48 protein-coding genes (2 of these 48 running past the window's edge) are annotated in these 57671 nt (G+C 45.5%); 19 read left to right on the top strand and 29 right to left on the bottom strand.

What is annotated here, in order from left to right; translation table 11 throughout:
* Positions 1-2750: the beginning of a VCBS domain-containing protein gene (locus J4N45_RS19865; RefSeq protein WP_252016320.1), read on the bottom strand. Its footprint begins 14602 nt before the window's first position; the window shows 2750 of its 17352 coding nt (coding positions 1-2750); it begins with the start codon at positions 2748-2750; its stop codon lies beyond the left edge, outside the window.
* 164 nt (positions 2751-2914) lie between these two features.
* Between J4N45_RS19865 and J4N45_RS19860 the strand changes: the two genes are divergently transcribed.
* Together J4N45_RS19860 and J4N45_RS19855 are read left to right on the top strand one after the other, a co-directional pair.
* Complete coding sequence (locus J4N45_RS19860) at positions 2915-3655, top strand: hypothetical protein (protein WP_252016318.1); 741 nt, start codon at positions 2915-2917, stop codon at positions 3653-3655.
* A gap of 194 nt (positions 3656-3849) precedes the next feature.
* Positions 3850-4731: a DMT family transporter gene (locus tag J4N45_RS19855; protein WP_252016316.1), complete on the top strand. Its 882-nt coding sequence runs from the start codon at positions 3850-3852 to the stop codon at positions 4729-4731.
* A gap of 97 nt (positions 4732-4828) precedes the next feature.
* On the opposite strand, the gene J4N45_RS19850 is transcribed toward J4N45_RS19855, so the two are convergent.
* From J4N45_RS19850 to J4N45_RS19800, 11 genes are all read right to left on the bottom strand, one after another.
* Positions 4829-5644: a phosphodiesterase gene (locus J4N45_RS19850; protein WP_252016314.1), complete on the bottom strand. Its 816-nt coding sequence runs from the start codon at positions 5642-5644 to the stop codon at positions 4829-4831.
* Positions 5645-5648: 4 nt separating this feature from the next.
* Positions 5649-6722, bottom strand: a complete 1074-nt coding sequence (locus tag J4N45_RS19845; protein ID WP_353505899.1) for an ABC transporter ATP-binding protein — start codon at positions 6720-6722, stop codon at positions 5649-5651.
* Between the two features lie 11 nt (positions 6723-6733).
* Complete coding sequence (locus J4N45_RS19840; RefSeq protein ID WP_252016307.1) at positions 6734-7522, bottom strand: ABC transporter permease; 789 nt, start codon at positions 7520-7522, stop codon at positions 6734-6736.
* Positions 7523-7524: 2 nt separating this feature from the next.
* Entirely contained in the window at positions 7525-8337 is an 813-nt protein-coding gene (locus J4N45_RS19835) for an ABC transporter permease (protein WP_252016304.1), read from the bottom strand.
* A 49-nt stretch (positions 8338-8386) separates the two neighbouring features.
* The gene (locus tag J4N45_RS19830) at positions 8387-9406 is read right to left on the bottom strand and encodes an ABC transporter substrate-binding protein (protein ID WP_252016301.1); all 1020 of its coding nucleotides are present in this window, start codon (positions 9404-9406) and stop codon (positions 8387-8389) included.
* A gap of 2 nt (positions 9407-9408) precedes the next feature.
* Positions 9409-10437, bottom strand: coding sequence for a substrate-binding domain-containing protein (locus tag J4N45_RS19825; protein ID WP_252016298.1), 1029 nt, complete (start codon positions 10435-10437; stop codon positions 9409-9411).
* 369 nt (positions 10438-10806) lie between these two features.
* Positions 10807-12639 (bottom strand): glutamine--fructose-6-phosphate transaminase (isomerizing), encoded by a 1833-nt coding sequence (gene glmS / locus J4N45_RS19820; RefSeq protein ID WP_252016295.1) that lies wholly within the window; start codon positions 12637-12639, stop codon positions 10807-10809.
* 73 nt (positions 12640-12712) lie between these two features.
* Positions 12713-13480, bottom strand: coding sequence for a DeoR/GlpR family DNA-binding transcription regulator (locus J4N45_RS19815; RefSeq protein ID WP_252016292.1), 768 nt, complete (start codon positions 13478-13480; stop codon positions 12713-12715).
* A gap of 277 nt (positions 13481-13757) precedes the next feature.
* Complete coding sequence (locus tag J4N45_RS19810) at positions 13758-14291, bottom strand: MltR family transcriptional regulator (protein WP_156111110.1); 534 nt, start codon at positions 14289-14291, stop codon at positions 13758-13760.
* A gap of 50 nt (positions 14292-14341) precedes the next feature.
* Positions 14342-15490 carry a mannitol-1-phosphate 5-dehydrogenase gene (locus J4N45_RS19805; RefSeq protein ID WP_252016290.1) on the bottom strand — a complete coding sequence of 383 codons (1149 nt, stop codon included), beginning with the start codon at positions 15488-15490 and terminating at the stop codon, positions 14342-14344.
* A gap of 131 nt (positions 15491-15621) precedes the next feature.
* Entirely contained in the window at positions 15622-17514 is a 1893-nt protein-coding gene (locus tag J4N45_RS19800) for a PTS mannitol transporter subunit IICBA (protein ID WP_252016287.1), read from the bottom strand.
* 466 nt (positions 17515-17980) lie between these two features.
* Here J4N45_RS19800 and J4N45_RS19795 point away from each other — a divergent pair, with 466 nt between their 5' ends.
* Positions 17981-18631 carry an HAD family hydrolase gene (locus J4N45_RS19795; RefSeq protein WP_042478002.1) on the top strand — a complete coding sequence of 217 codons (651 nt, stop codon included), beginning with the start codon at positions 17981-17983 and terminating at the stop codon, positions 18629-18631.
* Positions 18632-18717: 86 nt separating this feature from the next.
* Here J4N45_RS19795 and J4N45_RS19790 read toward each other — a convergent pair whose 3' ends face one another.
* Both J4N45_RS19790 and J4N45_RS19785 read right to left on the bottom strand, forming a co-directional pair.
* The gene (locus J4N45_RS19790; protein WP_252017270.1) at positions 18718-20373 is read right to left on the bottom strand and encodes a glycoside hydrolase family 32 protein; all 1656 of its coding nucleotides are present in this window, start codon (positions 20371-20373) and stop codon (positions 18718-18720) included.
* Between the two features lie 248 nt (positions 20374-20621).
* Entirely contained in the window at positions 20622-21611 is a 990-nt protein-coding gene (locus J4N45_RS19785; protein WP_252016285.1) for a LacI family DNA-binding transcriptional regulator, read from the bottom strand.
* A gap of 305 nt (positions 21612-21916) precedes the next feature.
* Between J4N45_RS19785 and J4N45_RS19780 the strand changes: the two genes are divergently transcribed.
* Positions 21917-23362 (top strand): sucrose-specific PTS transporter subunit IIBC, encoded by a 1446-nt coding sequence (locus J4N45_RS19780; RefSeq protein WP_252016282.1) that lies wholly within the window; start codon positions 21917-21919, stop codon positions 23360-23362.
* A 45-nt stretch (positions 23363-23407) separates the two neighbouring features.
* On the opposite strand, the gene J4N45_RS19775 is transcribed toward J4N45_RS19780, so the two are convergent.
* Together J4N45_RS19775 and J4N45_RS19770 are read right to left on the bottom strand one after the other, a co-directional pair.
* Entirely contained in the window at positions 23408-24460 is a 1053-nt protein-coding gene (locus J4N45_RS19775; RefSeq protein ID WP_252016280.1) for an MBL fold metallo-hydrolase, read from the bottom strand.
* Between the two features lie 172 nt (positions 24461-24632).
* Positions 24633-25526, bottom strand: coding sequence for an NAD(P)-dependent oxidoreductase (locus J4N45_RS19770; RefSeq protein ID WP_042478005.1), 894 nt, complete (start codon positions 25524-25526; stop codon positions 24633-24635).
* 379 nt (positions 25527-25905) lie between these two features.
* Between J4N45_RS19770 and J4N45_RS19765 the strand changes: the two genes are divergently transcribed.
* Positions 25906-26382 (top strand): SRPBCC domain-containing protein, encoded by a 477-nt coding sequence (locus tag J4N45_RS19765; RefSeq protein WP_234497391.1) that lies wholly within the window; start codon positions 25906-25908, stop codon positions 26380-26382.
* 61 nt (positions 26383-26443) lie between these two features.
* Here J4N45_RS19765 and J4N45_RS19760 read toward each other — a convergent pair whose 3' ends face one another.
* A complete protein-coding gene (locus tag J4N45_RS19760) occupies positions 26444-26926 on the bottom strand; it encodes a GNAT family N-acetyltransferase (protein ID WP_252016277.1) in 483 nt (160 codons plus the stop codon).
* 120 nt (positions 26927-27046) lie between these two features.
* Here J4N45_RS19760 and J4N45_RS19755 point away from each other — a divergent pair, with 120 nt between their 5' ends.
* Together J4N45_RS19755 and J4N45_RS19750 are read left to right on the top strand one after the other, a co-directional pair.
* A complete protein-coding gene (locus J4N45_RS19755) occupies positions 27047-27910 on the top strand; it encodes a DMT family transporter (RefSeq protein ID WP_252016276.1) in 864 nt (287 codons plus the stop codon).
* A 124-nt stretch (positions 27911-28034) separates the two neighbouring features.
* Positions 28035-28676, top strand: coding sequence for a hypothetical protein (locus tag J4N45_RS19750; RefSeq protein ID WP_252016274.1), 642 nt, complete (start codon positions 28035-28037; stop codon positions 28674-28676).
* Here the strand turns inward: J4N45_RS19750 and J4N45_RS19745 are convergent.
* Positions 28646-30442 carry an SgrR family transcriptional regulator gene (locus J4N45_RS19745; RefSeq protein WP_252016272.1) on the bottom strand — a complete coding sequence of 599 codons (1797 nt, stop codon included), beginning with the start codon at positions 30440-30442 and terminating at the stop codon, positions 28646-28648. The two genes, J4N45_RS19750 and J4N45_RS19745, sit on opposite strands and share 31 nt — an antisense overlap.
* 690 nt (positions 30443-31132) lie before the next feature.
* Here J4N45_RS19745 and J4N45_RS19740 point away from each other — a divergent pair.
* On the top strand, positions 31133-32248 hold the full coding sequence (locus J4N45_RS19740; RefSeq protein ID WP_252016270.1) for an OmpP1/FadL family transporter: 1116 nt from the start codon (positions 31133-31135) through the stop codon (positions 32246-32248).
* A 17-nt stretch (positions 32249-32265) separates the two neighbouring features.
* Here J4N45_RS19740 and J4N45_RS19735 read toward each other — a convergent pair whose 3' ends face one another.
* Complete coding sequence (locus J4N45_RS19735) at positions 32266-32772, bottom strand: L,D-transpeptidase family protein (RefSeq protein WP_503058252.1); 507 nt, start codon at positions 32770-32772, stop codon at positions 32266-32268.
* Positions 32773-33027: 255 nt separating this feature from the next.
* Between J4N45_RS19735 and J4N45_RS19730 the strand changes: the two genes are divergently transcribed.
* The 3 genes from J4N45_RS19730 to J4N45_RS19720 all read left to right on the top strand — a co-directional run bounded on the left by J4N45_RS19730 (position 33028) and on the right by J4N45_RS19720 (position 35173).
* Positions 33028-33747: an SDR family oxidoreductase gene (locus J4N45_RS19730; protein WP_252016266.1), complete on the top strand. Its 720-nt coding sequence runs from the start codon at positions 33028-33030 to the stop codon at positions 33745-33747.
* Positions 33748-34059: 312 nt separating this feature from the next.
* Positions 34060-34203, top strand: a complete 144-nt coding sequence (locus J4N45_RS19725; RefSeq protein ID WP_252016264.1) for a hypothetical protein — start codon at positions 34060-34062, stop codon at positions 34201-34203.
* Positions 34204-34447: 244 nt separating this feature from the next.
* Complete coding sequence (locus tag J4N45_RS19720) at positions 34448-35173, top strand: sulfite exporter TauE/SafE family protein (protein ID WP_252016262.1); 726 nt, start codon at positions 34448-34450, stop codon at positions 35171-35173.
* A gap of 108 nt (positions 35174-35281) precedes the next feature.
* Here the strand turns inward: J4N45_RS19720 and J4N45_RS19715 are convergent, their stop codons facing one another.
* Positions 35282-36538 (bottom strand): MFS transporter, encoded by a 1257-nt coding sequence (locus J4N45_RS19715; protein ID WP_252016260.1) that lies wholly within the window; start codon positions 36536-36538, stop codon positions 35282-35284.
* A gap of 708 nt (positions 36539-37246) precedes the next feature.
* Positions 37247-37402: a hypothetical protein gene (locus tag J4N45_RS19710; RefSeq protein ID WP_197058753.1), complete on the bottom strand. Its 156-nt coding sequence runs from the start codon at positions 37400-37402 to the stop codon at positions 37247-37249.
* A gap of 409 nt (positions 37403-37811) precedes the next feature.
* On the opposite strand from J4N45_RS19710, the gene J4N45_RS19705 reads away from it, so the two are divergent.
* Positions 37812-39476, top strand: a complete 1665-nt coding sequence (locus J4N45_RS19705; RefSeq protein WP_252016257.1) for a methyl-accepting chemotaxis protein — start codon at positions 37812-37814, stop codon at positions 39474-39476.
* 150 nt (positions 39477-39626) lie between these two features.
* Positions 39627-40715 (top strand): DUF3541 domain-containing protein, encoded by a 1089-nt coding sequence (locus J4N45_RS19700; protein ID WP_252016255.1) that lies wholly within the window; start codon positions 39627-39629, stop codon positions 40713-40715.
* Positions 40716-40719: 4 nt separating this feature from the next.
* On the opposite strand, the gene J4N45_RS19695 is transcribed toward J4N45_RS19700, so the two are convergent.
* Positions 40720-41493 (bottom strand): alpha/beta fold hydrolase, encoded by a 774-nt coding sequence (locus J4N45_RS19695; RefSeq protein ID WP_234497403.1) that lies wholly within the window; start codon positions 41491-41493, stop codon positions 40720-40722.
* Positions 41494-42048: 555 nt separating this feature from the next.
* Between J4N45_RS19695 and J4N45_RS19690 the strand changes: the two genes are divergently transcribed.
* A complete protein-coding gene (locus tag J4N45_RS19690) occupies positions 42049-43887 on the top strand; it encodes a heparin lyase I family protein (protein ID WP_252016253.1) in 1839 nt (612 codons plus the stop codon).
* A gap of 188 nt (positions 43888-44075) precedes the next feature.
* Positions 44076-44876 carry an SDR family NAD(P)-dependent oxidoreductase gene (locus tag J4N45_RS19685; protein WP_252016251.1) on the top strand — a complete coding sequence of 267 codons (801 nt, stop codon included), beginning with the start codon at positions 44076-44078 and terminating at the stop codon, positions 44874-44876.
* Between the two features lie 214 nt (positions 44877-45090).
* Here the strand turns inward: J4N45_RS19685 and J4N45_RS19680 are convergent, their stop codons facing one another.
* Both J4N45_RS19680 and J4N45_RS19675 read right to left on the bottom strand, forming a co-directional pair.
* Positions 45091-45327: a GNAT family N-acetyltransferase gene (locus J4N45_RS19680; protein WP_128648430.1), complete on the bottom strand. Its 237-nt coding sequence runs from the start codon at positions 45325-45327 to the stop codon at positions 45091-45093.
* 73 nt (positions 45328-45400) lie between these two features.
* Positions 45401-46201, bottom strand: coding sequence for a PhzF family phenazine biosynthesis protein (locus tag J4N45_RS19675; protein ID WP_252016249.1), 801 nt, complete (start codon positions 46199-46201; stop codon positions 45401-45403).
* A gap of 160 nt (positions 46202-46361) precedes the next feature.
* On the opposite strand from J4N45_RS19675, the gene J4N45_RS19670 reads away from it, so the two are divergent.
* Positions 46362-46514, top strand: coding sequence for a DUF2256 domain-containing protein (locus J4N45_RS19670; RefSeq protein ID WP_081936001.1), 153 nt, complete (start codon positions 46362-46364; stop codon positions 46512-46514).
* On the opposite strand, the gene J4N45_RS19665 is transcribed toward J4N45_RS19670, so the two are convergent.
* Genes J4N45_RS19665 through J4N45_RS19655 form a run of 3 tightly spaced genes read right to left on the bottom strand, consistent with a single transcriptional unit; the run spans position 46497 to position 50174 of the window.
* Positions 46497-47222, bottom strand: coding sequence for an SDR family NAD(P)-dependent oxidoreductase (locus tag J4N45_RS19665; protein WP_286036915.1), 726 nt, complete (start codon positions 47220-47222; stop codon positions 46497-46499). The genes J4N45_RS19670 and J4N45_RS19665 overlap by 18 nt on opposite strands.
* Before the next feature lie 9 nt (positions 47223-47231).
* On the bottom strand, positions 47232-48782 hold the full coding sequence (locus J4N45_RS19660; RefSeq protein ID WP_252016247.1) for a cryptochrome/photolyase family protein: 1551 nt from the start codon (positions 48780-48782) through the stop codon (positions 47232-47234).
* A 45-nt stretch (positions 48783-48827) separates the two neighbouring features.
* Positions 48828-50174 (bottom strand): DASH family cryptochrome, encoded by a 1347-nt coding sequence (locus J4N45_RS19655; RefSeq protein ID WP_252016245.1) that lies wholly within the window; start codon positions 50172-50174, stop codon positions 48828-48830.
* A gap of 140 nt (positions 50175-50314) precedes the next feature.
* On the opposite strand from J4N45_RS19655, the gene J4N45_RS19650 reads away from it, so the two are divergent.
* Together J4N45_RS19650 and J4N45_RS19645 are read left to right on the top strand one after the other, a co-directional pair.
* Complete coding sequence (locus tag J4N45_RS19650) at positions 50315-51565, top strand: NADH:ubiquinone reductase (Na(+)-transporting) subunit B (protein ID WP_252016242.1); 1251 nt, start codon at positions 50315-50317, stop codon at positions 51563-51565.
* A 208-nt stretch (positions 51566-51773) separates the two neighbouring features.
* A complete protein-coding gene (locus J4N45_RS19645; RefSeq protein ID WP_128648425.1) occupies positions 51774-52796 on the top strand; it encodes a GGDEF domain-containing protein in 1023 nt (340 codons plus the stop codon).
* 34 nt (positions 52797-52830) lie between these two features.
* On the opposite strand, the gene J4N45_RS19640 is transcribed toward J4N45_RS19645, so the two are convergent.
* Both J4N45_RS19640 and J4N45_RS19635 read right to left on the bottom strand, forming a co-directional pair.
* Positions 52831-55671, bottom strand: a complete 2841-nt coding sequence (locus J4N45_RS19640) for an HD domain-containing phosphohydrolase (RefSeq protein ID WP_252016239.1) — start codon at positions 55669-55671, stop codon at positions 52831-52833.
* 196 nt (positions 55672-55867) lie between these two features.
* On the bottom strand, positions 55868-56440 hold the full coding sequence (locus J4N45_RS19635; RefSeq protein WP_042474638.1) for an aldolase/citrate lyase/malate synthase family protein: 573 nt from the start codon (positions 56438-56440) through the stop codon (positions 55868-55870).
* Positions 56441-56595: 155 nt separating this feature from the next.
* Here J4N45_RS19635 and J4N45_RS19630 point away from each other — a divergent pair, with 155 nt between their 5' ends.
* Positions 56596-57671: the 5' portion of a DUF3612 domain-containing protein gene (locus J4N45_RS19630; protein WP_252016237.1), read on the top strand. The gene runs 472 nt beyond the window's last position; the window shows 1076 of its 1548 coding nt (coding positions 1-1076); it begins with the start codon at positions 56596-56598; the stop codon falls past the right edge of the window.

Genomic DNA, 57671 nt, shown 5'->3' with positions numbered 1-57671 from the left:
GAATTGAACGACAAGCCATCGATTGGGTTTGAAATCGAATAAGTCAGCGTGTCGTGGTCTACATCTTTCGCTTTCATCCGACCATGAAAAACGGTGTCGTCTTCTTTAACGCTTTGAGATTGCCCTGACATCACCGGCAAGTCATTCGTCCCTGTTATCATGAACTGCAGTGCTTCACTGTGCGTGCCGCCAGCACTGTCAGTGACCGTCACCGTCGTTTGTACGACCTCGGTTTGCCCTTGCGCCAGCTGCTGATAAGAGGCATGGCTCGGATCAAAGGTATAACTGCCATCAGAATTGAACGACAAGCCATCGATTGGGTTTGATATCGAATAAGTCAGCGTGTCGTGGTCTACATCTGTCGCTTTCATCCGACCATGAAAAACGGTGTCGTCTTCTTTAACGTTTTGAGATTGCCCTGACATCATCGGCAAGTCATTCGTCCCTGTGATCGTGAACTGCAGTGCTTCACTGTGCGTGCCGCCAGCACTGTCAGTGACCGTCACTGTGGTTTGAACGACCTCTGTCTGCCCTTGCGCCAGATGCTGATAAGAGGCATGGCTCGGATCAAAGGTATAACTGCCATCAGAATTGAACGACAAGCCATCGATTGGGTTTGAAATCGAATAAGTCAGCGTGTCGTGGTCTACATCTGTCGCTTTCATCCGACCATGAAAAACGGTGTCATCTTCTTTAACGTTTTGAGATTGCCCTGACATCACCGGCAAGTCATTCGTCCCTGTGATCGTGAACTGCAGTGCTTCACTGTGCGTGTCGCCAGCACTGTCAGTGACCGTCACTGTGGTTTGAACGACCTCTGTTTGCCCTTGCGCCAGATGCTGATAAGAGGCATGGCTCGGATCAAAGGTATAACTGCCATCGGGGTTAAAGGACAAGCCATCGATTGGGTTAGAGATAGAAAAAGTCAGCGTGTCGTGGTCTACATCTGTCGCTTTCATCCGACCATGAAAAACAGTGTCGTCTTCTTTAACACTTTGAGATTGCCCTGACATCACCGGCAAGTCATTCGTCCCTGTGATCGTGAACTGCAGTGCTTCACTGTGCGTGCCGCCAGCACTGTCAGTGACCGTCACCGTGGTTTGAACGACCTCTGTTTGCCCTTGCGCCAGATGCTGATAAGAGGCATGGCTCGGATCAAAGGTATAACTGCCATCGGGGTTAAACGACAAGCCATCGATTGGGTTTGAAATCGAATAAGTCAGCGTGTCGTGGTCTACATCTTTCGCTTTCATCCGACCATGAAAAACGGTGTCATCTTCTTTAACACTTTGAGATTGCCCTGACATCATCGGCAAGTCATTCGTCCCTGTGATCGTGAACTGCAGTGCTTCACTGTGCGTGTCGCCAGCACTGTCAGTGACCGTCACTGTGGTTTGAACGACCTCTGTTTGCCCTTGCGCCAGATGCTGATAAGAGGCATGGCTCGGATCAAAGGTATAACTGCCATCGGGGTTAAACGACAAGCCATCGATTGGGTTAGAGATAGAAAAAGTCAGCGTGTCGTGGTCTACATCTGTCGCTTTCATCCGACCATGAAAAACGGTGTCGTCTTCTTTAACACTTTGAGATTGCCCTGACATCACCGGCAAGTCATTCGTCCCTGTGATCGTGAACTGCAGTGCTTCACTGTGCGTACCGCCAGCACTGTCAGTGACCGTCACTGTGGTTTGAACAACCTCTGTTTGCCCTTGCGCCAGATGCTGATAAGAAGCATGGCTCGGATCAAAGGTATAACTGCCATCAGAATTGAACGACAAGCCATCGATTGGGTTAGAGATAGAAAAAGTCAACGTGTCGTGGTCTACATCTGTCGCTTTCATCCGACCATGAAAAACGGTGTCATCTTCTTTAACGATTTGAGATTGCCCTGACATCACCGGCAAGTCATTCGTCCCTGTGATCGTGAACTGCAGTGCTTCACTGTGCGTACCGCCAGCACTGTCAGTGACCGTCACTGTGGTTTGAACCACCTCAGTCTGCCCTTTTGCTAAATGCTGATAAGAAGCATGACTCGGGTCAAAGGTATAACTGCCATCGGAATTGAACGACAAGCCGTCGATTGAATTGGAGATAGAATAAGTTAAAGCATCGCGGTCAACATCGGTCGCTTTCATCTGCCCATGATAGACAGCACCATCCTCTTTTACGTTTTGCGATTGCCCTGACATTTGGGGTGCGGAATGAATGTGATCCGGTTTATCAGTTTTCTGAGAGTGTTCTACTTCTTCGCTAGAGACAACAAATGGGGCTGTGCCGATAGGATGAGTATTATTTAGCGACTTTATGCCTGACTGATTCAAAATATGATGCGATGTATATGCATGCATTGGGTAGCGGTGTAATGCTAAATGGCGACTTGGTAAAGCGTGATGGGTTTGATCTGTTTTATTATGACTTTCCGCGACGATGTCTTCATGTTCATGAGAAGACGTAGCCTTAAAAACTGACTCAGAGTTCTTAGTATCTTCTTGAGGCCCTGTGCTTTTTTGCGTGAGGGCACTGTTTTCAACAATCTCGCTGTTATCTCCAATGTCGTCACTGGCTTTAGCAAGAGAAGGTAATATAAGAGCCAATGTCGGCGGAACGCCCACCTGATATCTTAACGTATTAAAAAGTCGACGCTTTTCCCGCTGCTTCTTCTTGGGCTTAGCTTCATTCGGACGCTTTGATACATTTTTCGATAACTCAGTTTTGTTCTCGCTTCCACTGCTTCGCTTTTTCTCAGTCATTTTCTCAGCCTTAAGTCACAAACCTCTTTTAAAGTTAAGGATATAGAAGGGCGTTTTGCTAACTAATCTTGATTTTTAACTGATGTTTTTTGTTCCCTTGTATTCACGAATCTACACTTAAGCCGAACCATAAATATCTAACACGAAAAATCGGAGGCAGTTCTATGAAGATGATAAAAACGACCTTGTTCGCGGGCCTAATGGCAGTGTCTGTTATCGCGAATGCAGCAGAACCACAACTTACCGATGAACAATTACAAATGGCGATGGAGGCTAGATTGGTTGAGCAGCTCAAAGATCCACAAGCTGCGAAACTGCTATCTGAGTTTTTGATTGAGGATGTGCTCACATGGCGAGCAGAAACCCTTGATATAAAAGAAGCGGATAGCATTCTAGCCTTTGCCTTTGGTAATCGACACGCCAAGAATGGCAACCAGATTCCGGGGCCAATGAATGGTCAATTGGCGGATCTTGCTGTAGAGCTTCATAAGGAGACAGGAAAGCCTGTTTATGCACAGTGGGAAATTGCCCAGCAAATTGGCGATAGAGTTGCAGCGGATAAACTATTTCCTATCTACCCCACCGTGAACGAAGGTGGTGAACTCATTTATTTGAATACGACCGGGGTAGCGCTTGACGCAGTTAAACAAGCAGGCGGTTTTGAAAAAATGGGTAAAACCATTGTCCTAGCGTTTTACGAACACAACTTAAGAGCAGTCAATACAGCAAGAGAAGCTGGTCTAGAGGCGTTTGCCCCGGCAGGCTATGAAATGCCTTCCGATTACGATGCAAATTCAGGACAACCTTGGACTCGCGATAGAAACACCTTCATGCTATATGAGGTGAGAACGAGAGCCAACGCAAAGCGCGCTGAAATCAATGACGGCAAGATCTACAAAAAATGACGAACATCATGCGCTAATTTGAATGTTCCGAGACTTACAAATAATAGTGCTTTTCACTTAAATGTGGAGGGCACAATTACTGATGTTCCACTAGCTCTGGATCATATCCTTTTGATACCCCGTCTTTCACTGGTTCTTTAACGCGTTGGCATTTGCTAACATAATCATCTGCTTATACATTCACCGGAACCACAATGTCTTTCAGTTGGATAGCCTTTACTCTCCTTGCTGCATTTAGCCAGTCTTGGCGTAACGCCTTTCAAAGCAAACTCAGCGGCACTATGAGTGTCGCCGGCGTCACTCTTGCTCGTTTTCTGTGGGCAGGACCTATCGCGTTGCTTTATCTTTTTGCGCTTTATCAATGGCAGCCCGTCGCTATTCCCACTTTCTCGGGAGAGTTCGTGTTTTACATTATTGCCGCCGCACTAATGCAAATACTCGCCACCGGATTGATGGTGCTGCTTTTTAAGTTAGAGAACTATGCTATCGGGGCAGGATTGGCTAAGTGCGAAGCACCTGTGTCGGCGGTGCTCGGTGTCCTCTTTTTTGGAACAGTATTATCGGTCACCGGTTGGATTGGCGTCTTGATTGGCACTCTGGGTGTTCTGCTTATGAGTAGCTCATCAGGCTGGCGAAGCCTGTCACCAAAAATTTTCTTTTTGGGTATGTCCTGCAGCACCGCATTTGCACTGACGTCGCTATGGGTTCGAGAGGCAAGCTTGAGCATCGGACTTCCCTTTCCCCACAGTGCTGCATGGGTACTGTTTTTGGTCATCTCGCTCCAGACAATCATCATTACCAGCTTCTTACTACTGCGAGAGCGTCACACCTTAGTTCAGATGTTCAAGAAGCCCAAGCTAGTAATCATGACAAGCCTCGCTAGCGTTATTGGGTCTCTCGGTTGGTTCAGTGCAATGTCATTGCAGGCAGTGCCTTACGTAAAGACCCTAGGGCAAGTTGAAGTCATTTTTATGATCTTGATTTCTTATTTTTGGCTGGGGCAAAGCGTCGCTCGCAAGGACATTACCGCACTGATTTTACTGTCTATTGCGGCGATTTTGGTGATGTGGCAGTAAGCTAAATTAACCACTCAGAAGTGCAGAAAACGAGACGTAAAATGCCACCTTGTACTAGGTGGCATTTTAATGTTTAGTTACTTTTAATGATTACACATCAATCTATTAGATTACCTTGCTCATCAAAAAAGGGATAAGGTCCTTCACTGTCACTGATATAACTAATGTGAGAAACCACTGAATCACCATCAAACTTAAAAAGCTGAATCGCATTCGGCTCGAGTGAAAACGATGAAGGTGCATCGGGCTCCAAGTCTAGAGTCACTGAATGACTATGCGAGGGTCCAACCCATACTGGTATTCCTTTCCAAACAGCAGTGATCGGTCGGTGTAAATGCCCGGCAACGATTCCAACCACATTGTTGAATTTACTCAATACCCCATAGAGCGCTTCTGAATTCTGGAGGTTTTGAACATCCATATGAGTCAGTCCAACATGCATCGGCGGATGATGAAGAAAAAGTAGAGTCGGCTTATCGGGATGTTGACCTAGAGTATCCTCCAGCCAAGATAAAGTTTCCAATGATAGTTGACCATAAGGCTTGCCGATCACTGAGCTATCAAGTCCGATCAATAACCGCTCATCACGCTCAACGACAAAGTTGCAAAACTCTGAATGATCAAATCGAACCAACTCGCTCAACCCTTCCCTTAAGTTAGCGCGATGATCATGATTTCCTGGAACAATTAGCATCGGAACTTCGACGTTCATTAGCTCCTGTTTGATAACCGCATACTCATCAGGCGTACCGAAGTCTCCGAGATCACCAGTAATAACCAGATAGTCTGGCTGTGGAATTAAGTTGTTAATATGGGACACCGCTTTGCGAAGGCAGTCTAAGGTATCCACACGACGATAGGCGCGTTTTCCGCCCTTTTTGATATGTAGGTCTGTTAACTGTGCAATGAGCATGGCGTTACTTCTTGAGTGGAATCAAACGAGAAGGGTCAAATGACAAGGTGACGACTTGTCCTGCTTGATACTCAACACGTTCAAAGCAATCTACCATCACCTGCGCATTGTGAGTAACACCAGACAACATGACACGAGTACGGTCACCTAGGAATACTGTGCTAGCAACCGTTCCTTGCAGTGAGTCTTTATCATCCGTAATCTCCGTTAACTGAATATCTTCAGGTCTTAGCATCACATTTAATGTTGAACTGCCATTAATAATGTCGGTTGGCAATGACAGAGCTTTGCCCGTATCCAGACGGAGTAGGCTGTTTTCAACATGACCTTCAAAGCGGTTCATCTGTCCAATAAAGTCGGCGACAAAGCTACTGTTGGGTTGCAGATAGATCTCTTTTGCTGACCCAATCTGAGCAATCTCACCGTGGTCAAGTACGGCAATACGATCGCCCATCGCCATTGCCTCTTCTTGATCATGAGTAACATATACCGCTGTAATGCCGAGATTTTTCAGCAAGGTTCGGATATCACCACGAAGACGCTGTTTAAGCAGCGCATCCAATGCCGATAGTGGTTCATCTAACAACAGTACATCAGGCTCAGTAATGATCGCACGAGCAAGCGCTACGCGCTGTCGTTGACCACCAGATAACTGATGGACACCGCGAGTTGCGTACTTCTCCAAATCGAACATCGCTAGCATTTCCTTCAGCTTTCTTTCGCGAACGACTGAATCTACACCGCGCACTTTTAAGCCATAAGTGATGTTCTCACTGACATTCATGTTCGGGAACAAAGCATAAGACTGAAACACCATGCCGACCTTGCGCTGCTCGATTGGTAGAGAGGTCACATCGTGGTTACCAAAAGCGATCTTACCGCCATTTTCATCAGCGAACTCTAGACCGGCAATCAAGCGAAGTGTGGTGGTCTTACCGCAGCCAGAAGGGCCCAAGAGTACTAAGATTTCGCCTGCTTTAATGGTTAGATCCGTTGGCTTAAGTGCCAAGGTTCCGTCTTCAAACGTTTTAGTAATATTGTTTAGCGTGATTTCGACGCCGTTTTTTTGTTCTAACATCATGAAAATTCTTAACTATTAGTAACTGGTTTTCTGTTGATCAGTTGCGCCAGCACCAACAGAGGCATAATAAGACATAGGAAAATAAGGGTGTAAGCCGAACTGATTTCTAGGCGCATTGACGCGTAAGAGTCAGCCAGACCAACGGGTAATGTTTTCGTCAGGGGCGTATGCAACATCCAGGTAAGGTTGAACTCACCGATAGACAGGGTGAGTGTCATCAGCATGCCAGCAACAATGCCTGCTTTGCAGTTTGGGACAATCACATCAAAGAATCGCTGCCAGAAGCTAGCGCCTAGGCTTGCTGCTCCTTCTTCAAGCACACTGACGTTGATACTTTGCAGCACTGCCAACACCGATTTGACCATAAATGGCAAAGTGAAGATCACGTGACCAACTAAGATAAACATCCAACTCGCTCGGAAATCACTGAATCCGCCATAGGCGAGGATTAAACCTAGAGAAATCGCCATACCCGGAATCGCAATAGGTAGCGTCAGGATTTCATCAAAGAGCGAAGCCCAGCGGCTTTTGCTTTTTGCCAGTACATACGCACAAGGAACCCCGACCAAGACGTTGATTACGGTCGTCGCTACGGCAATTTGCAGTGTTAGCCAAATGGTATCGGAATAGAGTGACCAAACTTGCTCCACCCATCTCAAGGTAAAGCCGCTTTTCATACCTACAAAATAGTTGTTAGTTAGACCGGCCATCACCGACATGATCACTGGCACAATCAAAAACGCGCACACTAACAAGGTGAACATCAATTGCAGATAGAAGTATTTGTCTTTTTTCATGATTAGCCCCCCATTGCGACTGTTGAATCACCTTGACGCTTGGCGAGCGCCAAACATACCCAGGTCACAAAGCCGAGTATCAAGCTTAAGGCCGCAGCCATGGCAAAGTTTGCGTTAAGGGTAAACTCGGTATAAATCGTCATTGGTAGCACGTTGATATTAGTGGCTAACGTAAATGCGGTACCGAATGCGCCCATCGATGTAGCAAAACAGATGGAACCTGATGAGATAAGACCCGGTTTCAACGCAGGAAGCGTGACATCTTTAAAGATTTGCCAGCGATTAGCGCCTAATGATCGGCCGGCCTCAAGTAAGTTATAATCGAGCTTCTCTGCTGCTCCCATCACGGTCAGCACGACACGTGGGATCGAGAAATAAAGGTAACCCAAGAAGAGACCAGCAATGGAGTAAGCAAACATCCAGCGCTCTCCCGTCAGCCATAAGCCTGCTTGCGCAAAAAGCCCTTGGCGACCTGCCAACATGATGACAAAGAAACCAATAACGACACCCGGAAACGCCAAAGGAAAGCTCAGCATTGCCACCAGCAACTCCTTGCCTCGAAACTCATAACGAGTTAGGAACAGGCCGCTTATCGTCGCAATGGCAAGACTCACCAGCGTCACTAACGCCGAAAGAGTAACGGTCGAAACCAAGCTCTTTAGATATAAAGGTCGAGTTAAAATGTGTAGGTAGCTTACTGCCCCGCCATCCACCAGTGATACCTGAATGAGCTGAACCACAGGCAGCAAAAAGAAAGCGCCACTAATTATCAAAGCAGGAAGCGCCAGTAAAAACGAAAGATTGTTTATTTTCATAAGAGTAAGGGTGGGAGGAGTCCCCACCCCCTAATAAAACTGATTTGAGTTAGTTAACTTCACTTAGATAGCGGTCAGCGAATGCTGCTTGGTTTGCGGACATGGCAGCAAAATCGACCGAGCCGGCTCGTTGATACTCTGAATCCGGAAGGAACTTGCTTTGTGCCTCTTCATCCATCACCCCATCGATTACCGGACGAAGGTAAGCATTGGCCCAAATCTGCTGGCCTTTTTCAGACAAAACAAAGTCTAAGATCTTCTCGCCATTTGCAGAGTTTGGAGAGTTCTTCACTTTGCTCATTACATAAGGAACGGCAATGGTACCCTCTTGAGGAATAACAAATTCAACGTTTGAGTAATCATCGTATTTGGCGCGGTAAGCGTTAAAATCATAGTCAAGCAAGATTGGGATCTCGCCAGAGATAACGCGTGCGTATGATGTTTGTCTCGGAACAATTGGTCGATTGTTTTTCAGCTTCTTGAAGTACTCAATCGCTGGAGTGAAGTCTTCAACATCACCACCCATTGCTTGGTTTACGGCTACAGCGCTAGCATAGCCAACAAATGCGCTTGTTGGGTCTAGGTAACCAACCATGCCGCGATACTCAGGTTTTAGCAGATCGTCCCAGCTTTGTGGTACCTCAGCACCGTCAAGAGCATCCACATTCACGAAAAAGCCGATCGTTCCAGAGTGGATAGCGAACCAATTGCCATCAGGATCTTTCATACCTTCTGGGATTTGGTCCCAGTTCGCTGGTTTGTATGGCTCAACCACATCTTGGTCCGCTGCGTTGATGCCAAACGAAACACCGTAGTAAACCACATCTGCTACTGGGTTGTTCTTCTCAGCAACAAGTTGAGATAAAGACTGACCAGAGTTTTTGTTGTCCATCGGAACACGAATACCCAACTCCTTGTTGATCAGCTGCAGCTGACCACCCCAGTTTGCCCACTCCGGTGGACAGTTATAACAGATAGCGTCTGAAGCTTGCGCTTGGAAAGTAGCGCCAGCAAGGCCAACCAACATACCTGCGGCCTTGATTAGTGTTGAACGTTTTTTAACAGCCATTTTTATTCTCCAATAAGTGCCTGTTCGTTAATGCTTACTATCGGGGCTTCACCAAGTGAGCCATTCATTTGAAGTTCGTAATCCATGGCAAGGCAAGTTTTCAGCTTTGAGCCAGCCTTGGCATTGAATAAAATGTCGACAGCGACTTGTCCCATCTTGAGATGGGGGACCGCTACCGTGGCAAGGCTTGGCGTTACGAGTTTGCCTAGGCTCATGCCATCAAATCCTATAATCGAAACATCTTGAGGAACACGAAGTCCCATTGATTGAAACGCGTTGATTGCTTTTAGTGCGAGTAGATCATTGCTACAAAACCAAACGGTCGGAGCACCTTTTGCTTTCATTGCCTCGGTTTCGGATTCACCGAACGAGTCCAACTTGCTCAATGGCACCTCAAGTAACGTTTTGATCTGAATACCGTGCTGTGCGAGGCCATATTTGAAACCTTGATAACGCTTTTCTGCCCTATCAGAAGAAGTAAACAGACCCGTTATCATGCCCACATCTCTATGCCCTAGGGTAACCAGCCGATTCGCCACATCGATACCTGCTTGATAGTTGTCGACGTACACACAAGGGGCATCTTGAGATTCGTTATGGAGCAAGCAGTAAGGAAAACTGAAATCCCTGAGCACGCCGAGCGCTTGATTATTGGCAGCATCTGCGACCGTCATAATCACGCCCTCAACCCGCAAGCGAATTAAGTCCGCTACCGCTCTGAGCTCCTGCTCTGAGTCGTATTGGGTATCAATGACAATTGTCGAATAGCCAAAATGTTGCGCTCGTCTTTGAATACCCGCGACAACTTCAGAGAACACCGGATTGAGAAGACTTGAGATCACCACTCCAATGGTTGGGTTCTTGCTTATCTCTACTTTATTCTCACGCTTAACCGCGCTGTAACCGGTCACTGTAATTACTCGCTCGATTTTTCGCGCAGTGGACTTGGCAACTGAGTCAGACTGATTTAAGAACCTCGAAACCGTCGCTGGTGACACACCTGCCAGCTCCGCTACATCTTTGATGTTCATCTCTACGCCTTCCTTGTTTCGACGTTGATGAGAGTAAACAGGCCCTATTACAGATTTATTAAGGATTATTTGCGATATAACTACATTTAGATGCAATCTTTAAAACTTTAACAACTCAATCAAAGACGTTTGCATATGAAACATTTTCATTTCATAAGCAAATTGCTCTTTTGGGGATAAGGAATAGACTGAATTAAAATGTGACTCAAATCACACTTGAATGACTAAAAACGAACGAGAGAAGATCGCTTTTTATAGAAGTGAGTGGCGTGTTTTTTTAGGAGGTATTTATCGGAGGGATATTGCTTACAAACTAAAAGGCAGCATAGGTTGCCCTATGCTGCCTTTCATTAGTACTAAAGACGAGATTTATTCTACCGTCACCGCTTTCGCTAAGTTACGTGGTTGGTCAACGTCAGTACCTTTGATCAATGCTACGTGGTAAGACAGTAGCTGCATTGGCACTGTGTAGTAGATTGGAGCGATGATGTCGTCCACATGAGGCATTTGGATGATCTTCATGTTTTCGTCGCCTTCAAAGCCCGCTTTCTCGTCTGCGAATACATAGAGTAGACCGCCACGTGCACGTACTTCTTCGATGTTTGACTTAAGCTTCTCTAGCAGGTCGTTGGTTGGTGCTACAACCACAACTGGCATGTCTGCATCGATTAGTGCCAGAGGACCGTGTTTAAGCTCACCTGCTGCGTATGCTTCAGCGTGGATGTACGAGATCTCTTTGAGTTTTAGAGAGGCTTCCATCGCGATTGGGTAGTATTCACCACGACCTAAGAATAGTGTGTGGTGCTTATCAGCGAAATCTGTTGCCAGTGCTTCAATTTCTTTGTCGAACGCTAGTGCTTTCTCGATGTTTGCAGGCAGTTCGTGCAGTGATTTCACGATTTCTGCTTCGCGTTCTTCAGTCATGCGACCTTGAAGGCGAGCAATAGACACAACCATCATCAGCATCGCAGCTAGCTGAGTTGTAAATGCTTTAGTTGAAGCAACACCGATTTCTGTCCCTGCGCGAGTCATGAATGCAAAGTCAGATTCACGAACCAAAGAAGAACCCGCAACGTTACAGATAGTCATTGCAGACATGTAACCTTTCTCTTTCGCAAGGCGAAGTGCTGCTAGCGTATCGGCTGTTTCGCCTGACTGCGAAAGTGTCACAAGTAGGCTGTTTGGACGAACAACGAAGTCGCGGTAACGGAACTCAGACGCGATTTCTACGTCACAGCTTACGCCAGCGATAGATTCAAACCAGTAGCGAGCGGCCATACCAGAGTTGTATGAGGTACCACATGCGATGATTTGAACGTGCTCAACTTTCTTAAGGATATCAACCGCGTTAACACCAATAGCTTCAGTCACGACTGCTTTATCAGTAACACGGCCTTCCATTGTGTTGATCAGCGCACGAGGCTGTTCAAAGATCTCTTTTTGCATGAAGTGACGGTATTGGCCTTTGTCACCTGCGTCATGTTCTGCGTTCGATTCTGTGATTTCACGCTCTACAGGGTTACCGTCAACATCAAGAACTTTAACGTCGCGACGAGTAATTTCTGCTACGTCACCCTCTTCTAGGTACATAAAGCGGCGAGTCACGCTCAGAAGCGCAAGTTGGTCAGAAGCAAGGAAGTTTTCACCAACACCGAAACCGATAACGATTGGGCTACCAGAGCGAGCAGCAACGATGCGGCTTGGGTCTTTACGGTCAACAACTACTGTACCGTAAGCACCGTCAAGTTGAGCTGCTGTTTTTTGTAGCGCTTCAACCAGTGTTTCTGACGTGCGACGTTCCCACTCAACTAAGTGAGCGATAACTTCTGTATCTGTTTGAGATTGGAACACATAACCGCGCTCTTGAAGCGTTGCACGTAGTTCTTCGTGGTTTTCGATGATGCCGTTGTGTACAACCGCGATATCACCAGATACGTGTGGGTGAGCGTTCGCTTCAGATGGTTCACCGTGAGTTGCCCAGCGTGTGTGCGCGATACCTGTACCGCCTGTCACATCTTGTGCATCAACAGCATCAGCAAGCTCTTGCACCTTACCTAGGCGACGAACGCGCTTAAGCTCTAAATCAGCATCAACAACGGCAACACCCGCTGAATCATATCCACGGTACTCAAGACGGCGTAGACCCTCTACCAAAATTTCTGCTACGTCACGTTGTGCTACCGCACCTACGATTCCACACATAGTAATTCTCCACTTTTTAGTTTCTGTTTCCCTCTATGAACGCAAGCAAGTCAATAGAAGAGGGATAAATTATTTAAGCGCAAATAACCTTTACGCTATTGGATTCGATGAGAGCTTTTTGCTCTTGAGTTAAGCCTTTATCAGTCACTAGCACATCAATTGCGTCCCATGCTAATTCTAGATTAGGAATTCTTCGGCCAATTTTCTCGGACTCGATCATGACGACCACTTCACGAGCGACTTCGGCCATGACATTACTCAGCCCGATAAGCTCGTTAAAGGTTGTCGTACCGCGCGCTAAATCCACGCCATCAGCGCCAATAAACAGCTGGTCGAAGTCATAAGAGCGTAATACCGATTCTGCCACTTGACCCTGGAAAGATTCGGAATGTGCATCCCAAGTGCCACCTGTCATCAACAAGGTCGGTTCGTTTTCTAGGTCGTTTATCGCGTTGGCAAGAGAGAGCGAATTTGTCATCACTACCAAGCCCTTCTTGTTGCCTAGGCGAGACACCAATGCACCTGTTGTGCTTCCGCAATCAATAACAATACGATAATGGTCGTTAATCAACCCTACCGCGGCTTCTGCGATCTTCTCTTTGGTTTCAGACGTCGCCACGGATTCGTTTAGCACTTCATCTACGGCTTCTTGAGGAAGAGAGACGGCCCCGCCATAGCGACGAAGCAACTGACCATTTTTTTCTAGCGATGTGAGATCTTTTCGAATCGTAACCTCTGAGGTATCAAATAAAGCAGACAACTCTTCAACACTGACTTCGCCACGCTCTTGGACTAGCTGGGCAATGGAATGGCGTCGAACCTGAGTATTACGTTTTCTCACTTTAACTTTCGCTTCAAAACTTAACTGATGCAAAAATTATTTCACAACGTAACTTATAGCGCAAGAAAATGGCTGTATTATTTGTAAGACACGATTTAACTGATGAAAAATCGAACAGTTAAGTTTCGTTTCGAAATTTAATTATGTAAGTTTACAGAACAAGTTCGAAAATAAGCACGCTAACGTGGATAAACGAAAGTGGATCTAGGGAAATTGGTAAAAGACGAGAAGGCAATAAAAAGCCCCAACACTTGTTAAGCATTAGGGCTGAAATAGACTAGACGAGAGGGTTATCTCGGCAAAGTGTGTTCACCATTTCGGTGATGGCAAGGATGATAGTAGACTTCACTCGCTGATAATGACGCTCTAAAAACATCTCCAGCATCACTTCATCAAGACCTGCGGTCATGCTGGCATCGTATTCGATCGGCATCATTTTTTGAATAGCACTGATTTTATTCAGTTCGAATAGCACATCAACTTCGGTAAAACTAACGTTGTTCTCTTGATGCTTTGTCCACTCTCTTAGGGTTACAAAAATGTCTATATCATCAAACACTTCTTTAGATATAACACCGAGGCCGAGGAGCAATTTAGCGCGAACAAGAATGTCGCCAAGAGGACCATCACTGGTGAGAAGGGGATCAACAACGTACTTCACTGCGTAGTCGTCTTTATGAAAGATACTATTGATAAGGGTGTCCAGAGTGTCGTCGATGGCATCATAAGCGGCCATAAGACATTCACTCGCGTCCTTTGCTTCGGACAGAGCTTCTAATAGTTCGGTTTCATTGGGCGGGTGCAGTGGCATAACATCTCTTAAAACAAAGGGTGCCACTTGCGTGGCACCAACAGCTTGAATCATTTGAGCGCTAAATACGCTTCGTGCGCTAGTGTAACAATTTCTGAATCAACATTCAGCTCTGAATAATGAGCCAGTGTTTTTTCAAATCCTTGTTCTGCAAACATAGCTTGAAGCTCAACCGCTTGTGGGTCATCGTCGTTTTTGTAAAGGAATGCTGCTGCGATACCTTTCAATAGGTGCCCATTCGGCAATCCATACTCAAGCGTACCGTTAAGAGGCTTAATCAAGCGATCTTGCGGGCTCAGTTTACGGATTGGTTGACGACCAACGCGGTCCACTTCATCACGAAGATATGGGTTGGCGAAACGACCCAGGATCTTCTGGATGTAAGCAGCATGAGCCTGCGCATCAAAGCCGTAGCGACGGATCAGTACTTCACCGCTCTCTTGCATTGCTGCGGTTACATCACCTCGAATCGCTTCGTCTTCAATAGAATCTTTGATCGTTTCGTGACCCGCTAGTACACCAAGGTATGCCGTGATTAGGTGACCTGTGTTAAGTGTAAACAGTTTACGCTCAACGAACGCCATTAGGTTGTCAGTACATTCCATACCCGAAATTGCCGGAATATCACCCACGAACTGAGTTTGATCGACGATCCACTCACTAAAGGTTTCAACCGTTACTGCTAGGGGATCAGTTTCGCCCTCTTCTGCTGGCGGTACAATACGGTCTACCGCAGAATCGACAAAGCCAATGTTTGCCTCTGCAAACGCTTTAACATCTTCAGAAAGGTGCTCAAAGATCATCGCTTTTAGCTGGCTAGTACCGCGCACCATGTTTTCACACGCGATGATATTAAGTGGCGCTGTATTGCCATTTGCTGCACGCTTTTCGATGCCTTGTGCTACCGACTTAGAAATGATTTTTAGTACTGTCGGACCGACTGCTGTCGTGACCAACTCTACGCTAGCGATAAGGTCGATAATGTCGCCGCTGGTAGAGTTTACTGCCGTAACATTGGTTACTTCTTCTACTACTACATCTTCGCCAACGATTTTTACAGGGTAGGATTGACGTTCAATCAGAGCGTTAACCACGGTTTCGTTTACATCTGCAAATGTTACATGAATGCCTGCATCTGCAAGTAGTTTTCCGATAAAGCCACGACCGATATTACCTGCGCCAAAATGTAATGCTTTCATAAGACGTCTTCCTAAATAACTCATTAAAAAAAGAAAAAGAAAAAATCAAAAATGAGACCAACAAGGGGGGCTGTTGGTCTCTTTCACTTAGGAGCTATGACTCAAAGCCAAAGTGATAATCACCACTTCTGCTACTTACCACTCAGGATGCGAAGTACATCTTCAGCATTGGTGGTAGACTTCAAACATTCGACAGCTTCGTCGTCATCAAGTGAATTCGTAATCGCAGTGATAACCTGAATATGCTCATCACCTTGCGCCGCGATACCAATAACCATCTTAGCTACGTCATCTTCGTCCTCGCCCCACTGAACACCCTCAGGGAACTGACAGAACACGATGCCCGTCTTTTTAACGAATTGTTTTGCTTCAATAGTGCCGTGAGGTACTGCAATCGACTCACCTAGGTAAGTAGAAACCAACTCTTCACGAGCCAACATGCCTTCAACATATTGCGGTTCTACATAACCAAGTTTTACGAGTTGCTCACCAGCAAACTTGATAACCTCTTCTTTGGTTTTTGCTTCCATTCCCAAGAAGATATTTTCATTTGATAGCTTAAGCGTTCCTTCTTCATTGCTTGAGCTAGTGTCTGCTGGCGCTTCAGGCTTTTTTGGCTCAGCGCCTGCTTGTTGTGCGTTAACTAAGTCAGCAACTAAACCGTCGTACAGTGCACCATCTAGGAAGTTACCCAGAGAGATGTGATGTGCATCTGGAGCGTGAGTGCGAGCACGGTCAGTCAGGTCTTTGTGAGTGATAACAATATCTGCACCATCTGGTAGGTTGTTGATCGCTAGGTTAGTCACCTCAATGCCTAGGTCAGCCGCTTCGACTTTCTTACGAAGCATGCTTGCTCCCATTGCACTTGAGCCCATACCTGCATCACAAGCAACGATGATTTTGCGTACTTTTGCTAGGTCTAGTTCACCACCTTGGCCTTTAGAAGCTGCCTTCATATCCGCCATTTGGCTTGCTGCTTTCTCTAGTGACTCTTCTTCATCATCTTGCTTAGATGTTTTCATTAGTAGCGAAGCTACGAAGAAGGTAACTGTTGCTGACGCAATCACTGATAGAATCACGCCAAGGAATGAAGACTTAGGTGTCATCAGCAGTACAGCAAAGATTGAACCTGGTGATGCTGGAGATACTAGACCTGCATCAAACATGGTTAGTGTGAACACACCTGTCATACCACCAGCGATAACCGCAATGATTAGACGTGGATTCATTAGAACGTATGGGAAGTAGATTTCGTGGATACCACCGAAGAAGTGGATGATTGCCGCACCCGGTGCCGATTGCTTCGCGTTGCCACGACCGAAGAACATGTACGCAAGCAGTAGACCTAGACCAGGACCTGGGTTTGCTTCAATCAAGAAGAAGATAGATTTACCCACTTCCTCTGCTTGTTGGATACCGAGTGGCGAGAAGATACCGTGGTTGATTGCGTTATTTAGGAATAGGATTTTCGCAGGTTCAACAAAGATAGAGGTAAGAGGTAGTAGACCCGCGTTAACCATCATGCCAACGCCAGCAGCCAGCGCTGTTGAAAGCACTTTTACTGCAGGACCAATCACTAGGAAAGCAAGGATCGCACAAAGCATACCAACGATACCGGCTGAGAAGTTGTTCACCAACATCTCAAAGCCGCTCTTCACTTTGCCTTCAACTGCTTGGTCAAATTTCTTAATCGCTAGGCCACCAAGAGGACCAACAATCATAGCGCCCATGAACATCGGAATGTCCGTACCGGCGATAACACCCATAGTGGTAATCGCACCAACGACAGCACCGCGATCACCTGCTACCATTTTACCACCGGTGTAACCGATAAGTAGCGGTAGAAGGTAGGTGATCATAGGACCAACCATTGCGGCTAGTGTTTCGTTTGGAATCCAACCAGTAGGAATAAATAGCGCCGTAATCAAACCCCAAGCGATAAATGCACCAATGTTTGGCATTACCATGTTGGAGAGGAAACGACCAAAGTTCTGTACTTTGATTTTTGCTTCAGGAGATAGCATAAGGTCATCCTCGTTATTAGAAAATGTGTCCAATGGACTAAAAATGTTTATTCAAAAGTCCATTAAAAAGTAACACAGGATTTCCAAAAGTCAGCATGACGGCACTTTTTGTGACAACTGTCACATCAAAAAGCTCATAGATTATTTTTTATAGTGATCACGATCACGTTATTTGCGCGTTGATAAATTACATAGCATTTTAATTGATAACAACTCTCATTCAACAGTGATCTGAATCACTAATTACCCTCAAGACACCCCTAAATAGTTAGTGACCAAAATCACATAATAAACAAATCACTTCACAAATACCTATTCAAGGCAGCTATTTCATACTCAAAACTGAACACGTATTAACCGCAATAGCATTGAAGTGTAATTTAATTACAGGATTGAAGTTTTAATTTCACAAGACTTCTGACAAAGTAGAGCGAATAAAAAACGTGAAAATAAAGAGGACATCACAATGTTCAAAGCACTACTGTTCGATATGGACGGACTTATCTTTGATACCGAGACGGTATATAAAGCGAGCTGGCAATACGCAGCAACGACGATGGGGTACGACTTAACGGATGAGTTCTATCAAGGTTTTATTGGTGTGCAAGATCCAGACTGCGAGAGAATGCTGGTTGAACATTTTGGTTCAGGCTTTGACCTCAACCACTATAAAACCATCCGCGACGCGCATTACCATGAAGCGCGTCAAGCAGGCATTGCCTTTAAAGAAGGGTTTCATGAACTATTTGCAGAAGCCAAAGCCCAAAAGCTCACTATTGCTCTCGTTACTTCTTCCCATTTACCCGAAACCAAGCTGAACTTTGGTGCTACTGACTACCTCAATCAGTTCGATCTCATTATCACCGCAGAAGATGTCGATAATGGCAAACCTCAGCCAGATTGCTACATCATGGCGTATGACAAACTCGGACTTGAGGCACAAGACTGTTTGGTGCTTGAGGATTCTAATAACGGGATGCGCTCGGGGAAAGCTGCTGGATGCTATGCCGCAATGATTCCGGATATCATGCCGCCGCATCAAGATGTCATAGAAACAGCGGACTATATTTTCGACTCACTTAACCAGGTCACCGAGTTACTGAAGTCACAACGCTAATTCATAGCGTGTAGAGAATAGAAAGCCCTGTACCGTTTGGTTACAGGGCTTTTTTATGGTGTATTTTTCAAAGTGAATGGCTGTTGTTAACTCAACGAACTTATAAATGGAGCGCTTGCCGCGTTCAATGGGTAGACTTCAAAGTCTGATGCCCCTCCACGTAACTCGATACCAGTAGCATCTTTGTCAGTGAAGACTCGACCAGTCAGTACAAACTCACCACCATTAACGAAGATCTCTAAAGATGACTCATCCGAGAGAATTCGCAGCTCTACTTTTTCGCTATCCAACAGCAATTCGCGCTTTGTATCTCCCTCACGAATTAAGGTGTGGGTTCTATCAAACACTAATGAGCGAGTCGTTTCATCTAGTCGTATCGATACGTATTGATCCGCTTTTGCATGCAACCTAAGCTCGCTACCCCACTCTAGAACCACACTCATATCAAACGCCTTGTCACAAAGAGATGGGTATCCGCTGTTATCTAATGTGAAGCACTGCTTCTCTTTACGTAATGTCGCGATTTCAGCAATAGGGGTTTGGACAAGTCGCCCGTTTCTGTTCGTGAGCTCACGAAGCGCTGTCAACTGATGCACCCAACCGTTATCACTCGACGGATGGTTGATTTCATCTGGCAGTCCCATCCACCCAGAGAGAACTCGACGACCATCCGCGGCTAACATGGTTTGCGGTGCATAAAAGTCAAAACCTTTATCAAGATTATCAAAATCTTTTAGCGAGATTTTTCCCTCTAGATCCAGTTCAGCCTTCACATATCCATTATGATGAGGGATGGTGTGGTACGCGCTGTCCGACTCAATCCCCTGAGGTCCAACAATCGCAAAATGCTCGCCACTCAGTTCGAAAAGATCCGGGCATTCCCACATATAACCAAAACCCCCCATTTCATCACCACAAAGCGATACGAATTCCCATTGATGTAAATCGCTTGAACGGTAGATTGCCAATCGCCCCTTGAGATCGGTTGTTTGGGCGCCTAGTAGCATTAACCAATGCTCACCGTGACGAACGATTTTAGGGTCTCGAATATGAGGCGTGACACCCTTAGGCAGGTTCGGGATCACAGGACCCAATTTTTCAAAGGTAATTCCATCATTCGATACCGCTAAACATTGAGTCGTGTGACGATCTCTCTGATTACCAATTCTTGTATTACCGGTATAAAACAGCATGAGTTGCTCGCCTTGGCTCAACGCATGACCAGAAAAAACGCCGTGGCTATCAAACCAATCTGATGGCGTTAATGCGAGAGGCTGCCACTCCCAATTGATCAGATCTTTGCTCGTTAAGTGAGCCCAGTACTTGTCTTTGTGGACACAGGCATATGGATACCACTGATAGAAGAGGTGGTACTCTCCGTTGTGGTAGATAAAACCGTTAGGGTCGTTCAAAAGTCCTTGAGGTGGAGAAACATGCCAAGACGGTCGATGCTCGCAATCAACTGGTTTGCTGACAGCCTCAACTTTCAATACTTGCTGCTGACTAATTACGCTACCCAGCTCAAGTAACGATGAATCATCGAAATGATTAGGCATATCAAACGTCAGTTGAGGCTTACCTAACACCTCTTCAAGCGAATAGCGTGGCGCGCCCTCGTTAACTAGAGATGTGTTAACTAGAGACGTATCATGGACTTCAATTACTAGCTGATTATTCGGAAATAAGACACGATTCACGTTAGCCGGACCACCAAGCAGGTTCACCAAGTCGCTCACTGACATCGCGGTTGTTGAAGACTTTGCTTCTGGATCTTTGGTTGCTGAAACCTTGCTAGTGACTGAAACCATAATAGCTATACACCTATACCAATGATTAAAATTTTTTGGGAACGTTTGCAATACTAGCGATGAAACAGGAGTGATACAAGCGCAATGGCTGGGTTTAATAGAAACTGTGACTTAACACACACCATGACTCCTTTGGATTAGGAGCCATAGTGAGGGTGTTGTCGTAAAAATTTGGGGAGGAATTAGCAGGTTTGTCGTTCGATATTTTGGAAAGTAAGAACGACCTTACTCATAACAGGTGGATGCCCATCAAGCAATTCAATCAATACCTTAGCAGCACTTCCCCCCGCTTTATCAAAGGGATAGTTAAAGGTTGAAATACTCGGCGAAGATACCGAGCCCAGTTCATCATTACCGACTCCTAGTACCTTAATATCCTCTCCGGCTTGTCGACCACTCTCTCCAATCGCCTTAACCGCACCTATTGCGATTCTGTCAGTCGCGCAAAACAAGCCATCTAGGTTTTCATATTCTGTTAGTAGCTGTTTCGCCTGTTGGTAGCCCGACTCTATGGTGAACTCGCCACGACTATGAAACAAAGGTTCGCCTTTACGCTTGAATTGTAAAGCTTGTTCTAAACCTTGGTAACGCAGTTTATCAACAGCAATGTCGGAGCTCGCCACACCAATAAAACCAATATTACAACAACCTGCTGATAGTAAACGATTTCCCGCCTCAAATCCGACACGAAAATCATCATGCACAATGCTTGGGATATTGAATAACGAACCATCTTGACCGACGAGTACAACAGGAGCTATCGAGTGCTGAATCGCTTCCACCAATTCTTCATCCAAATGCGTTGCATAAAGAATAATGCCTTCTACCCGCTTCTGGTTAAATAGACGAATAAACTCAATCTCTTTTTGAAAGGACTGTTGAGTACTGGCTAGTAAGACGTGTTTACCAGCACTTTCAAACACCGCACTTAATCCATCAACCCCTTGTGACGTCGCGTTAGACGCAACCCTTGGTACGATTACTCCGATCAAGTTGGTCTTTTGCGATTTGAGGTCTTTAGCAACAAGGTTCGTTTGATACCCCAATTCATCAATGGCCTTTTGTACCTTATCTTTGGTCGCCTGCTTGACTCCATACTCATTATTTACCACGCGAGAGACTGTCGATTTAGAAACGCCAGCAAGTTTGGCGACATCATGAAGGCTTGCCATAGGATAAGTGTCCGATATTTATGGGAATGTTTGCAAAGAATACCACGACTTTCACCATTCTTATAACCAGTTAGGGCCCCAAATATGGTTCTAATTTTATAGCTTCAAGGAAAAACCTTATCTAGCGCACATTCTTTTGGCTCCTTGTATACTAAGAAATGATCACGGTCACACTGTCGCCTTTTATCTTTTGACACTACCTCATCCATGCTTAAGATTCGAAATTGCAAACGTTCCCAAAAGTATTCAACACACAACAGGGAGCGAATACGATAATAACGCACAAAATGTAACCGGAGCTCGTTATGAACTACCCAGTCATAGCCAAAGAACTACTTACTCTGTTAGGGGGAAAGGAAAACCTCTCTGCCTTAGCTCATTGCGCGACTCGCTTGCGCCTCGCCGTTAAAGATGAATCTTTGATCCAAGAAAAAGCCATTGATGATCTTGAGGGTGTAAAAGGACAATTTAAGGTAGCAGGTCAGTACCAAATCATATTTGGCTCGGGCATCGTAAACCAAGTTTATGCAGAACTCGCCAAACTAACGGGCATGTCCGAAATGTCGACCAAGGATGTCGCGTCTGCGGGTGCCGAGAAACAAAACTGGTTGCAACGCGCAGTAAAAGGTTTGTCCGATATCTTCGTACCTATTATTCCAGCAATCGTGGCCGGCGGTCTGTTGATGGGTATTTTCAACCTTCTCACCGCACCGGGTCTTTTCATTGAAGGTCAATCTCTAATCGATGCAAACCCAGGTCTTGCTGATCTCGCAAGCATGATCAACACCTTTGCCAATGCACCTTTTGTCTACTTACCTGTTCTATTGGCATTCTCTGCTTCTAAGAAGTTTGGTGGTAACCCATTCCTTGGCGCGGCCTTAGGTATGTTGATGGTGCATCCTGATCTACTCAACGGCTGGGGCTTTGGTGGGGCTGCAGTGTCTGGCACAATCCCAACTTGGAACATTCTGGGCTTCGAGATCCAAAAAGTGGGCTATCAAGGTTCGGTACTACCTGTATTGGTATCGGCATTTATTCTCGCTAAAGTTGAAAATGGTCTTCGCAAGTTTATCCCATCCGTGTTGGACAACCTGCTCACTCCGATGCTTGCCATCTTTATCACAGGTTTCCTAACATTCACTGTGGTGGGTCCATTCACACGTGACATCGGCTTTTTACTGGGTGACGGTCTAAACTGGCTCTACGATTCAGCTGGCTTCATCGGCGGTGCACTGTTTGGCTTTATCTATGCACCGTTTGTTATCACCGGCATGCACCATAGCTTTATCGCCATTGAAACTCAGCTTCTTACTGATATCGCAATCACAGGTGGTACTTTTATCTTCCCAATCGCGGCAATGTCTAATATTGCTCAGGGTGCAGCCGCTCTAGCTGTTGGCTTCACCACTAAAGATGTGAAACAAAAAGGTATTGCGATGCCATCAGGCGTAACAGCTCTGCTTGGTATCACTGAACCTGCGATGTTTGGTGTTAACCTTAAACTGCGTTATCCATTTGTTGCAGCGATTATCGGTGCGGCGGTTTCAAGTGCGTTTATCACTATGTTTAATGTAAAGGCTCAAGCGCTTGGTGCGGCAGGTCTACCTGGTATTATCTCAATTCGCCCAGAAAACATCGGCTACTATGTCGCCGGCATGGCATTCTCATTCGCAGTTGCGTTTGGTTTAACCATTGTTCTTGGTATGCGTGAAAAGCAAAAAGCTTCAAAGCGAGTTACAGCAGCCGCTTAACTAACTGAATGCTTCTACCCCCATAATAAACAAAGGCGCTAATTATCAGCGCCTTTGTTTTGCTTCGTTTCCTTCCTCACTCCACCAGCGGTCATCGTTTTTTCGAACATTAAGCTCACTCACGATCACTTTTTCTCCAATCTTCGGACAAACAAAATCAACATTGCGACGCTTAGCTTCGCTTTCTGCTCTTAGCAAGGGTTCATTCCATTCATGATAGGAAAGATCAAAAGTCGCATTGTGTATCGGTAGCATCACCGCGCCTTGTACATCAATGTGTGCCTGCACACTTTGTTCAGGAAACATATGAATATCCGCCCAGTTCTCATCATAGGCACCCGTTTCTATTAATGTCAGATCAAAGGGACCGTATCGTTTACCGACTTCTTTGAATCCACCAAAATAGCCAGAATCACCGCTAAAATAGACACTAGACTTAGTCCCTAAGATAGCCCAACTTCCCCAAAGCGACGTATCCCTTTGTTTGTACGAGCGTCCAGAAAAGTGCTGCGTGGGAGCAAAAACAAAGCGAATCTTATCCACCGTCATTGATTCCCACCATTCGAACTCAACGATTTTGCTTGCCTGGACTCCCCATTCAATTAGATGGTCGCCCACACACATGGGCACCAAGAACTTACCGACTTTATGATGTAGCTGTTTTACAGTTTGTTTGTCTAAATGGTCGTAGTGATCATGGCTTATTAAGCACACATCAATATAAGGCAGTTCTTCAACCGAAATCGGCAGCGCGTGATAGCGCTTGGGGCCCGCCCAATCGAGAGGCGAAGCTCGATTTCCTAGCACCGGATCAGTCAAGATTGTCATCCCATCGACTTTAAGTAATACCGTTGAGTGTCCCAAACGATAAACGCAGTCTTGCTTCTCTGTCTCTATCGCATCAGCTTGCATTGGCTCTACGGGAATATTAGGCGCTTTAAAGTTCAGTATCTTGTCGATGTTAAGGTAAGAGCGAAGGGTAGTGATCGTATCTTTAAAGGTGGGGTTGTAAAGAGTCTCTGAGTTTGTGAACCGCTGGGGCTTGGGTGCTTCTGGCAATAGAAGGGGCTTTACACTTCTTGATGATAACTCTGGCATACTTGGCTTCCGATTGAGTAGTTAAGCCTATCCAGTGTTGCCCCGCTCAATGACACTTAGATGCCAGTAAGACGAAATAAATGTGTCGATAAAGTGACCGTTTTGACATATTCAACACAAACAAAAAACCCCACCGGTTAAGGTAGGGTTTTGTTAACTTAAAAGCGCTAAATTAAGCTTCAGCTTCTGCTTTTAGGTTAGTGAAGTAATCGAAGATTACTGGTACGTCGTTTTGACCTAGACCAGCATCAACTGCTGCTTGTAGGCTTGTAGAAGTACCTTGAGCGATTAGAGACTCAGTACCTAGCTCTTCACATAGAGCAAGGAAGTAGCCAAGGTCTTTGTTTGCGTTAGCAACAGAGAAACCTAGTTTTTCTTCGCCGTCAACCGCGTAGAACTTACAGAACTGCATGAACGGAGAGTTAGATGGACCCGCTGACATGATGTCAAATAGTTGCTGACCGTCAACGCCCGCTAGCTTAGCTACTGCGAAAGCTTGAGACATAGTTGCAACAGTAGTCATACCCATGAAGTTGTTAACTAGCTTAGTAACGTGACCTGAACCTAGAGCGCCTAGGTGGAATACGTTTTCGCCTTGCTCGTCAAGAACTGGCTTAACTTTGTTGAATGTTTCGATGTCGCCAGCAGCCATGATGTTTAGAAGACCATCTTTAGCGTGAGCTGGAGTACGACCTAGAGGAGCGTCAATCATGCCTGCGCCGATAGCAGCAAGGTCAGCACCAATCTTCTTAGTAGAAGCTGGGATAGAAGTACCGAAGTCGATAAGCGTTTTGCCTTCTGACATACCCGCTAGGATACCAGTGTCGCCGTATACTACTTTCTCAACAACTTCAGAAGTTGTTAGACATAGCATAACGATGTCACTTTTCTCAGCTAGTTCTTTACCAGAAACTGCTTCAGATGCGTTGCCACGAGCTAGAACAGCTGCAACTGCATCTTTGTTAAGATCCATTACGTTTACTTCGTAACCACGGTTTTGAAGATTCTCAACCATGTTGCCGCCCATAAGGCCAAGACCGATGAAACCAATTACTGGCTTTGTCATGTGTGACTCCTAATAAAATACTATTGTATGACTATTTGCAGTTACTATATCTGCTCGATAGGAATTTCGCAATCTTCATTCCTCGAGAAAATGTGATCAGATCTAAATTATGAGAGATAGAACAGAAAAATTCATACAAAAAGGAAGAAATTGCCTGAATTGCGCCTAAATCGTTCAATTTTTACGCATCACTTGTAATACATTATACCCAATTTATCGACAAGGGTCTTCATACAATTCACCAAATGTCTTGCTAGCGCACATATCAAGATTGAGAGAATTGAAAAACCACCCACGACAGACTGCATACCACCCGACGCAATCAGCATTCTGGGTATATAGTTAAAGTGTCCAAACGCGAAACCCTGGCATGGTGACTATGAACGATCCACATCAAATACAGTGGCCGGAGTATTTCCACCCTAAGAATGCTCCTGTTCACGTGAAAAACGAAATTGTCATCCCCTCAGATTGTGAGACCATCTGGAGCCACATTGTGCGAGCGCCATGCTGGCCCAACTGGCAGCACCGAAAGACCGCAGTACAAATCGTGAAAGGCGACAGTAACGAACTTCACAAAGGCAGTGTATTTAATTGGATAACGAAAACCATGCGCTTTGAGTGCACGGTGGTCGAATATGAACCTTTTGAGAGGATAGCATGGCGAGGTAAAACGGGAGACGTGGATATGTACCACGCATGGCTCATCTCGCCCTGTACTGAAGGGTGCCGAATTGTGACAGAATCAACGCAGCGTGGTGGTCTGCGTTGGCTCACTGGGATTTTTGTTAAACGTCAAGTAGACGCCTACCACCAGCATTGGCTCGAAACATTAGTGCACAAAGCCAAAGAGTGAGGCTGGATCTTTATTGACTCGTGCTAATTACCTCGGTTTTTGCTAGTTACTTGAATCCTCACTATAGAGCTTTGAGCATCCATACATCACAACCATTGTGCAACGTGCCTTCGTACGGCTCGCTGAGATGCTCAAATCCAGCCCGCTCATATAAAGCAATGGCTGATCCCATTGAACTTAAAGTATCTAGGTAACACTGTTTGTAGCCTTGCGCTTTTGCAAATGACAAGCATTGTTCAGTCAATGTCTTGCCAAGGCCTAAGCCTCTACTTTCAGGTAGTAGAAACAATTTTTTGAGTTCGCATACGTCGTCGCCTTGACCAAATGGAGCGATACCTCCGCCGCCCACCACTTTTCCATTTACCAACGCCACTAAATACAGGCTGCGATCTTCTTCATTGTAATACTGACTCATCGCCAACACTTCTTCATCCGAGGGACCAAATCCTTCTCCCACCGCACCGAACTCTGCACCGACAGACTTAATAACCTCACACAGCGCTTCATCAAACTCTGGTGACACCTTTACTACTTCTACACTCATCCTTTACTTCCTATTTAAACCGCTGAGGTTACTCGGGTATATATCTTATAAACAATTATCTGTTTAGCGATTGCTGACATCAAGTTAGGATTTAGACATGCTCAAGATAGGCGCCCAATAATGAATAACACGCTTACCCTCTCCTTCGCTGCAATGACAGCCTTTGCTTTTAACTCTTTGCTGTGCCGCTTGGCACTGGGAACATCGGCTATTGATCCACTTAGTTTCACCTCTATTAGGCTCGTGAGTGGCGCCGCAACACTGGTCTGTTTAGGTTTGATACTCAAAAAGCAACAAGGCGATTCAAGTCCATCACTAAAAATGTCTCTCGCCTTAGGAGTGACACTTTTCGGTTATGCGCTGTCATTTTCACTGGCCTATATCACTCTCGATACGGGTACGGGGGCGCTGATTCTTTTTGGTACGGTGCAGATTGCACTCATCCTTCACCATAAGTTCAGTGGACACAAACTCGCTTTCGTGGAAATGATTGGAATCGCGGTAGCATTAGGCGGCTTTGTATTACTGATGTTACCCAGTGCCTCCCAGCCTTCTATTCTAGGAGCATTGCTTATGATGGTCTCAGGGTTGTGCTGGAGCGGTTTTACCTTATTGGGCAAAAAGGTGGCTTCACCGATAACCGCGACTCGGCAAGGGTTTGTGGTGGCAAGCATTCTGGTTATCGTTGCGGTGCTTGTTCATAGTTTAACGGCTTCAACAACCAGCTACCTAACGCTGAGTGGCAGTTTGTATGCATTTCTTTCTGGTATTGTCGCTTCCGCTCTAGGGTACTATCTTTGGTACCGCCTCTTGCCGAAGATAGATGTGCTGGAAGCATCATTGATGCAGCTCACGGTACCCGCCATTGCATTATTGCTTGGCTGGCTATTCTTAGCTGAAACTCCTTCATTACTCGCGTTGATAGCGACTTTATTTATTTTATCGGGAATCGCACTAACCTCTTGGGCAAAAGCGCGCAAATGAACCTAACTGCATCCTTCGTATCCATAAAAAAGTGAATAAAATACAAAACCTTAATTGGTATCTCGACACGAACTGCACTAACTTATAGCAACAGTAATTCAGCTTATGACTACCTGAGATGATCATGAAGAGACCATTTATTCTATTGCTTGCCGCCCTTTTGCCATTACAAATCAGTATTGCGGCAAGTGATCTCCCGGCGGACGACGTTGAACAAGAAGCAGAGCAGCCTTTAGTGAACATCAATATGATGCTCGACCTAAAGGGAATAGAGCAGTCGATCAACAGCTCAAGCGTTGCCATCGATAATCTAGCGACCTCTCTCACTCTACTTTCAAATAACCAAAGTTTGAATGAAGAGCAACGACAAGTGCTGGTTGATACCATGGACAATATCAACGAACTGACTGAGATGTCCAAGTCCTCGTTGGCGGCACTGCCGGGCGCTCTAGAGCAGTCTCAAAACTCGATTGCCAACAGCACCAAAAAGTTCGCTTATGATGTTCGCTTTAACGTGCTGCTTTTGTTAGCGCTACTAGTACTCTCGATTGTATTGGCGCTGATCGCTGCTTATTGGCTGCTACTGCGTCCAATGCAGGGCACGATACTGCATGCAACACGCAACGTATCTAAGATGGCATCAGCAATTCATAAAACTGCAGAGTCACTAGAGACAACGACAGCGAATCAAAGAGTGTTGACCGAGAGACTGGAAGCGTATGAGTCAGAAAAGACTCAATCTGCAGACCAAACATCTCGAATTTGAGGCCAGCCCCAAGTCGTTATCTCAACGCCTTTTAAAATTCCTTGAAAGCTCAATGTCTGTCTATGATGGAACATTGGGCTTACGATACCCTCGTGTATCAAAAGAGAACCGATTTGTTCAAGCTCTGTTAGGTATTTTTCTGGTCTACAATCGGCACGAATCTTATTAAGCTCCGCCTTCAACCATTGGCTCACATCATCACCGATACCAGCATGCAGTACAGGGTCACTTAAGAAGAACAACAGTGCTGATACCTGCCTATTGTCATCAAGGTTTAGACTGCTCATCACAATATCTTCATCAAAATGCTCCCTTGTCGCCTTGCCAACAAATACATCAAAGTCATAAAGGTTAAGCGTTACCTCAATACCCTCCGCTTCTAAAATTTGCTTTACGGCTTTAGCGCTTCTTAGTATCCCTGGATGGTTGTAATACGCGATTTTTAGCTCTCGTGGCAGTACTACCGCTCGATTGTGGATACGTTTTACGTTGTGCCAGAACGGGAAGAAGCTGCTCGCAAACTCGGCGCCAAAGGTGTCTTGGTTTTTAACAAGTTGCTGCCACACTTTTTCGCCACTTAGCATCTGGCTGAGCCAGCTGCGCTGCGCAAAAGACAGTGAAGGGTTCGCTTGATTGAAAATCATGAACATACAACCATCTTCGATACGAGCACGAGAGGTTGTACTACTCAGCGCCTCTTTCTCCAAATCTATCTCTGGATGCGTGATCACCTTTTGAGAGTACGGTTCGTTGACTCGTGATCCCGACACCAAAGCTTGTTCGCAAGATGCCGGGTTTTTAGGACTGTGGCCATTAGAATGCTGGCTATTAGCACTAACAGACCATATCGAAACATGATCGGTTAAAGAACGTAAACCATGATAGCGCTCATTGGCAGAAAGGTTGAGGAGAGAACTCGATTGATCGGCGAGTGAAAACACGCCACACCCAACCACATTAAGATCTGACTCTTCAAGCTGTTGTGGGGGTTGGATGGAGTATTTCAAATCACTAAGCAGTGCCGCAAAGCCTCTATCAGATCGACTAAGCGAGACCGTAAATCCAAGCGCATGATTGACTTCAATGCTCTCTAGGTGATCGAGCTCTGAACGATAATAGTCACGCTCTTTCAGTTGCATCAATAATGTGGCGATGGACTCTGCGTTCACTCTAGTGCCATCATGAAAGTAAACGGATGGTCTTATATAGAATGACCATTTTCTGAAGCGCTCATCGGCTTCCCAATGATGGGCGATATCTGGTTTTAGCTCACCGTCACGGCTCATCGACACTAAACAAGCATGAACCTGTCGCACCAAAAAACGTTCACTATTGCGATGCGGTACGTTTGGTGCTAATCGAGCAAATGACCGGTTGTAAGTAAGCTGAACATGTACACTGCCCTCATTAATCTGAGCCCCCGCGGTTTGCTGCAAAAGCTGACCAAATGTGGATTGGTCATTATCTAAAAATTCCAGTGCACGATCATACTTGCTCTGTTTTAACCATTCGGTCGCTATTAACCTCTTAACATCACTTCGGTCCAGCTTTTTGATCAATGTCGATCGCTGGTTCCTTCCCACTTTGGGCAACCAAGCAATCCAGCTTAGTTCGGTCATCTGCTTTAGGACAGAGCGAGCATGGCGCGGACTGGTTGCCATCGTATCGGCAACATCGGCGAGGGTCACCGCGTACTCAACTGAGACTTCAAACTTGATGAGACGCTCATAGTAGCGATATAGGTTTATACTTTCCAAATTAGGCACTCCATCCTAAGCAAACCATTCCTCATATATGACAACTATGACTTAAAAAGGCGAAATCCTTGGTTTTAAAGCCAATATAAGGAACAAGATATCCAAAATACTATCTGTTTTATTATACCGCATAAAACAACACAATATGTACAGATTCCCCCCAACACAAAAGATACCGGAGAGCCTAATGAGAAAAGATACAACGCGACGAACCAGCAGCTCTGCACGCCCTCTAAAAGCTTACTATTTAAATCAGCTAAGCAACGCCAAATCTCAATTACAAGCAAATGCCCTTTTGCAACTCGCAAAAACCTGCCAGTTTTTTAACTAGAAGAGTTCAGACGGTCGTGAGCTACATGTTTATGCTCCTACCCCCACAAGCACTATTCATGCTCACGATCGTCACCTCATACGTCACATTAATTGTTACCCCGAAGCGCTCAAAGGAAAATTCTGACAGTCTTTTAAGTCAAAACATCAAAGCATACTTTCTTAACTCGTAAGAAACGCAACGGCTACTTACACTGCACATTCCACAAAACATCATAGAGTTAGTAACGAGCCCCATCCTCTTATAACGTCTAATAACACTGCAATCACGGCTAGCAATCAGCAATGTCACTTTTATTCACACAAAAATTGCATGGTATAAAAATCCACCATGCTAGAATGCCGTTTTTTCATAGCTTGATAACAAACATGTCTCTTACACAACGTATTGCCATTACGGCAATGGTTTGTAGTTCACCGATCGCTAACGCCACTGGTCTTAACTTTTGGGAATCCTCAACTTCAAATAGTGCGCTCGCGAGCGCTAATGGCGCATCGGCGGTCGATGCGAGTATTTTGGCAACCGCTCCGTCCAGTATGACGCAGTTAAAAACCACTACGGTAACCGCAAGTGTCACTCGCTATCAGGTCGATACTGATTACGATATTTTGGGCACGCAATCGTCTTACTCGAAAGCGAATCCGATTCCAGCGGGTTTTATGGTGATGCCGATAGACTCAAACTGGTCAGTTGGGCTTGCCGCCTATAGTCGCACCGCAGCAGATATCTCAATTTCAGAGTTTAGGCTTCCGCCGCCACTCAATATACGTATCTTAGAGCAAGCGCGAGTGCGCCCTATCGTCGTGTCCTTTGCGCCTAGCGTTGCCTATAAGATGGGCGATGTGAGTATTGGTTTAACGCTTGAATATCAATATGCGGACTACTTGCTTGAAGTTGATAAATGTAAGTTCTTAGGCGGGTGTAATACTGAGACCACAACAGGCAATACCGATGGCTGGACAGGTGCTATCAGCGCAACTTGGCAAGCTAGCTCGTGGCTGACTCTTGCAGCAACACACAGGCTCGATAGCCAGTTTGGTGACAGTAATATCCAATTTGCTCTACCATCGATTACTAGTGTCTACGGCACCATTGCTTTGACCGACAGTTGGTCATGGCACAACACCTTCAGTCTATCGCGTTGGGATAGCCAAGGTGTTACTTACACTGATTATGACGATCCGATCCAACTGTTGAAAGGATCACGTCACAGCAAACGCTACGCGACTTCCATGGAATATCGAATTGGGCAGTTAGCGCTACGTGGTGGCGTTAGTATGGATGAAGCTATTGATTCCTTTGGTGGAGAAGATGTTCGTTATCGACTCGGCGCAGCCTACACGGTAAACGAACACCTGACCTTGGACCTTTCTGGCTTTAGCGAGAACTATGCGAGAAAGAACGTGAAGCTGAATGAAAGCTATCAGGTGGATGTGCAAAATAAAGGTTACGGTGTGAGTTTCGGTCTAACCTATCGCTACTAACCCCCCAAATAAAACAGCTACCAACGAATATAGATGGGCGTACCAATCTTCACTAAAGAGACCAGTTCGTCCATCTCTTCGTTAGTAATGGCAATGCAGCCATTGGTCCAGTCGAAGCTTTGCACAAACTGTGGCGGCTTATTGTTGTCATTTTTAAGTCCGTGGATCTTGATGTTACCACCGGGACTCACCCCCAGACTTTGCGCGCGTTTCTTATCTCTCAAGTTTGGATAGCTAATGTGCATAGAACGATAAAACGCAGAATCATCCATCACGAAGTCGAGGTAATATTTGCCCTCAGGGGTGCGATTGTCACCTTCCTGAATCTTGTGACCACGTGGATTTTTCCCGAGTGCAATTCGATACTCTCGGACCACAACATCACCGTCCATCAAGTACATTCGTCTCGAAGACTTTTTTACTTCCACTCGATCAACGACAGCCTCTTTTGCTAATTCCAAACTAAGCGCTTGAAATGGAAGAGCAATAGACAAAACTATAACCAATAACCACTTATACATCAGTCTTCCCTCAAAATTCGAACGCAAATCTTATCCCTTTATGACAATAGTTCCAACGAAATGTGCCATTTCATCGCTCTTGTTATCCTGATACGAACTAATGCAATGAGTAGAGTATAGAAAGAAAACGAGCAAGTTAATTGTTGCAATATGACAACACTGTTTTAATTAAATCCCCATATATCAACAATAGTTTTTTGACTAGACTTGTTAGCAACTTCACTACAGAAGTCCACTAATTCAAAAAAGGGTGAACATATGAAAAAGCTAGTTGTTATTACAGGTGCAAGTTCTGGTATTGGCGAAGCGATCGCACGTCGTTTAAGTGATGCTGGTCACCCACTACTTCTTCTTGCTCGTCGCGTAGAGAAGCTAGAAGCACTGCAACTACCGAATACACTGTGTGAAAAAGTCGACATTACCGACAAAGCGACGTTTGAAGCAGCAATTGCGAAAGCGGAACAGCAATATGGTCCTGCTGACGCTCTGATTAACAATGCTGGCGTTATGCTACTAGGTCAGATCGATACTCAAGACGCATCAGAATGGAAAACCATGTTTGACGTGAACGTCGTTGGTCTTCTCAATGGTATGCAGGCGGTACTTGCACCAATGAAGGCACGCAACACCGGCACCATCATCAATATCAGCTCGATTGCCGGTCGCAAAACCTTTGGTAACCACGCTGCCTATTGCGGTACCAAGTTTGCCGTTCACGCTATTTCAGAAAACGTTCGTGAAGAAGTTGCAGAGTCTGATGTTCGCGTTGTCACCATCGCTCCTGGCGCGGTAGAAACAGAACTGTTGTCGCACACAACTTCACAAGAGATCAAAGATGGCTATGATCAATGGAAGGAAGTCATGGGTGGCGTCCTTGCCGCTGATGATGTTGCAAGAGCGGTAGAGTTTGCTTATGCGCAACCTCAGAATGTGTGTATTCGAGAAATTGTATTGGCTCCGACCCGTCAGCAGCCATAAAATCAAAGAAACATCTAAAAGCAGCGCCATTTGGCGCTGTTTTTTTGTGTCTACTTCAAGGCAAAGTCTTACTCAGGCAAAATGATATATCTTTATCAAGCACTATGGCTAAAGTGAAATAACAAAAGTGATATTCGTCAGCACCAATAATCAAAATTGATTGTAACCAGTTGTAATTCTATGACGCGATCGCGTTTTACGGAACATAATTCATAAATCGATTTAATAATAGCGTCGGCTCTCAATTTGGCCTGGTGGGTTATTGTAAAATACACCTAGTCAATAACGGTTCCTGATTTAAGGAGAAGTAATATGGAGAGAATAATCAATACCTTAGGGTTATGCATCATAGCAAGCAAGTACGCTATCGTGCTATTGATGGCTGGTATCACGTTCAGCAGTGGTGCATTCGCTGCTGAATTATTAATGTGCACAGGGATGGAAAACTCTGATTAAGTTTTTGTAAGGGAATATACAGCGACATTCTTCTAATAAACCTTTTTACGTTGCTTTATATTTTTAGGGAGCTATTTGCTCCCTTTTTTTTATTTCACAGCATTAAGCTTGATTTAAATCAATTATTTCATACCTTCCTATATATCAATAATATCCAGTTTATCGTTAAAGTCCTCTGCCCCTTACCGTAACTTAGCGGTACAATGTCGTCCTCTTTGACCTTTGATATTGAAAAGGATGATTCATGCTTGCTGATTGGCTCAGCCAAACCTCACTCATTGCGATGCTTTTGATCTTCGTTGGCGCTTACGTGCAAACAGCAATCGGCTTTGGACTCGCAATTGTGGCGGCGCCTCTCTTGTTTCAAGTCTCTCCAGACTATGTGCCGGCTCCAATTTGCCTCGTCGCTTTGTTTATCTCAATCCTTAACGCCATGAAGCACAAGAGCAACATCGCTATCGGCGGGCTTAAAATGGCAATGATAGGTCGCGTTCCTGGCTCTGTTGCGGGTGCAGCTTTGTTGCTATACGTATCGACTCAAGTGCTGTCACTCTGGCTAGGGTTGTTGGTTGTATTTGCGGTTATTGTGAGCCTTTTACCCGTGCGTATTGAACCAACACCAACAAGAATGGGTATTGCAGGCTTCTTTTCAGGCTTCTTTGGCACTAGCAGTGGTATTGGTGGTCCGCCAATGGCACTTCTACTTCAGCATCAAGAAGCGAATCAGCTACGCGGCAACCTATCAGCGTTCTTTGTGTTCAGCTCAATCATGTCGCTTATTGTGCAAGCCCCTATCGGCTTTCTAACACTCCATCACCTTTATATCACTGTGCCACTCATTCCCGCCGCGTGGTTGGGCTATCACTTAGCAAGACTTACTACCCAGTCTCTACCTAAAGAGAAGGTTCGACTGGCGGCTTTATTGCTGTGCTCAATTAGTGGTCTGACGGCGATTTGGCAAAGCTTTTAATGACGCGGTATTTGAGGACACAGTTTCCTCAAGTCACTTTTATCGTGCACTTATAACCAGAAAAGGGAGCAAATTTGCTCCCTTTTGTTATCAATCACCCTTTTCCGCTCAAGCGTGATTTGTCTTTGCTTTGTGCTCGTGCGTTTGCTTTTCTTTGGTAACAATCCAAATTGCCACAAATGCGATAGCAGTTAACACACCAATGGCTACTGGCAGAGCGCTCCAACTGAATGACTCAACCGTGAAACCACTGATCGCACTACCTGTCGCAAAACCGATTGAGATAAAGAACATCATCAGGCCTTGTGTGTAGCCCGCACCAACACGTGTTAAGCGAGACGCGACCGCTGGCGAACACATATCTGTCACAGTAATGCCTTGTAGGTAAACAATCACCAAGGCCACTGGTAGAATCACCGTCGGAATGAACTGAAGTTCTGCGATAAAATACAGTGCTGCGATTACTGCAATAGACGCAACCGTACACAGTTTGAATAGTGCTGTTGGTCCAAACTTCGCTGAAAATCTCTCAGCCGCAATAACAACAATCAAACCTAGTACTGCTGAGATAGAAAGACTCGTCGCTGACAAGGCTTCAGAAACCGTGAATGCATTTTTCATCAAGTTAGGAAATTGAGCCTGGAATGCACCTTGGCCAGCACATAAGGCAGCAACGGCAAATAAGAACAGCCCAAACTTCGAGAATAGTACTTTAACGATGTTCACTTTCTCTTGGGATTCTTCTGCCGCCTCTTTTTCACGCGCTTCAGCCGTGTCTAATACGCGCTGTCCAGCTTCTTTATTGCTAAGAAATGTCACAACAGATAACACAGCCACAGTCGCCATCATTGTGTAAAAGCTTGTCTCATAGCCAAATCCACCATCAGTCAATGCCGCTAATGCACCACCCCCCAGCAAAGTACCGATGATCGCCGCTTGCGCCATACGACCGAGCTTTAGTGCCTCAGTTTTGTCGTCATATCCAGCAAAGGCAATAAACACTGGGTTTAGCATTAACAGCGTTGCGGAACCCAGACCAAAGAACACTGAGCCAATCGCCATCATTGTAAAATCAGTACCCGATGCGATGTAGCAAAAACCAGCGATGATATACGCGATCATGCCTAAGAACTGCGCTAAGCGGTGCGCTTTAAACTTATCGGCAAGTAAACCGATAATCGGTGCTGCAAGACCTGCCACACCGAAGAAACCCATTGCAATACCTGCATTGGCAAAACTACCCGTTCGCTCGGCAACGAAAGCTGGCATAACAATAGGAATGAATACAAGCTGTACAAAGCCGTATGCGAGGTGGGCTGAAAACCAAAGTTCGATCCCAAGTTTGTTAAATAGGTTTTTTAGCATAACTATTCTGCGTATCCCTTTTGCCAAGATGAGACAAAGCCTCCGGTTCAATCGGCAAAATTTCAACAAGCATCCTTCTGGTAAAAAAGTTGGCCATCATGGCCATTCACTCTGACTAGTATCAAACAGGTATAATAATTCTCTAGCGAAAAACACTAATGTTACATGTGTTGCAACCATTATTAATGCCACTACTAGAAAGTACTACTTTGTTTGTTGATTATTAACTTACTACCAAAAATAAATATTGAAATAGTTCAAATCAATATTTTGAAAAAATAGTAATGCTCTATGTCTCAAAATTATAAAGTTTCACTGATACACAAGCTCACATTGATAACCATTAGTTAAGCATGATAGAAAAGCGATCCAAAAAGGTTTCATGTTGGTTAAAAAAGACGATTTTTAATTACCTTTTGAATCTATTCAAAAGAAAAATAGGACACAACATGAACTAACGCAAAAGCGAATAGCTTAAATATGGAATGAATAAAATACTTAGATAAATATTATCAAATACCAAAAGTAAAATACCCAAGTATATTACTGTGATATTTCCAAAACGATGATTCAGTGTATTTTCAACATTGAATAATAATGGGAAAAATTTAGTTAACGAGCTATTTGGTTTAAGTGAGAGTAAATGGTTGCGGAGTGAGTTCTAAGCCTAGTGAAAAAAAAAGAACCAGCTAAGCTGGTTCAATTGCGTTAGAGTTTCTTCATATCTTTCGGACAGGTATCGAGGTGAGTTGTGACCACCAGACCGGCATCGGTTAGACAAATATTGCCAGGCTCACCTGCATCATCGGCTAATGCAAAAAAAGAACATACCGTGCTAAGCACGAAAACCACTAATGATTTCATTGTGATATCTCCTTACTAACGTATTGTTCTGCGCGGCAAACTCCCTGCCTCGCTCTTTGAGCATAGTCAAGAAAAAGCAATAGCGACAAAGAATTTATTCAATAATTTCATATAGATAACCACCATCAATAACAGAGGGTGGCAATATTTATCCACCCAATACCAAAACCGACCCTCGTGACATCACCCCCCTCGCTTCTGCCCGAACCCTTAGCTGTAGCACGACGGGTCAGACCACCAGACTGCTATGATTATTTCCATAACAAACAGATAGTTAAGATGAAAGTATAATCCGTGACGCTTTATTACCGATCTTCATCCTGTAAATGGCACAGCGTTTGCTTACTTATTGTTCAGATGCTCAATAAAAGGGCACGATACACAACTACGACTATTAGGATGAATGTTTATGAATTTGTCGATTCGAAAACGACTTTATGTACTTACCATAGTACCTTTGCTGCTCGTTACAATAGGGATACTGGGGATCACCTACTCCAAGGTTTCTGCGCTAAATCAACAACAGTTTGATGACACTCGCCAGAACCTACTCAGCAATAAGCAACTTGAACTCAAAAACTACGTTGAACTTGCTCAAACCTCAGTCTTGAGGTTAGCAAAAGAGGGTGCCAGCCTAGAAGAAGGTTTAGAGGTGCTGCGCCATCTGAAGTTTGACGGCAATGGCTATATCTTCGGCTATAACTCCAAAGGTGATCGACTTTTGATGGGGACGAGCACTAAAGATATTGGCAACAACTACTATTCGGCTCAAGACAGTAAAGGAAACTACTTTATCCAAGACTTGATTCAAAACGCCAAGTCCGGACAGTATACGACCTACTACTTTCCAAAACCGGGACAAACTCTAGCAGAGCCTAAGTTAAGCTTCTCTATGTATATCCCCGAATGGGATCTCATGATTGGCACTGGCTTCTATATCGATGACATCGACCAAACCATTTCTAAAATGGAGCAAGAAGCCACCTCTGCCCTGCAGAGCAAAATTTTCACCATCTTTATGCTGTCTGGCGTCACGCTAGCCTTTGTGTTCGTGCTTGCGACCTTTATTAATCGCAGCATCATGAAGCCACTAGAGAAGTTCGACAGTTCACTGCAAAGCTTTGCAAAGGGCGATGCCGACCTGACCGCACGTATGGAAGAGTTTGACGCCCCTGAATTTAAGCGCTTGGGAAGTAACTTCAATGCCTTTGTTTCAAGCCTGCAGGAAATCATCGCTAATGTATCGAGCACTAGCCATGCCGTGGTTGAAGAAACCAAAGAAATGAAGTCTCGTGCCGCTCAAGTGGACAGCCTAGCTTCCAGTCAGCGTGAAGAGACCGAACAAGTGGCAACGGCGATGACCGAGATGACCACAACATCATCAGAAATTTCGAGCAACGCAACCAGCGCTGCCGCGTCAGCCCAAGAAGCCGACACGAACGCTCGCGACGCACAACTGACGGTAAACACTGCCGCTTCCTCGGTACGTGAACTCGCAGAAGAAGTACTACAAGCCAGTAATGTAATTAGCAGGCTAGAAGGCGATGTGAAAAACATCTCGACATCACTCGCTGTCATACAAGATATCGCAGAGCAAACCAACCTACTCGCGCTTAATGCTGCTATCGAAGCCGCTCGAGCAGGTGAGCAGGGCCGAGGTTTTGCTGTCGTCGCAGATGAGGTACGTCAACTTGCGAGTCGCACGCAACAGAGCACTGGTGAGATCAACCAAATGATTGAGCAGTTAAAAGGTGCTTCTGATGAAGCGGTAAAAGCGATGGACTCAAGCAGAACACGCGGTGAAGCAACAGTTCAACAAGCTAATGATGCTGCAGCAGCCATTGAGGAGATCCAGCGAGCGATCGCCAATATCCACGATATGAATGCACTCATAGCAACGGCAACAGAAGAACAAGCGATTGTTGGTAAAGACATTGCACAGCGCATAGTGGTCATCTCAGATCAAAGTGCTGAGTCTGCAAGTCTAGCCGCAAAAAATCGCGACGGCAGTACTAACCTAAACGGCAGAGCTTCGCAATTAGAACAGCTAGTATCCCGATTTACAGTATCTTAAACCTTTCTTAATCTAAGGCACGAAAACCCTCGTGCCTTTGCTTACTCCACCGCAACACATTCAACAAAACAATAAAACTGACGTAACCATTACAATTTATCGTCGGTTAATTCTTACACTATATCGATCTTTTGGTGGAAGGAAGAAACTATGATATTGAAAAAACGAATACTCGCATTGACGGTTAGTGCCTTTCTAATTACTGGTGCTAGTATTATTGACTTCAGTAGCACACCAAAGCCGCATCAACTTCAGGCACACGCAAACGTGGTTAAAGACACTTACGAGTCTCGACTGTTTTCTCTGTCTCCCTATAAGCAAGGTCATTTTGGCTTACGCATGTATAGGCAGACGCAAGACACCAAATACAAAACGACAATACTCGTCGATCTTGCCAATGTCACCGACCGACTTAATCACATTGCTGCAAACGTCAACACACCGGATGCTATCCACCAGCATTCTTTAGAACGCCTAAACGAATATAAAAAAGGCAAAGACGAGAGAAGTGTACGTCGATACAAGGCGACCAAAGATCAGCCCGAATACTTCTACATGGGGCTCGATGTTCTAAGGTATCTCGCTAGACTGCAAGAATATGGTGTCACCCACAAAGATGATAAGAAGCTTCGTAAACTTCTGCGCAGCTATGACTTCGAATCTGTACTCACCGACAAAGAGATGATCACTGCATGGGCGGCGCAACTTGCCAACCAAGCCTACTGGTTAAAACAGATTGGCGAACAGGATCTAGTCGATGAATTTATCACTGCATTTAAGAAAACGTATCCAAGCAGTGAAGACTACCGTCTAAGCAAACAGCAATTTGGCAACAAGCTTTACGGTATGACCCACATTATTTTGGCCGACTCTGGCTACTATCAACGCCAGGTTAGCGAGCAAGAGCACCAATGGATCTACGACTATTTCCGCCGCAATATTGACGATATTATTAAGCACACTAAAGAAGACATTATCGCGGAAGTTGGCATTAGCTTTTTGCTAGCCGGATTGGAAGACGATCCAGTCGTAGCAAAAACTCGTGCAGCCATCACAAAGTCTATTGATAAACGACACGGCATGATCCCATCGGTATCAGGCGACTTTGATTTTGCCTATGGAGAACACAGAAACGTACTCGCTATTATGCTTTTGGATTGGCAGCCACCTTACGAAGGGCCAAATGTTAAAACCGACCCTAAGTTGTTTAAACAGTTGCCTTACGGAGTAAGTATCTAAGCGATTACTTTTCGAATCGCTCAGTTTGCAAGAAGTTGAGAATTAACTCCGTCACATAAGGATCTCGACGCAGACGGTCGTGCTTGATATCGACTTCGACGAAATCCTTCATCCCTTTGAGCTTGGTCGATTCTACCGACACCAAGCCATCGTTGGTTTTTGCAAACATGCCATTGAACACCGGATAACTTTGCGTTCCGGCTATCACGCCAAAGTCGTAGTTTGGGAGCGGTAATTGATTGGGAAAGCTATTAGGACTGGTCGTCAACGATTCCGCCGTACCACCAACAAGGGATAGCATCCAGGTATCGGAGAAAAAATCGGCAACATCACTACCATGATTTGGTGTACCTACGAAAACAACATTACCCATTTGTTCTGATTGAACAAACTCAGGATGCTTCGCGAGATAGGAGCGAATCACTAAACCGCCTAGTGAGTGACCGACGAAGTGGACTTTAGGTTGGTTGGTGGCATGGTGTGTCGCGGTATCAAATTCAGCAATACAGCGAGAAAGCTCTTCAGCGCTTTTCTCTAAAGTATTTTCTATCGGCTGGCGAATCGTCGGATAGTCAACCACACAAACTTGGTACCCCTGATCCGCGATGCCCTTTGACATATTTTGCATCGACCAAGCACTGCGGGCGAGCCCGTGCACAATCACTACCTGCTCAGCGTGGTGAGCATTGAGCTCTGTGTCCGTGACATCCATTTCGGGTTTGCTGCATCCAACGAGTATTAATGCGGGAACCAAAACTGCCCACTTCATCCGCTTCATCGTACATCTCCAAACCACCGATTCATCAATAGCATATCAAACTGGTACTACCTGCACTAGCACACATGTGCGAGATTTTTGTTCCAATTTACAACAAATATCACCAAGAAGAGATATTGCCTGCACCTAAACTTCAACCAATTGAAATTATTAGATAAAAATTGATGGCACATTACTTAATAGATTAAGTTATTAAAATCGTAATAGAGAGTTCAACTTCAAACGTTGCCAATTCGAGTAAAGTAGCTCTTCCGCTTACTCTTGCACCCAAATGAAAGTGAGACACGTAATGCAATCGTCCTACAACTAACTGATATTAATAACCTTTAACTCAGAAGTATTGATTTTCTCAGCACACACAGCAAGTTGTCATAGAATCATCCAAAATTCACAATGACAGCCCAAACACATACACCCAATCAATATAAAGCCAGTTTGATATAGATATTGAATTGGCTATCTTCAAGCTGAGTGCACTCTTTCTTACCCGATGTTTATCACCTTCTAGCATGGAGGCGAAGCGTCTGTGCGTATCAAACAATCAAGGAGTGACGTATGAGTAGAGTATTGCTGTTTAGTTCATTGGCGACGGCCATTACCTGTTCTTGTCTTTCGTTTTCCGCTTTCGCAGCTGACACCGATGGTGACGGTGTTATCGACACCGTTGATGTGTTTCCACTGGATCCAGAAAAATGGGTGTTACCTTTTCATGAGTTGCCGACTACCGTCGAAGCGGAAGATTTTGACTTAGGTGGACAGGGTGTAGCGTACTCAGATAAAGAGGCAGATAATCGAGGCTCTCACGACTATCGCAATGAATGGGTCGACTTTTCTACCCACGGAGACGCGACTCATGTTGGTTGGTTTAGTCGTGATGAATGGATGAACTACACCGTCAGTGTACCGAGCACTGGCTACTACGAATTTTCGGCGTGGCTAGGTTCAAAAGCGACTTCGTCAAAAGTCGTCGAGTTACGTGAGGGGCAATCTGTTCTTGCGGAGCTCGCATTTTTATCCAGCTCAGGAAACTCTCGAACATTCGAACAATCACCACCTACAACACTTTTTCTCGAACAAGGGGAACACACGTTTACTCTCTATGCTCGAGACGGGTCAGTGCGCGTCGACAAACTTCAGTTTGCTCTCTCGCCCTTATCTAAAGACACCGATGGTGATGGCGTTGTCGATGCCGAAGATGCCTTTCCTAATGATGCATCCGAAACCAAAGACTCCGACAGCGATGGAGTCGGAGATAATAAGGATTTAGATGACGACAATGATGGCGTGCCCGATCTTGAAGATGATTACCCTCTCGATCCTAGCCGCTCTCAAAATCTGGTCACCAATACAGCGCCAGACAATTGTGAAGGGGTAGAGAATCAACAACTATTGTGCGATGTATTAGCCAACGACATTGATCCTGAAGCGGATGAACTTACTATCGTTCTCGCTGACTCAGCGAGTTATGGCTCGCTCACTGTTTCTGAGGGTAAAGTGCTTTACACACCAGAAGAGAACTTCGTCGGGCTTGATGAGTTCAGCTATCAAGTCGATGATGGATTTAACCTCTCAGAGCCAACACGAGTTGACGTTTTGGTCGAACGTACAACGACGATTGAGAACGCAGCGACAATCTACACCGCGAACTATGAAAACGGTACCCCTCAGTCTGGGCTAGAGCAACTCTTAACGCCCTCTTTTTCTAGCAGTTACGACTCTCTCACTCAAGTACCAGCTAGCTATCACTATTACAGCGTCGAGAATGTGCCCTGGGCGCGTACAGGAGAACATGTACTCAAGTTTTTTGGCGAGCCACCAGCCTTTCGAAGCGAAATCGCGTTCATGAACAGTGATTACAATTATTCAGCGGGGGATGATTATTACTTCAGTGCAAGTATCCGCCCCGATGTGTCTTGGCAGAATGTCACTAAGTATTCCATCATTGTCACTCAATGGAAATCGTTTCAATCTGGTCCACACGGTGCAATCAGGCTGAGTAACAACGGTGACTTTAAACTCACCTTTCAATCGCCAAACAATCCAATCATTGATCTTGGCTTTGCACCACAAGATCAATGGACCGACATACGTGTCTATTTCAAGAAATCACTGGGCTCCGATGGGCGCGTTATGATCTGGGTAAATGGTGAGCTCAAACTTGATCGCTCGGGGAAAACTTTAATCATTGGTAACGATGGCTATACCAAAATCGGTATGTACACTGAGATAAGAGATGCGAGAACCATTTACTTCGACAACGTGTCGATATCTAGTGCGATCAATCGCTCACTCGACGAATGGGGGCGCGCTCCTGTCGATGGTATCTATAATGATAGTGACGATGACGGTGTGAGTAATGGTTTAGATCCCAATCCACTCGACCCTAATCGATAAAGAATGAACGATTTTATGGTTCCCCTCTCTGTTACCCACGGGTAGCAGAGGGATTTACACATCCATGATTATCAAAAATATCTATAAACTGTTTCCATGCTGGCACCAATAGAATGTGTAACATTGATAATCTATGCTAAAACCAGACTAGAGAAGTCCCTCACATCATGCCTTTGGAGTGTTTAAAAATGAAAAAAACCGTACTAATTACAGGCGCTACTGACGGAATTGGCTTAGCTGCAGCAAAAATGCTCGTCGCAGAAGGTCACCGTGTATTGATCCATGGCCGAAATCCTCAAAAGCTCGAAGCAGCCAAACAAACACTTCTTGATGTAAATAGTGATGCTGAAGTTGAAACCTACATTGCTGACCTGTCTGTATTGTCGGAAATTAAACCGTTTGCTGATAAGGTGAAAAGTGAACACGACAGCCTAGATGCGCTGATCAACAACGCAGGTGTCTACACCACAAACAATGCGCGTACTAAAGATGGTTTCGATGTGCGTTTTGCAGTTAACACACTGGCCCCTTACCTGTTAACCAAAGCACTGTTGCCTCTGCTTCAGTCTGGACGTGTTGTAAACTTATCCTCTGCCGCTCAAGCACCGGTGGAGACCGAAGCGTTGCGTGGTAATGCGGCTCTGGGTGATGGTATGGCATACGCACAAAGTAAGTTAGCCATTACTATTTGGTCACAAGAGATGGCTAAAGAGCTTGGCAGCCAAGGTCCAGTGATTGTTGCGGTAAATCCGGCGTCTATGCTGGGCAGTAAGATGGTAAAAGACGCGTATGGCGTTGCTGGCGGCGATATCAACATCGGTGCTGATATTCTTCGCCGAGCGGCATTGGATGAAGAGTTTGCCGATGCTTCTGGTAAATACTTTGACAACGATATCGGTCGTTTTGCAGCACCGCACCCGCAGGCAGCCAATAGTGGGAAAGTGGCGGAGGTGATGCAGGTGATTGATGAATTGGTGAGTGGGTTTTAGCGCCGCGCAACCTATTATTAAAAAGCTATATGTATCGAGCTGTTTGCTCCTCCCCTTGGAAGCGGGGCGCGTAGCTGGGAGGGGTCAAGCTCCGAATGTGAATCGCGAGCAAGTCACATGTTGTAAGTCCGCTTTACCCCCTCTAGCTCCCCCTTAATAAGGGGGAGAACCACAGGCTAGCTCCTGTAGTCGCATCGCCTATTATTTATGAATCTCAATCTAAAAACTTAGCGACATACCAACAGTCAGCTTCAATCTGATATTGCTCGCCTTTCGCCCATGCTAACCCTTTATCGACTAACTGCTTGGCAATCCCTTGACCACGAAACACATCCGGTACAAACGTGCGGGTAAAGTTCACATTACTTCCGTCCAACTTATATTCAAGTACACTCTCGTGACCATCTTTTGCAAAGACGAATCGATGGCGTTCTGGTTGGTGTTCGATCATAAAAACTCCTGATTTTATTGGATATCTTAATGTCACTCGACAAAGATAACCTAAAACAGAAAAAGGGTAACAGCTAAATGTTGAACGTGCCCCGAATAAGGGTTACGGCTTGGCCACTGAGCTCTATACGTTCGCCCTTAATCATCATACCGACGTAGCCACCACGCTCAGAATCTTGATAGCCAATTAACGAACACTTACCCAGTTTCTCAGCCCAATACGGTGCCAACGCACAATACGCAGAACCGGTCACAGGGTCTTCATTCACACCTACCCATGGCGCAAAGTATCGAGCGATGAAGTCCACATCGCTTCTCGATGATTTTGCAGTCACAACGATAGAGCGTCCTTCGGTTTGCAATAAAGCGTGGAAGTTAGGTGCTAACTGGTGAAGCTTGTCTTCACTTTTAAGCACGATAAAGTCTTTACCACCCTCAAACTCTGCACAAAACTCAATATCATCATCCTTGATACCGAGCGCCGCACACTTATCAGGAGAGATTAATGTGCTTTCCACTGGGTGATAAAGCGGGAAATCCATCGAGATTCGCTCTCCAGATTTCTTCACTGATAGCTCACCAGACAACGTATTAAACTCATATGAACCGTCATCATTTAACAGCTTCAAGTTATCAAGAACCTTCACCGTCGCGAGTGTTCCATGCCCACATAATGCAACCTCTACTTGAGGCGTGAACCAACGTAATCGTTTATCACTAAGCGACAAAAATGCGGTTTCGGATATCGCCATTTCTTTGGCAATACTCAACATTAGTGATGCTGGCAATGGCTCTTGAGTAATACAAACCCCAGCGGGGTTACCCTTAAACGGCTCCGCAGTAAACGCGTTCACCTGATAGATTTCTAGTTCCATGAATCTTTACCTTTCTCACCACTGCTCAACTATAGAATAGATAATAACGACAATATTAACTACATCCCCGTATATCATCTGGGATAACTCAGTGCAAACTGCACCATCAATAGTCTGGTTGCGTATATCAAAATGTGTCGAACTACTGTCGAAAATACACATGCACAAGAAAGCTCATCTTCCCAAAAAACTATGTCCAGTTTGTCAACGCAGCTTTAGTTGGAGAAGAAAGTGGGATAAGTGCTGGGACGAAGTGAAATACTGTTCGAAGCGATGCTCATCCAACAAGCGTCGCCTACCATTCAATGAGTGAGCCGTCGTACGCGAGAAACTGGCCGTTATTACTGCGGTCAAGGGACTGAAGAACCTTGATAAGTAATCTAGCCGTCTTATCTGCTGAAAACAGTTTGTGCTCTGGGACACGCGCTTGAAAAGGTTTGGATAACGACGTGTCGGTTGTTCCCGGATGGAGCGCGACCGTACACGAACGCGGCATCAAACGCCCCCATTCAATGCTGATATTTTTAAGTGCCATATTAAGCGCTGCTTTTGAGCACCGATAGCTGTACCAGCCCCCTAGTCCGTTGTCGGTGATGCTGCCAACCCGAGCCGAGATGGTTGCAAAGATTGGCGAGTGTGCTTTTCTCAAAAGAGGTTGAAAGTGCTGAGCTAGCAGTAAGGTAGGTAAGGTATTGATTCTTATTGCATCAATAAACTGCTCTGAGTCCACCGATTTCAAGCTCTTTTCCGGCATACGTTCATTAATAGAGAGCGCGCCGACACAGTTTATCAGCCAATCTAGGTGCACTACCTCGCTAAGCCTCTCCACCAGCATTGGGTAATGCGCCTGTTCCATGACATCGAGTTGGAACCAAGAAATGCGTTCGTAGTCCTCAGAGCCTTGGGGCAGTGTGCTGCGATAAGTGGCAAAGACTTGAATCTCCGGTAATTGCGCAAGTTGCCGACACATTGCCCAGCCGATACCACCAGAACCGCCCACAATTAGTACGTTTGTTGTCACATCTGCTCCCTACAACTCGTTGATGCGTGCCAGATTGGCTTCGGCTGTGGTTAAGTGTTCGTCCTGTACTTCTGGAGCCATTCGATCCCATGTACGGTAAATCATCGCTATTCTTGGGTTGTTTCCCAGACGCTCTCGATGTTTGTGCATAAAGCGCCAATAGAAGCCGTTAAATGGACAAGCCTGTTCTCCCTTGCGCTCTTTGACGTTGTAGTAGCAGCCACCGCAGTAATCGCTCATCTTATTTATGTAACCACCGCTCGAGCAGTATGGTTTCGTCGCTATCAAGCCGCCATCTGCGTATAGTGCCATGCCTCGGGTATTCGGCATCTCTACCCACTCAATCGCGTCGATGTAAATACCTAAATACCACTCTTCGACCAGGTCAGGGTCAACCTCGGTCAGCAATGCAAAGTTGCCCGTGACCATCAGACGTTGGATGTGATGCGCATAGGCGTATTCCAATGACTGATTGACAGCGTGTTGCATACAACGCATTTTGGTTTGTCCGGTCCAGTAAAAGTCCGGTAGCGGTCGGTGAGCATCAAGCGCATTCTTGCGCTTGTAATCCGGCATATTGCTCCAGTACATACCGCGAATGTACTCTCGCCAACCAAGAATTTGTCTAACGAACCCTTCGACTTGTGCAAGCGTAATATCACCGTCAGACTGTGAGTAGCTATCGATAGCCGCATACAACACTTCTATCGGTGACAGCATCTTGCTGTTGAGCGAAAATGACAGTCGACAGTGATAAAGACTCCACATAGAGTCATGCTCTCCTGTCATCGAATCTTGAAAGCGTCCAAAGTTAGGAAGACAGATATTGCAAAAGTGCGCAAGAAGGTTGAGTGACTGCTCACGATTAATCGGCCACAGTAAATGCTCTCCAATCTCACCAATGGACTTCAATCCATGACGATGGATTCGCTCGACAGTAGATTGGGTTGAATTTGAGAACATCAATGGGCTGGGTAACTCTTTAATATCGTTGACCTTCAGCTTGTTACGATTATCTGCATCATAACTCCACTTGCCGCCAAGTGGCTTATCCTCGTTAGCCATCAGCATACCGTGCCGGCGACGCATTTTGCGGTAGAAATGGTCCATGACTATCGCCTTGCCGGTTGGAAACATCTCCTCAATCTCAGAAAATGGCAAGAGGAAATGCTCCGTATCGACTTCTACTACTTGTGCATTCTCCAGCTTCAACTCTCTGAGTTGTTGAAGCAAGCGGTATTCATCAGGACGCTGGTATTCGAATCGGGATGCTTGTGTCTGTTGGCATTTCGTCACGATAAGGTCAGACAGGCTTTTGTACTGACTGCTTTGGTCAAGGTTGAGATGCTCAACGCTGTGCCCTAATTCCGTAAGAGCACGAGCAAACGACTCCATTGCGAGAAAGAACGCGACCTGTTTCTGTATGTGATGAGTCACGTATTCAGATTCTTGCTTGAGCTCGGCGATGAGATACAGAACGCCATCATCCACGGAAGAAAACCAAGAATGTCGCTCATTCAACTGGTCACCCAACACAAGCCTAATGGTGTGATACGTCATCGCTCTCTCCCTTGTTACTACTTATTAGCTGCTACATATTGGCTGCTACTCATTCGTGTCTAGGGGCCAGTCCACCATATCGACGGCATCGACACTCATAGTCAGTCCCTCTCCTTGCCACTTACGGATGAAAACCCCATCAGGATCATACATTTGAGTCTGTTTTTGTAGGTCAAACTTTCGATGCCCTCTAGGATCGGCTCCCACCCCAGCTAGGTATTGCCAATTACCCCAATTAGACCCCACGTCATAGTCTATGAGCGTGTGTTGGAAATAGTTTGCCCCATAGCGCCAGTCAATAGACAACTCGTGTACCAAGCAACTGGCAACGAGCTGACGACCTCGATTCGACATGTAACCCGTCTGTTTAAGCTGGCGCATACAAGCGTTAACTATCGGGTAAGGGGTAGTACCATTGACCCATTGACGAAAACGTTGAGCGTAAAATGAGGTCAAGGGTGCCTTGTTTTGAATGCCCGAAAAAGCAAACAACCGAGCACCATGTCGTCTGCCATACCAATGGAAGTACTCTCGCCACAACAGTTCAAACACGATCCAGTAGGTTGAATCGTTGGCGCCGTTGTGTCGCTCAAAACGATGAAGTTGGCTTACTATTGCTTTCGCAGAGATATTGCCATTGGCTAGCCAAAGCGAAAACTTAGTCGAGCTTTGCCAATCATCGAGCGCATTTCGCGTCTTTTTGTAGCTAAGCGCAGCATCGGTTTCGAAGTAGCTTCGCACATGGGACAGTCCTGCCAACTCACCTCCTCGTACATTTTGACCTAGATCGAGCGCCTCCTCGAAGCTTCCATAAGCCTCTGGAAGCCCTTGTCGATTGTTTACCGGAGGTGGAAGTGTGGTGACCGTTCCACTAGGTAAGGGAATGGGCTGTTTTTCTATCAACTTTCTGAACTTTGAGAAACTCTGAGGAAGATCTCCAAGATCAAAGGGAAGCTCGCTCTCTTTAAAGAGGCTGTGTGTGTCGTCTCGATGGATGGCCAGTTTAGGATGTTGCCCCTCCAATTTCTCAACTATGGTATCCAGATACCAACTTGCGGAGTGCGAAACAAACAAATCGGTAATGTTATAGGTTCTGATAAGTTCATTGAGCGCATCTAGAGCTTGACTAGGACCATCAGCCTCAAGCTTGTGCAACACCTGCCCAACTTGCCTCAAAGATTGATTGAGCTCGCCGATAGACTGCATAGCGAAATGCTGCCTTGCATCGTCGTTTATTTCGATGGGTAAGAAGCGTCGCTCAAACTGACTTTTTAGCTCTGGAAAATAGAGGCAATGTAGGGAGTCGACTTCCCGAGCGGCTTTCGCGAGCAACGGATTGTCGTGGAGTCGAAAATCGTTATAAAACCAATAAATACCTCGTCGAGTCGTCATATTGTCCTCACTATCCCGCACTCATAAAGCGTTTGCCTTCATTCACATACGAGTGATTGCGCTAGTTAGCTTAGTCAAAGAGTGGACATATCGCGAAGCCAACACGTAATAACTGTGTTATTGCAGAGGAGGCATGAGTTATGGCACTCAAAAAAACTTTAGATAACTTAGCTCCACATTTTGAACCCGGAGGGAAATACCAAACCTACTACCCACTCTACGAAGCTGTCGCCACCCTTTTTTATACGCCAGGTCATGTGACCAAGGGGCGTACCCACTTAAGAGACAGCATCGACCTTAAACGCATTATGATCATGGTGTGGCTTGCTGTGTTCCCCGCTATGTTTTGGGGCATGTACAACATTGGTCACCAAGCCAATGCTGCGTTGACAGCGACCTACACCCTTGCAGAACTCTCCGCTCTTTTCGAAGCGAGCTGGCGGTTGTCTTTCGCCTTTGGAAGCCCTGAGGCATTAGCGACCGCAGGTTGGGGACGAGAAATGCTCTACGGAGCCAGTTACTTCCTACCTGTCTATGCGACGGTGTTCATCGTTGGGGGTTTCTGGGAAGTGTTGTTCTCCATTGTCCGCAAACATGAAGTTAATGAAGGCTTCTTCGTCAGCTCCATTCTGTTTGCACTCATCCTGCCCCCCACTATTCCTCTTTGGCAAGCGGCGCTTGGCATCACCTTCGGTATCGTTGTGGCGAAAGAAGTATTTGGTGGAACAGGACGTAACTTTCTCAATCCAGCACTCGCGGGGCGCGCATTCCTCTATTTTGCTTATCCTGCTCAGATGTCAGGGGGAGCCGTTTGGGTTGCTGCCGATGGCTATTCAGGCGCCACACCACTGAGCCAATGGTATGAAGGCGGGCAAAGTGCGTTGGTCAACAACATGACAGGAGAGGCATTAAGCTGGACTGACGCCTTTATCGGAAACTTACCGGGCTCTATGGGCGAGGTCTCCACCTTATTCATTTTGATAGCGGGTATTTTCTTGATTGCCATCGGTATCGCCTCATGGCGGATTGTTTTAGGTGTACTGATTGGACTCACTGTCACCGCGACACTACTCAATACCATAGGATCAGACACCAACCCTATGTTCTCAATGCCGATATGGTGGCATTTTGTAATTGGCGGCGTGGCATTTGGCACCTTTTTTATGGCGACAGACCCTGTTTCTGCGGCGTTTACCGATACAGGTAAGATTGCCTACGGAATACTGATCGGTGTGATGACCATCTTTATACGCGTGCTCAATCCCGCCTACCCCGAAGGCATCATGCTCGCAATCCTGTTTGCCAACCTCTTTGCTCCGTTGTTCGACCACCTGGCAAAAGAGGCGATGGTAAAACGACGAGAGCGCCGGTTAAAGCAAGCCAATCGGTGATCATTGTCAAAGAACTCAGTAACGATATATTTAAAATGTATCGTTACTGAAGCAATATCACACCCAAAACTGGGGACATTTACAAAAACTGAGGTTCCAAAAGTGACAATTTGCCTATCTCGTTAGATAATTGCTTATATAAACAAATAAAAAATAACAAAAAAAGATCGCGGCACATATCGGAATGAGTTAAGGACAAATACGGACTATGAAGAAAAACGATTTTCAAAAATCGGCTGCCAACCTCAAAAAGGCAGTACCATTGATGGTGAAACATCACGTGCCCGCTACGCCAGCTAATTACGCACTCTGGTACACCTACGTAGATCAAACGATCCCTGAGTTAAATGCAGACATGGACGCCATCTTAAAAGACTACGATGTCCTGCCACCCGTCAATTCCGCTTCCCTATACAGAAACCACATCGCTGACAAAGCCGAAGTTGATTTGCAAGATCTCAAGGTCAATCTAGAAGCAATAGTGACAGAAATGTCGAGTTCCATGTCTGATGCACTCACTGATACCACCGATTTTTCGAAAGCTCTCGAGAATAGCTTCGACGGTTTATCATCGAGCCTAGATGCTGAACGTGCTCCAACCCTTGATGACGTGATGCCACTAATCAAGCAGCTTGTTGATGAAGCAAGCGAAATACGCCACTCCACTGACTTTATTCAAGGACAGTTGAAGAATGCCAGTGACGAGATAAGCCGCTTAAAATCGCAATTGGCCAAAGTCCAATGCAATGCCATGTTTGATAGTCTCACCACGCTTTACAATCGAGGTGCATTTGATGCTGACTTAACGATGTTCTGTCAAGCAAAGCAACCAATGAGCCTAATTCTTCTCGATATTGACCACTTCAAAAAATTCAACGACGAAATGGGTCATTTGTTTGGCGATACCATTCTCAAAGGCATTTCCCAACGACTGAAGCAAGCCTGCCGAGGTGGCATCGCTGCGTATCGTTTTGGTGGTGAAGAGTTTGCGCTAATTGTCCCAAATAAGTCTCTTCGAGTCGCAAGACAGATGGCCGATGCCCTGCGTCTAGCTATCGAAAAAATGACTATTAAGGATCGTAAAAACGGCAACAAGGTGGGCAATATTACTGCCTCATTTGGGGTTGCCGAGTTTGTCGCTGGTGACAGCTATGCCTCTTTAGTGGAACGTGCGGATAAACAGCTTTACGACGCTAAGCGCTCCGGTCGCAACCGCGTTATGCCTTTCTAAAGAAAGACCGCTAGCAGCGGTCTTTTTTACATCCTTACTGTGCCAGATAATCTTCGATGTGAATGTCATCAATCTGCGAGCTGTTTATGTTCTGTTGAGCGAATTCCAGATACACGCCTGATGTTAGAAATAGCTCAAACAAATCCCCATCTAGATGATTATCTCTTACCATAAAGCTCATGATCCGCAGGGCTTCAGACAACTTCTTCGCCTTTTTATAAGGACGATCGCAGCTTGTCAGCGCTTCAAATACATCCGCTATAGCCATTGCTCTGGCCGGTAACGGGAGATCAGAAGCTATTGTACCCAATGGATACCCAGTCCCATCCATTTTTTCGTGATGACTACCGGCTAATAGCGGCACATTCTTCATATGTCTTGGGAACGGTAAGCTCTCTAGCATCCGTATCGTCTCGATCATATGACTATTGATGATGTAGCGCTCTTCACTGTTCAGAGTCCCTTTTCTTACTGAGAGGTTATACATCTCCCCCTGGTTATTTTGGTACTCACCAGCTTGAAGAACAAAACGCGACTCTCGTTTTGGTTCTTTTTCCCATGGAACAAGGTGGTCGTGATGATCAGCAAGCAGTGGTTCCGTTCTTGGTATCTGGATATCTTGGCTATCAAAACGAGCTAACTCTTCCCAAGATAAGCCTTTGCGTCTATCTATCGTGGTCTGCCACGTTCGCGCCGCTATTTGTTCAAGTTGGTTAAGTTTGGTCTCATCTAAAAACTCTGAACCTAAATTGATTTCAGCGATCAGGTCAAAATCTTCATCCAGTTTTTCAAGCTTAGCCTGCAGATGTTGACGCTCTTTCTCTGAGATAGCTTCAGCAAAACGCTGACGATACATGGACAACTCTTCGTCCCGCTTGAGCACTTCAAAACGTGTTCGAATTTCGTGGATTCGGTTGTAAATAGTCTCTAATTTTGTCGATTTATCGATTATGTGCTCGGGTATTGTCACCTTGCCACAATCGTGCATCCAGGCGGCCATGTGGAGCTCTTGCCACTCCTCATCGCTCAACGAAAAGTCGGAATACTTACCTTGTGTTTGTTGTTGCGCGGCAAGAGTGAGCATCTCCGTCAGTACAGGCACCTTCTGACAGTGATTCCCCGTATAGGGTGATTTGGTATCAATAGCGCCGGCCATCACTTGAATAAACGAATCCAACAGTGCACGTTGGTCATTAATCATTGTTTGAGTCTCAATCGTGACGGAAGCGTAGGCTGCGAGCGTTTCCAAATATTCTCTATTCTCAAGTAAAACCGTATTCTCATGAGCTTCGTCAAACCCTAATCCAAGCGCGCCAATTACTTGCTGCTTTCGATTTACCAATGGGATAAAAAGAGTATTGTCCGACTTACTTTCTCTTGGTACGTAGTTACGAACTTCGTTGTATCGAGTGAACACCGGCTGTTTCAATTGAAAGAACTGATGTACTTCATCTTCAATAAGGGGATCTGTCAGAGGGATAGCAGAGTGCTTTGAAGGGTCGAGCACACCTTGACTACGGATACTCAAAAACCTGGGTTCTAGATGAGCCTCATCAGTACTCAATAGATATAAATAACTACTATTGGAGTCCGTCGCTTCTGCAGTTTCTTGACAAACGAGAGCAAGCAAACGTTCTAAGTCATCCTCTTTTGCCATGGAGTTTGTGAGCGATAAAAACCGTCTAATAGTAGATTGCATAGAGCGTAGGGAATCCGACATCTCTTTGATCTCGGTAACTCGAGAGCGATGTTGTGATATCGCGTTAAACTTGAAATGTTCAATAGATTTCGCTTTTTTGGTTGCTTGACGAATAGGTCGCGCTAACCACTGTGAAGCAAAGTAAATGCAGGGCAATACCGCAAGCAAAGCAATAAGCGAGCCTATGATGGAACGTTTAGCAACAAGGTTCGATTCCTTCAGGAGGTGCTCAGACTTAACTGCCATCGCAAGGTTAAACACTTGGTCTCTGGTACCTCGTACTCTATCGATTTTTACAACCCACCTTTCACCATCATAGCTAATCTCTTTAGCTACAGGACCAAACTCGACGACATTAGCCGTACTCGCAATAAGAGGATGATCAATATCACTTAATTTGAGCGTTGTTCGCAACCTTAGTGCATCGCGCACCTTAAACAATTCGGGGCGGCTGTATCCATAAACATTAAAGTCATCATCATACATAACACGTAAGGCATCGCGATTTTCATCACTATCCTGCAGCACTTCCGATACTTCTTCTAACAGAATGTCGGCTCCAAAAGCGGCACCATTTATCGACTTACGATGAATGGTGATACCTGAACGACCAATAATAGGCATAAAATACGGATCAGACACTTGTGCCTGAATGTAAGATGAGCTTTTAAACCAATTAGCTATGCGTGGATCAATAATAATGTCTTTCAACACTTTAGTTTCTAACATAACCAGTTGCGCGTCATAACTCTTTTGAACAAGCTCTTTGGTGTGCACGTTATAACTGAACGCCGCAAACTCAGCGACGTCGTCGACTTTCATACGCTTTCTGAGTTCCCCATTATGTATCCTGGCAACAGCAAGCCACTCTCCATCTGGGAACGCAGCCTTAAACGATAGAACGTGTCTATGTGCACTAAGAAGTGACATTAGCTCTGGAGCGAAATCGAATCGTTTATCAGGGTCAGTCTCTCTCGTCAGTTCTCCGGAAGAGTAGGCATCAACAATGCTGAAAGTCGGCCCAAAGTGAAAAGACATGTTGCTACGGGTTTCACTGGCAATTCTTTCAAATAGGTTCTCGTTTGCCTCGAGAAGTACTTTATTGAGGCTCGTTTGAGTAATCCAAATCTGTACCCCACATACGAGTAATACCAGGGTGACGAACATAATGAACATGTGAACATGTAAGGGGAGCGTCTTTATTCTTTTCGGCGGCATAGCAGCTAACACATTGAAACAACACCATGTAAGACTAGCTGAGGAAAAGGATTACGAGAACCAAAACATTCTCAAACTCCATAAAAAAAGCCCCACTATTAAGCGGGGCAACTACCAAAGGAAAATTCGGTAATAACAAATGTGCTAGCGTGAATTAAAATGCGAAGCTGAAACCAAGGTTATAGTCATCACCATTTTTTGCGGTGTATTCTTTGTCTTCACTGCAAGCACGAGGGCGGCCTTGACCATCACCTTTTACTAAACTTACCCAGTGACGAATACCTGACGCATGGCAATTTTCCGACTGGCCAAAGGTCGTGCAGGTCTCAAGCTGGATATCTTCAATCTCAACCAGTTCAAGATTGCCGGTACCTTTTCGGCGACCAATGGTTACCTCTAGGTGCGTACCACTTTCATCTCGAAGCAAAATCGCTTCTGGTGAGCATTTGTCACCAACAAACGCCACAAAATGCTTAGCACGCTTGAGGCCTGTGTGCTCTCCATTTTTGAAATAAGCCTGAACGTGGCGGTAATCAATCTCATAACTCACCACATCCTCGTGCGAACCGTTTTCTAATGGAAACAGCGTATCCAGAAGCTGCTTGGCCATTTTTTGTTTTTCCATTTGTTCATCAGCTTTCACCATTTCGACGGCAAACACGGCTTCAGCGATAAAGGTTGAGTGGTTCTTATGTAGTTCTGTTTTATCGAATGTCAGCATGTTCATAGTGTTTCCCTCATACAGCTGCTAGTCCAAATTAGAGTAAAAAACCCAAACGGTTGTTTAAATTTATATGCGTTTTGTGATTTGTATACTTTGTAGACTAGCGTGTTTTTGACTACAATTTCACAACAAAAATTTTACAATGTGAATTTTACAAAATGCCCCTGTCAAAAAGTCTAATCCGCCAATCCCACTTTTTGGGAACCAAGGTCCGTAACTTACGGAAACGTAACCATTTAACGATGGAAGATCTCTCCGCGCGCTGTATTCGAGTCAACCCAGAGTACGCCCCTTCTGTCTCATACCTCTCCATGATCGAGCGAGGAAAGCGTGTCCCAAGTATCGATATGCTCGAGGTCATTGCTGAGGTGTTCCAGAAAGATCCTGCCTGGTTCTTGGACAATGAACCTGAGCCCGATGAGATCACTCCCGTAAAAGGAAATCGGGGTGGGATTAGTGGTATGGCACTGGAGCCAAGTTTTTTATTCTCGAATGACATCCTACAAATAGCCATCCCTGAGATGTTGTCACAAACCGGTATCACCGGACGCCAATTTGCACATCTACTTATTCGTGCCCATCAAGAGAGTTTGCAGAACCACTTTCCGGATTTAGAGCGTGCGGCTGAAGAAGTAGGATTGAAAAGGCTTAACTTATCTGTCGAAGACCTGATAGATATTGCCAATGATCTGGGTCTGAGTGTTCGCTGGGTCAATCGCACACCCAAAGACGTAGTCGATGAGCTTGGTGTTAATGCCAAACAGCTGGTGACTTCTTTCTTTGAGCCACCAGGCACTATCTACCTAAACGAGATACTGAAAGCCTACCCAACGCGTCTTAAATATGATCTGGCGGTATATATCGGCCATCGTATCTTACACAGTGAAGAGGGACTCAAAAGCGTTCTTAGTGTGGGGCATCAAAACAGTTGGGATGACAGTACCCAGAATCAGTCATCTTCGGCGCTCAACTCACAGGACATTCTTCAAGCATGGCGCGATTTCGAATCGAGTTTCTTTGCTGGCGCACTGCTGTGCCCAAAAGTACCTTTCAGGCAGTTACTAGACCGCAGCGGCTATGAAATCGATGTGCACAAACGTGTTGGTGTGTCACCATCGGTCGCAATGCGTCGAATGACCGTTGTATCACCTTATCCGCATTGGCACTACTTCGATGCCTACGGACCAGGAAAGCTTAAAGCCGTCTATCGCGGAAATGGTATTCCGCTTCCGTG

The sequence above is a fragment of the Vibrio sp. SCSIO 43140 genome (assembly GCF_023716585.1).
GTDB classification, from domain to species: Bacteria; Pseudomonadota; Gammaproteobacteria; order Enterobacterales; family Vibrionaceae; genus Vibrio; species Vibrio maritimus_B.
This window is presented reverse-complemented; position numbering and strand designations above follow the sequence as displayed.

Excerpts from the sequence above, each read along its gene's own strand:
- J4N45_RS19650 (WP_252016242.1), top strand. The coding sequence starts at position 50,315 with ATGGCACTCAAAAAAACTTTAGATAACTTAGCTCCACATTTTGAACCC.
- J4N45_RS19655 (WP_252016245.1), bottom strand. The coding sequence starts at position 50,174 with ATGACGACTCGACGAGGTATTTATTGGTTTTATAACGATTTTCGACTC.
- J4N45_RS19765 (WP_234497391.1), top strand. The coding sequence starts at position 25,906 with ATGAACGATCCACATCAAATACAGTGGCCGGAGTATTTCCACCCTAAG.
- J4N45_RS19725 (WP_252016264.1), top strand. The coding sequence starts at position 34,060 with ATGGAGAGAATAATCAATACCTTAGGGTTATGCATCATAGCAAGCAAG.
- J4N45_RS19855 (WP_252016316.1), top strand. The coding sequence starts at position 3,850 with ATGTCTTTCAGTTGGATAGCCTTTACTCTCCTTGCTGCATTTAGCCAG.
- J4N45_RS19740 (WP_252016270.1), top strand. The coding sequence starts at position 31,133 with ATGTCTCTTACACAACGTATTGCCATTACGGCAATGGTTTGTAGTTCA.
- J4N45_RS19685 (WP_252016251.1), top strand. The coding sequence starts at position 44,076 with ATGAAAAAAACCGTACTAATTACAGGCGCTACTGACGGAATTGGCTTA.
- J4N45_RS19835 (WP_252016304.1), bottom strand. The coding sequence starts at position 8,337 with ATGAAAATAAACAATCTTTCGTTTTTACTGGCGCTTCCTGCTTTGATA.
- J4N45_RS19840 (WP_252016307.1), bottom strand. The coding sequence starts at position 7,522 with ATGAAAAAAGACAAATACTTCTATCTGCAATTGATGTTCACCTTGTTA.
- J4N45_RS19785 (WP_252016285.1), bottom strand. The coding sequence starts at position 21,611 with ATGGCAAGCCTTCATGATGTCGCCAAACTTGCTGGCGTTTCTAAATCG.
- J4N45_RS19660 (WP_252016247.1), bottom strand. The coding sequence starts at position 48,782 with ATGACGTATCACACCATTAGGCTTGTGTTGGGTGACCAGTTGAATGAG.
- J4N45_RS19810 (WP_156111110.1), bottom strand. The coding sequence starts at position 14,291 with ATGCCACTGCACCCGCCCAATGAAACCGAACTATTAGAAGCTCTGTCC.
- J4N45_RS19830 (WP_252016301.1), bottom strand. The coding sequence starts at position 9,406 with ATGGCTGTTAAAAAACGTTCAACACTAATCAAGGCCGCAGGTATGTTG.
- J4N45_RS19860 (WP_252016318.1), top strand. The coding sequence starts at position 2,915 with ATGAAGATGATAAAAACGACCTTGTTCGCGGGCCTAATGGCAGTGTCT.
- J4N45_RS19730 (WP_252016266.1), top strand. The coding sequence starts at position 33,028 with ATGAAAAAGCTAGTTGTTATTACAGGTGCAAGTTCTGGTATTGGCGAA.
- J4N45_RS19770 (WP_042478005.1), bottom strand. The coding sequence starts at position 25,526 with ATGACAAAGCCAGTAATTGGTTTCATCGGTCTTGGCCTTATGGGCGGC.
- J4N45_RS19670 (WP_081936001.1), top strand. The coding sequence starts at position 46,362 with ATGCACAAGAAAGCTCATCTTCCCAAAAAACTATGTCCAGTTTGTCAA.
- J4N45_RS19800 (WP_252016287.1), bottom strand. The coding sequence starts at position 17,514 with ATGCTATCTCCTGAAGCAAAAATCAAAGTACAGAACTTTGGTCGTTTC.
- J4N45_RS19675 (WP_252016249.1), bottom strand. The coding sequence starts at position 46,201 with ATGGAACTAGAAATCTATCAGGTGAACGCGTTTACTGCGGAGCCGTTT.
- J4N45_RS19790 (WP_252017270.1), bottom strand. The coding sequence starts at position 20,373 with ATGTCAGTGAGCGACTTGGTGAACCTGCTTGGTGGTCCGGCTAACGTG.
- glmS (WP_252016295.1), bottom strand. The coding sequence starts at position 12,639 with ATGTGTGGAATCGTAGGTGCGGTAGCACAACGTGACGTAGCAGAAATT.
- J4N45_RS19805 (WP_252016290.1), bottom strand. The coding sequence starts at position 15,490 with ATGAAAGCATTACATTTTGGCGCAGGTAATATCGGTCGTGGCTTTATC.
- J4N45_RS19695 (WP_234497403.1), bottom strand. The coding sequence starts at position 41,493 with ATGAAGCGGATGAAGTGGGCAGTTTTGGTTCCCGCATTAATACTCGTT.
- J4N45_RS19795 (WP_042478002.1), top strand. The coding sequence starts at position 17,981 with ATGTTCAAAGCACTACTGTTCGATATGGACGGACTTATCTTTGATACC.
- J4N45_RS19690 (WP_252016253.1), top strand. The coding sequence starts at position 42,049 with ATGAGTAGAGTATTGCTGTTTAGTTCATTGGCGACGGCCATTACCTGT.
- J4N45_RS19720 (WP_252016262.1), top strand. The coding sequence starts at position 34,448 with ATGCTTGCTGATTGGCTCAGCCAAACCTCACTCATTGCGATGCTTTTG.
- J4N45_RS19780 (WP_252016282.1), top strand. The coding sequence starts at position 21,917 with ATGAACTACCCAGTCATAGCCAAAGAACTACTTACTCTGTTAGGGGGA.
- J4N45_RS19775 (WP_252016280.1), bottom strand. The coding sequence starts at position 24,460 with ATGCCAGAGTTATCATCAAGAAGTGTAAAGCCCCTTCTATTGCCAGAA.
- J4N45_RS19750 (WP_252016274.1), top strand. The coding sequence starts at position 28,035 with ATGAAGAGACCATTTATTCTATTGCTTGCCGCCCTTTTGCCATTACAA.
- J4N45_RS19825 (WP_252016298.1), bottom strand. The coding sequence starts at position 10,437 with ATGAACATCAAAGATGTAGCGGAGCTGGCAGGTGTGTCACCAGCGACG.
- J4N45_RS19845 (WP_353505899.1), bottom strand. The coding sequence starts at position 6,722 with ATGTTAGAACAAAAAAACGGCGTCGAAATCACGCTAAACAATATTACT.
- J4N45_RS19755 (WP_252016276.1), top strand. The coding sequence starts at position 27,047 with ATGAATAACACGCTTACCCTCTCCTTCGCTGCAATGACAGCCTTTGCT.
- J4N45_RS19680 (WP_128648430.1), bottom strand. The coding sequence starts at position 45,327 with ATGATCGAACACCAACCAGAACGCCATCGATTCGTCTTTGCAAAAGAT.
- J4N45_RS19850 (WP_252016314.1), bottom strand. The coding sequence starts at position 5,644 with ATGCTCATTGCACAGTTAACAGACCTACATATCAAAAAGGGCGGAAAA.
- J4N45_RS19705 (WP_252016257.1), top strand. The coding sequence starts at position 37,812 with ATGAATTTGTCGATTCGAAAACGACTTTATGTACTTACCATAGTACCT.
- J4N45_RS19715 (WP_252016260.1), bottom strand. The coding sequence starts at position 36,538 with ATGCTAAAAAACCTATTTAACAAACTTGGGATCGAACTTTGGTTTTCA.
- J4N45_RS19635 (WP_042474638.1), bottom strand. The coding sequence starts at position 56,440 with ATGAACATGCTGACATTCGATAAAACAGAACTACATAAGAACCACTCA.
- J4N45_RS19760 (WP_252016277.1), bottom strand. The coding sequence starts at position 26,926 with ATGAGTGTAGAAGTAGTAAAGGTGTCACCAGAGTTTGATGAAGCGCTG.
- J4N45_RS19645 (WP_128648425.1), top strand. The coding sequence starts at position 51,774 with ATGAAGAAAAACGATTTTCAAAAATCGGCTGCCAACCTCAAAAAGGCA.
- J4N45_RS19640 (WP_252016239.1), bottom strand. The coding sequence starts at position 55,671 with ATGTTCATTATGTTCGTCACCCTGGTATTACTCGTATGTGGGGTACAG.
- J4N45_RS19700 (WP_252016255.1), top strand. The coding sequence starts at position 39,627 with ATGATATTGAAAAAACGAATACTCGCATTGACGGTTAGTGCCTTTCTA.
- J4N45_RS19710 (WP_197058753.1), bottom strand. The coding sequence starts at position 37,402 with ATGAAATCATTAGTGGTTTTCGTGCTTAGCACGGTATGTTCTTTTTTT.